Source organism: Bradyrhizobium sp. WBOS08 (genome assembly GCF_024585125.1).
GTDB lineage: Bacteria > Pseudomonadota > Alphaproteobacteria > Rhizobiales > Xanthobacteraceae > Bradyrhizobium > Bradyrhizobium japonicum_B.
Map to the genome: position 1 here is coordinate 5,414,270 of NZ_CP028988.1, position 55,687 is coordinate 5,469,956.

55 protein-coding genes, 1 tRNA gene and 1 pseudogene (2 of these 57 cut by a window edge) are annotated in these 55,687 nt (G+C 66.1%); 19 read left to right on the forward strand and 38 right to left on the reverse strand.

What is annotated here, in order from left to right:
• A protein-coding gene (locus DCM80_RS25375; RefSeq protein WP_257194228.1) for a peroxiredoxin crosses the window boundary here: on the reverse strand, positions 1 to 161 show its 5' portion. The gene continues 499 nt to the left of window position 1, outside the view; the window shows 161 of its 660 coding nt (coding positions 1-161); the start codon lies at positions 159 to 161; the stop codon falls past the left edge of the window.
• Positions 162 to 553: 392 nt separating this feature from the next.
• On the opposite strand from DCM80_RS25375, the gene DCM80_RS25380 reads away from it, so the two are divergent.
• Positions 554 to 1,126: a hypothetical protein gene (locus DCM80_RS25380; RefSeq protein ID WP_257180489.1), complete on the forward strand. Its 573-nt coding sequence runs from the start codon at positions 554 to 556 to the stop codon at positions 1,124 to 1,126.
• Positions 1,127 to 2,639: 1,513 nt separating this feature from the next.
• Entirely contained in the window at positions 2,640 to 3,083 is a 444-nt protein-coding gene (locus tag DCM80_RS25385; RefSeq protein WP_257194229.1) for a hypothetical protein, read from the forward strand.
• 65 nt (positions 3,084 to 3,148) lie between these two features.
• Here the strand turns inward: DCM80_RS25385 and DCM80_RS25390 are convergent, their stop codons facing one another.
• Positions 3,149 to 3,988, reverse strand: coding sequence for a GNAT family N-acetyltransferase (locus DCM80_RS25390; RefSeq protein ID WP_257194230.1), 840 nt, complete (start codon positions 3,986 to 3,988; stop codon positions 3,149 to 3,151).
• 117 nt (positions 3,989 to 4,105) lie between these two features.
• On the opposite strand from DCM80_RS25390, the gene DCM80_RS25395 reads away from it, so the two are divergent.
• The 5 genes from DCM80_RS25395 to DCM80_RS25415 all read left to right on the forward strand — a co-directional run bounded on the left by DCM80_RS25395 (position 4,106) and on the right by DCM80_RS25415 (position 6,786).
• Complete coding sequence (locus DCM80_RS25395; RefSeq protein WP_257194231.1) at positions 4,106 to 4,810, forward strand: SDR family oxidoreductase; 705 nt, start codon at positions 4,106 to 4,108, stop codon at positions 4,808 to 4,810.
• Between the two features lie 84 nt (positions 4,811 to 4,894).
• Positions 4,895 to 5,281, forward strand: a complete 387-nt coding sequence (locus DCM80_RS25400) for a helix-turn-helix transcriptional regulator (protein ID WP_028136950.1) — start codon at positions 4,895 to 4,897, stop codon at positions 5,279 to 5,281.
• Positions 5,278 to 5,769 carry an SRPBCC family protein gene (locus DCM80_RS25405; RefSeq protein WP_257194232.1) on the forward strand — a complete coding sequence of 164 codons (492 nt, stop codon included), beginning with the start codon at positions 5,278 to 5,280 and terminating at the stop codon, positions 5,767 to 5,769. The genes DCM80_RS25400 and DCM80_RS25405 overlap by 4 nt, the downstream gene beginning before the upstream one ends.
• 128 nt (positions 5,770 to 5,897) lie before the next feature.
• A complete protein-coding gene (locus DCM80_RS25410; RefSeq protein WP_257194233.1) occupies positions 5,898 to 6,395 on the forward strand; it encodes a ferritin-like domain-containing protein in 498 nt (165 codons plus the stop codon).
• Between the two features lie 124 nt (positions 6,396 to 6,519).
• Positions 6,520 to 6,786 carry a hypothetical protein gene (locus DCM80_RS25415; RefSeq protein ID WP_257194234.1) on the forward strand — a complete coding sequence of 89 codons (267 nt, stop codon included), beginning with the start codon at positions 6,520 to 6,522 and terminating at the stop codon, positions 6,784 to 6,786.
• A 30-nt stretch (positions 6,787 to 6,816) separates the two neighbouring features.
• Here the strand turns inward: DCM80_RS25415 and DCM80_RS25420 are convergent, their stop codons facing one another.
• The 4 genes from DCM80_RS25420 to DCM80_RS25435 are packed head-to-tail and all read right to left on the reverse strand — an operon-like array spanning position 6,817 to position 11,187.
• Positions 6,817 to 8,037 carry an ABC transporter substrate-binding protein gene (locus DCM80_RS25420; protein ID WP_257194235.1) on the reverse strand — a complete coding sequence of 407 codons (1,221 nt, stop codon included), beginning with the start codon at positions 8,035 to 8,037 and terminating at the stop codon, positions 6,817 to 6,819.
• Between the two features lie 23 nt (positions 8,038 to 8,060).
• Positions 8,061 to 9,047, reverse strand: a complete 987-nt coding sequence (locus DCM80_RS25425) for a tripartite tricarboxylate transporter substrate binding protein (RefSeq protein WP_257194236.1) — start codon at positions 9,045 to 9,047, stop codon at positions 8,061 to 8,063.
• Positions 9,048 to 9,104: 57 nt separating this feature from the next.
• Complete coding sequence (locus tag DCM80_RS25430; protein WP_257194237.1) at positions 9,105 to 10,301, reverse strand: CaiB/BaiF CoA-transferase family protein; 1,197 nt, start codon at positions 10,299 to 10,301, stop codon at positions 9,105 to 9,107.
• 1 nt (position 10,302) lies between these two features.
• Positions 10,303 to 11,187 (reverse strand): IclR family transcriptional regulator, encoded by an 885-nt coding sequence (locus tag DCM80_RS25435; protein WP_257194238.1) that lies wholly within the window; start codon positions 11,185 to 11,187, stop codon positions 10,303 to 10,305.
• A gap of 213 nt (positions 11,188 to 11,400) precedes the next feature.
• Between DCM80_RS25435 and DCM80_RS25440 the strand changes: the two genes are divergently transcribed.
• Positions 11,401 to 12,243, forward strand: coding sequence for a hypothetical protein (locus DCM80_RS25440; RefSeq protein ID WP_257194239.1), 843 nt, complete (start codon positions 11,401 to 11,403; stop codon positions 12,241 to 12,243).
• Between the two features lie 18 nt (positions 12,244 to 12,261).
• Here the strand turns inward: DCM80_RS25440 and DCM80_RS25445 are convergent, their stop codons facing one another.
• Positions 12,262 to 13,113: a fumarylacetoacetate hydrolase family protein gene (locus DCM80_RS25445; protein WP_257194240.1), complete on the reverse strand. Its 852-nt coding sequence runs from the start codon at positions 13,111 to 13,113 to the stop codon at positions 12,262 to 12,264.
• A 26-nt stretch (positions 13,114 to 13,139) separates the two neighbouring features.
• A complete protein-coding gene (locus DCM80_RS25450) occupies positions 13,140 to 14,648 on the reverse strand; it encodes a bifunctional 3-(3-hydroxy-phenyl)propionate/3-hydroxycinnamic acid hydroxylase (RefSeq protein WP_257194241.1) in 1,509 nt (502 codons plus the stop codon).
• A 213-nt stretch (positions 14,649 to 14,861) separates the two neighbouring features.
• Here DCM80_RS25450 and DCM80_RS25455 point away from each other — a divergent pair, with 213 nt between their 5' ends.
• The gene (locus DCM80_RS25455) at positions 14,862 to 16,058 is read left to right on the forward strand and encodes an ABC transporter substrate-binding protein (RefSeq protein ID WP_257194242.1); all 1,197 of its coding nucleotides are present in this window, start codon (positions 14,862 to 14,864) and stop codon (positions 16,056 to 16,058) included.
• Positions 16,030 to 17,205, forward strand: coding sequence for a cytochrome P450 (locus tag DCM80_RS25460; protein WP_257194243.1), 1,176 nt, complete (start codon positions 16,030 to 16,032; stop codon positions 17,203 to 17,205). Before DCM80_RS25455 ends, DCM80_RS25460 begins: the two co-directional genes overlap by 29 nt.
• Here the strand turns inward: DCM80_RS25460 and DCM80_RS25465 are convergent.
• A complete protein-coding gene (locus tag DCM80_RS25465; RefSeq protein ID WP_257194244.1) occupies positions 17,202 to 17,993 on the reverse strand; it encodes a DNA-binding transcriptional regulator in 792 nt (263 codons plus the stop codon). The two genes, DCM80_RS25460 and DCM80_RS25465, sit on opposite strands and share 4 nt — an antisense overlap.
• Before the next feature lie 145 nt (positions 17,994 to 18,138).
• Between DCM80_RS25465 and DCM80_RS25470 the strand changes: the two genes are divergently transcribed.
• A complete protein-coding gene (locus DCM80_RS25470; RefSeq protein ID WP_257194245.1) occupies positions 18,139 to 19,122 on the forward strand; it encodes a VOC family protein in 984 nt (327 codons plus the stop codon).
• Positions 19,123 to 19,149: 27 nt separating this feature from the next.
• Here DCM80_RS25470 and DCM80_RS25475 read toward each other — a convergent pair whose 3' ends face one another.
• Complete coding sequence (locus DCM80_RS25475) at positions 19,150 to 19,812, reverse strand: response regulator transcription factor (protein ID WP_257194246.1); 663 nt, start codon at positions 19,810 to 19,812, stop codon at positions 19,150 to 19,152.
• Positions 19,809 to 21,194 (reverse strand): sensor histidine kinase, encoded by a 1,386-nt coding sequence (locus DCM80_RS25480; RefSeq protein ID WP_257194247.1) that lies wholly within the window; start codon positions 21,192 to 21,194, stop codon positions 19,809 to 19,811. The genes DCM80_RS25475 and DCM80_RS25480 overlap by 4 nt, the downstream gene beginning before the upstream one ends.
• 188 nt (positions 21,195 to 21,382) lie before the next feature.
• Here DCM80_RS25480 and DCM80_RS25485 point away from each other — a divergent pair, with 188 nt between their 5' ends.
• Positions 21,383 to 22,267 (forward strand): DUF3280 domain-containing protein, encoded by an 885-nt coding sequence (locus DCM80_RS25485; RefSeq protein WP_257194248.1) that lies wholly within the window; start codon positions 21,383 to 21,385, stop codon positions 22,265 to 22,267.
• Here the strand turns inward: DCM80_RS25485 and DCM80_RS25490 are convergent.
• The 7 genes and pseudogenes from DCM80_RS25490 to DCM80_RS25520 form a co-directional block, all read right to left on the reverse strand.
• Complete coding sequence (locus DCM80_RS25490; RefSeq protein ID WP_257194249.1) at positions 22,257 to 23,288, reverse strand: L-idonate 5-dehydrogenase; 1,032 nt, start codon at positions 23,286 to 23,288, stop codon at positions 22,257 to 22,259. The two genes, DCM80_RS25485 and DCM80_RS25490, sit on opposite strands and share 11 nt — an antisense overlap.
• Before the next feature lie 20 nt (positions 23,289 to 23,308).
• A complete protein-coding gene (locus tag DCM80_RS25495; protein WP_257180468.1) occupies positions 23,309 to 24,076 on the reverse strand; it encodes an SDR family oxidoreductase in 768 nt (255 codons plus the stop codon).
• 12 nt (positions 24,077 to 24,088) lie between these two features.
• Positions 24,089 to 24,498: pseudogene (locus DCM80_RS25500) on the reverse strand (enolase C-terminal domain-like protein); the annotation flags it as partial.
• Between the two features lie 6 nt (positions 24,499 to 24,504).
• On the reverse strand, positions 24,505 to 24,741 hold the full coding sequence (locus tag DCM80_RS25505) for a hypothetical protein (protein WP_257194251.1): 237 nt from the start codon (positions 24,739 to 24,741) through the stop codon (positions 24,505 to 24,507).
• A gap of 130 nt (positions 24,742 to 24,871) precedes the next feature.
• Positions 24,872 to 26,122 carry an arsenic transporter gene (locus DCM80_RS25510; protein WP_257194253.1) on the reverse strand — a complete coding sequence of 417 codons (1,251 nt, stop codon included), beginning with the start codon at positions 26,120 to 26,122 and terminating at the stop codon, positions 24,872 to 24,874.
• Positions 26,123 to 26,148: 26 nt separating this feature from the next.
• The gene (locus tag DCM80_RS25515; RefSeq protein ID WP_257194254.1) at positions 26,149 to 27,432 is read right to left on the reverse strand and encodes an MFS transporter; all 1,284 of its coding nucleotides are present in this window, start codon (positions 27,430 to 27,432) and stop codon (positions 26,149 to 26,151) included.
• 224 nt (positions 27,433 to 27,656) lie between these two features.
• Entirely contained in the window at positions 27,657 to 30,134 is a 2,478-nt protein-coding gene (locus tag DCM80_RS25520; protein ID WP_257194255.1) for a PAS domain-containing sensor histidine kinase, read from the reverse strand.
• A gap of 217 nt (positions 30,135 to 30,351) precedes the next feature.
• Here DCM80_RS25520 and DCM80_RS25525 point away from each other — a divergent pair, with 217 nt between their 5' ends.
• From DCM80_RS25525 to DCM80_RS25540, 4 genes are all read left to right on the forward strand, one after another.
• Positions 30,352 to 31,491, forward strand: coding sequence for a putative zinc-binding metallopeptidase (locus DCM80_RS25525; protein WP_257194256.1), 1,140 nt, complete (start codon positions 30,352 to 30,354; stop codon positions 31,489 to 31,491).
• Positions 31,492 to 31,678: 187 nt separating this feature from the next.
• The gene (locus DCM80_RS25530) at positions 31,679 to 33,694 is read left to right on the forward strand and encodes an acetyl/propionyl/methylcrotonyl-CoA carboxylase subunit alpha (protein WP_257194257.1); all 2,016 of its coding nucleotides are present in this window, start codon (positions 31,679 to 31,681) and stop codon (positions 33,692 to 33,694) included.
• Between the two features lie 221 nt (positions 33,695 to 33,915).
• A complete protein-coding gene (locus DCM80_RS25535; RefSeq protein ID WP_257194259.1) occupies positions 33,916 to 34,782 on the forward strand; it encodes an oxaloacetate decarboxylase in 867 nt (288 codons plus the stop codon).
• Positions 34,779 to 35,078 (forward strand): acylphosphatase, encoded by a 300-nt coding sequence (locus DCM80_RS25540; RefSeq protein ID WP_257194260.1) that lies wholly within the window; start codon positions 34,779 to 34,781, stop codon positions 35,076 to 35,078. Before DCM80_RS25535 ends, DCM80_RS25540 begins: the two co-directional genes overlap by 4 nt.
• 203 nt (positions 35,079 to 35,281) lie before the next feature.
• Here the strand turns inward: DCM80_RS25540 and DCM80_RS25545 are convergent, their stop codons facing one another.
• Positions 35,282 to 36,802 carry a PAS domain-containing sensor histidine kinase gene (locus DCM80_RS25545; RefSeq protein WP_257194262.1) on the reverse strand — a complete coding sequence of 507 codons (1,521 nt, stop codon included), beginning with the start codon at positions 36,800 to 36,802 and terminating at the stop codon, positions 35,282 to 35,284.
• Positions 36,803 to 36,913: 111 nt separating this feature from the next.
• Positions 36,914 to 37,765 (reverse strand): LysR family transcriptional regulator, encoded by an 852-nt coding sequence (locus DCM80_RS25550; RefSeq protein ID WP_257194263.1) that lies wholly within the window; start codon positions 37,763 to 37,765, stop codon positions 36,914 to 36,916.
• A 111-nt stretch (positions 37,766 to 37,876) separates the two neighbouring features.
• Here DCM80_RS25550 and DCM80_RS25555 point away from each other — a divergent pair, with 111 nt between their 5' ends.
• Positions 37,877 to 38,299, forward strand: a complete 423-nt coding sequence (locus DCM80_RS25555) for a 4-oxalocrotonate tautomerase family protein (protein ID WP_257194264.1) — start codon at positions 37,877 to 37,879, stop codon at positions 38,297 to 38,299.
• Positions 38,300 to 38,341: 42 nt separating this feature from the next.
• Here the strand turns inward: DCM80_RS25555 and DCM80_RS25560 are convergent, their stop codons facing one another.
• Both DCM80_RS25560 and lipB read right to left on the reverse strand, forming a co-directional pair.
• Positions 38,342 to 39,055, reverse strand: a complete 714-nt coding sequence (locus DCM80_RS25560) for a DNA helicase (RefSeq protein ID WP_257194265.1) — start codon at positions 39,053 to 39,055, stop codon at positions 38,342 to 38,344.
• A gap of 201 nt (positions 39,056 to 39,256) precedes the next feature.
• Complete coding sequence (gene lipB / locus DCM80_RS25565; RefSeq protein ID WP_257194266.1) at positions 39,257 to 39,994, reverse strand: lipoyl(octanoyl) transferase LipB; 738 nt, start codon at positions 39,992 to 39,994, stop codon at positions 39,257 to 39,259.
• Positions 39,995 to 40,062: 68 nt separating this feature from the next.
• Here lipB and DCM80_RS25570 point away from each other — a divergent pair, with 68 nt between their 5' ends.
• Both DCM80_RS25570 and DCM80_RS25575 read left to right on the forward strand, forming a co-directional pair.
• Positions 40,063 to 40,305 (forward strand): FliM/FliN family flagellar motor switch protein, encoded by a 243-nt coding sequence (locus DCM80_RS25570; RefSeq protein WP_018647371.1) that lies wholly within the window; start codon positions 40,063 to 40,065, stop codon positions 40,303 to 40,305.
• Between the two features lie 201 nt (positions 40,306 to 40,506).
• A tRNA-Leu gene (locus DCM80_RS25575) sits at positions 40,507 to 40,591 on the forward strand.
• 339 nt (positions 40,592 to 40,930) lie between these two features.
• On the opposite strand, the gene DCM80_RS25580 is transcribed toward DCM80_RS25575, so the two are convergent.
• From DCM80_RS25580 to DCM80_RS25655, 16 genes are all read right to left on the reverse strand, one after another.
• Positions 40,931 to 41,197, reverse strand: a complete 267-nt coding sequence (locus DCM80_RS25580; RefSeq protein WP_257194267.1) for a helix-turn-helix domain-containing protein — start codon at positions 41,195 to 41,197, stop codon at positions 40,931 to 40,933.
• 5 nt (positions 41,198 to 41,202) lie between these two features.
• Positions 41,203 to 41,517 (reverse strand): type II toxin-antitoxin system RelE/ParE family toxin, encoded by a 315-nt coding sequence (locus tag DCM80_RS25585; protein WP_257198048.1) that lies wholly within the window; start codon positions 41,515 to 41,517, stop codon positions 41,203 to 41,205.
• A gap of 193 nt (positions 41,518 to 41,710) precedes the next feature.
• On the reverse strand, positions 41,711 to 42,337 hold the full coding sequence (locus DCM80_RS25590) for an FMN-dependent NADH-azoreductase (protein ID WP_257194268.1): 627 nt from the start codon (positions 42,335 to 42,337) through the stop codon (positions 41,711 to 41,713).
• 3 nt (positions 42,338 to 42,340) lie between these two features.
• Positions 42,341 to 43,930 carry an isochorismatase family protein gene (locus DCM80_RS25595; protein WP_257194269.1) on the reverse strand — a complete coding sequence of 530 codons (1,590 nt, stop codon included), beginning with the start codon at positions 43,928 to 43,930 and terminating at the stop codon, positions 42,341 to 42,343.
• A gap of 20 nt (positions 43,931 to 43,950) precedes the next feature.
• A complete protein-coding gene (locus DCM80_RS25600; protein ID WP_257180452.1) occupies positions 43,951 to 44,799 on the reverse strand; it encodes an N-acyl homoserine lactonase family protein in 849 nt (282 codons plus the stop codon).
• A gap of 25 nt (positions 44,800 to 44,824) precedes the next feature.
• On the reverse strand, positions 44,825 to 45,709 hold the full coding sequence (locus DCM80_RS25605; RefSeq protein ID WP_257194270.1) for an amidohydrolase: 885 nt from the start codon (positions 45,707 to 45,709) through the stop codon (positions 44,825 to 44,827).
• A complete protein-coding gene (locus DCM80_RS25610) occupies positions 45,706 to 46,827 on the reverse strand; it encodes a VWA domain-containing protein (protein WP_257194271.1) in 1,122 nt (373 codons plus the stop codon). Before DCM80_RS25610 ends, DCM80_RS25605 begins: the two co-directional genes overlap by 4 nt.
• Complete coding sequence (locus tag DCM80_RS25615; protein WP_257194273.1) at positions 46,824 to 47,705, reverse strand: MoxR family ATPase; 882 nt, start codon at positions 47,703 to 47,705, stop codon at positions 46,824 to 46,826. The genes DCM80_RS25610 and DCM80_RS25615 overlap by 4 nt, the downstream gene beginning before the upstream one ends.
• Positions 47,706 to 47,715: 10 nt before the next feature.
• Positions 47,716 to 48,738, reverse strand: a complete 1,023-nt coding sequence (locus DCM80_RS25620; RefSeq protein ID WP_028136909.1) for a xanthine dehydrogenase family protein molybdopterin-binding subunit — start codon at positions 48,736 to 48,738, stop codon at positions 47,716 to 47,718.
• 1 nt (position 48,739) lies between these two features.
• Positions 48,740 to 50,332 (reverse strand): xanthine dehydrogenase family protein molybdopterin-binding subunit, encoded by a 1,593-nt coding sequence (locus DCM80_RS25625; protein ID WP_257194274.1) that lies wholly within the window; start codon positions 50,330 to 50,332, stop codon positions 48,740 to 48,742.
• A 12-nt stretch (positions 50,333 to 50,344) separates the two neighbouring features.
• Positions 50,345 to 50,821 carry a (2Fe-2S)-binding protein gene (locus DCM80_RS25630; protein WP_028136907.1) on the reverse strand — a complete coding sequence of 159 codons (477 nt, stop codon included), beginning with the start codon at positions 50,819 to 50,821 and terminating at the stop codon, positions 50,345 to 50,347.
• Positions 50,822 to 50,827: 6 nt separating this feature from the next.
• Positions 50,828 to 51,646 carry a xanthine dehydrogenase family protein subunit M gene (locus DCM80_RS25635; RefSeq protein ID WP_257194275.1) on the reverse strand — a complete coding sequence of 273 codons (819 nt, stop codon included), beginning with the start codon at positions 51,644 to 51,646 and terminating at the stop codon, positions 50,828 to 50,830.
• A gap of 2 nt (positions 51,647 to 51,648) precedes the next feature.
• Entirely contained in the window at positions 51,649 to 52,092 is a 444-nt protein-coding gene (locus DCM80_RS25640) for an SRPBCC family protein (RefSeq protein WP_257180444.1), read from the reverse strand.
• A 2-nt stretch (positions 52,093 to 52,094) separates the two neighbouring features.
• Positions 52,095 to 52,532 carry an SRPBCC family protein gene (locus DCM80_RS25645; RefSeq protein WP_257194276.1) on the reverse strand — a complete coding sequence of 146 codons (438 nt, stop codon included), beginning with the start codon at positions 52,530 to 52,532 and terminating at the stop codon, positions 52,095 to 52,097.
• Between the two features lie 9 nt (positions 52,533 to 52,541).
• Entirely contained in the window at positions 52,542 to 55,448 is a 2,907-nt protein-coding gene (locus DCM80_RS25650; RefSeq protein WP_257194277.1) for a flotillin family protein, read from the reverse strand.
• 26 nt (positions 55,449 to 55,474) lie between these two features.
• On the reverse strand, positions 55,475 to 55,687 hold the 3' end of the coding sequence (locus DCM80_RS25655; RefSeq protein ID WP_028136902.1) for a phosphoenolpyruvate hydrolase family protein. 621 nt of this gene lie beyond the right edge of the window; 213 of the gene's 834 nt are visible here — the last part of the coding sequence; its start codon lies beyond the right edge, outside the window — the gene reads right to left on this strand; it ends in the stop codon at positions 55,475 to 55,477.

A 55,687-nucleotide genomic window follows, 5' to 3' on the forward strand; every position in this document is an offset into this window, starting at 1 on the left:
CTGGCGAGGGCGCCGAGCTCGGTCGTGCAAACCGGCGTGAAGTCCTTGGGGTGCGAGAACAGGAGCGCCCAGCTGTTGCCGATCCAGTCGTGGAACTTGATCTTCCCTTCGGTGGTCTCGGCTTCGAAGTCGGGTGCGGTGGCGCCGATCGGGAGTGTCATGATTTTACCTCATCGCATTGAACTAACTGGGAAATTCTTCTCTGGCCGTCACTCACATTATAGGGGCCTTGCCAGACCAAGTGAACGCCCGCTGAACCGGTTCGAGTAAAATGTGAATTCCTTCCTTGAAGGCCCGATTTCCTAGCAACTTATTGTTACAGCGGCGCCTGCGGCGAAACATCTCCACCCGGGGGCGCACGGTCTCGCTCGCCCCGATAATGCCTTTTATGACTTCCATCACGCTCGCCCGGCGCGTCCGAGAACCAAAACGGTTCTGACAGCGACCAATTGGCAACCATCTCGAAAAGTCGCGATCGCCGTATCGAATCGTTAACCACCCCTTTACGCCGGCATGAAAATGCTGGCCGGTCAGAGAAGTCTGGAAGTGAACTATGTCTGCCGCTGCGCCTAAATCTGTCGAGCCCTCGTCCCTCGAACCGTCCTGCCGCGATACCGCGGCCCATGCACTCTCCATCGTGCGTGACGGCGTGATCACCGGGGAGGGGCCGACCACCAAGGGAAGGGTGCACTTCTCCCGTTCGCTCGATGCCGATGACACCGCCTGGTGCACGCGGATCCTGACGGCCACCGCCGTCAACGACCAGCCGGTCAGCCGCGCCGAGGCCGAAGTCCTGTTCGAGATCAACGAGGCCGCGACCGAGCGCAGCGATGGCGGCCGCTTCGACGATTTGCTCGCCAAGGCCGTTGCTCATTATGCCGCCAGCGCCTCCGGCCTGAAGGTGCCGCCGCGCAGCGTCGCGCTGTCGGCCGATACCGAGATCGAGAGCTGGGCGCCGTCCTATGCCTCCAAGGTCAACAGCGAGATGCTGGAGTGGATCGCCGGCCAGATGCGCGGCAAGCGCCACAACAACCGTCGCCTGATGGCGATGGTGGCGACCTTCCTCGGCGCCACCGCGCTGCCGCTGGCGGGCCAATTGCCGAACGTGTTCGACATCGGCATGTAAGACTTTTTGCATGTAAGACTCGGGCATGTAACATCCGCGCGTGTCTGATGAAGACGCGATCGAACGGCGGGGGCATGTCCCCGCCGTTTTTTCTGTGCCGGCGTCCTGCTCGAGGCCGACGGAGCGTGTGGTGATTGCGCGCGTCTCTCGCGTTTCCCGGACGCGCTGCAGCGCTCTTGCGCTGCTGCGCGGAGCCGGGACCCAGCAGGCCACGGCACTTGCTGACGCATGGGCCCCGGCTCTGCAGCGCATCACTTCGTGCTGCGTAGCGTCCGGGGCACGAGCGTGAGTTGATGCACCGCTCTCTCATCCTCGTCATTGCGAGCGCAGCGAAGCAATCCAGACTGCCGCCGCGGAAAGATTCTGGATTGCTTCGCTGCGCTCGCAATGACGGCGTGTGGAGCGGCAATGCATGAATTGCGTGTCCCGGACGCGCTGCAGCGCTCTTGCGCTGCTGCGCGGAGCCGGGACCCAGCAGGCCGCACATTCGCTGATGCATGGGCCCCGGCTCTGCAGCGCATCGCCGAAGAGGGTGCTGCGGCTGCGTCCGGGGCACGAGAGTGGTGAATGATTGACATGGGGTCGCGTCCTCGCGGCTTGTTCGCCCGAGCTTTGCTTGTCGCTTCGCCCTCTGAGTTGAAAGAGGGCGCAGGGAAGGCCGGGAGCCGGTAGCTCCCATGGACCGCCATGCCAAGGGCAGACTGCGTGTGCTGCTGCATAGCGGAGAACAGGGCAACCGGAGACATCCCGGCCTTCCCTGCGCAGTGGTTGGAACGGCTTATGTCGTGCTCTCCCCGGGGAGCGTTGCACTATTGCCCCCGTCGCCTTGCGGATGGCTGATGCGCGGGCCCGGTCGGGCCGCCACATCACCGCAACACTTGGCGCACAGACCCCGGGCGCCAGGACCACACGATTTTGCCGTACGCCGATCGCACCGGTCGTGTGCGCGAGACGTTTCGCTCACAGTTGCCCGCCCTGCGAAACCTTTCGCGCCAATGCATCGGCGTCCACCGCCGCCCGGCCCGCGTTCGTGACGATCGCGATACGCCCCTTTTCCTTGGGCCGGGTTGCGCGACACATACGTCATTTCCGAAATTCGGTAAAGTGGAATATTTTCAGCGGCGTGGATTGACCGAGGGCTGGGTGTTTTGCCGTCGGATAGCGCAAGGGCTTGGGGAGGACGTTCGATCCGGAGCCGTCGGAGGCCGACGCAAAAAGGCCCACCGTCCGACGTAGGTGGCCTCGCGTGTTCGCGGCTCTACCAGCGATAGCGGCCGGTCAGGGAGCGTTCCGGAACCTGGCCGCGGATGGGATCAACTCCGATCAACTGATTATGAGACGCATTTTTCGGAACGGAATGCCCACCGGCGCCCGTCCGGCGCTCTTTGCCGCACCGGTTCCCCGGCTAATCCCGTGCCTTAACCAATAATTAATTATACGTTTGCGGCTGGGCGACGGCCCGGCCTAGCGTAGCTGTGGGGAGCCGCCGAAGCCAAACGAGTTGGTGCGTATCATGATGTCCAGATCATATGGGGCGATGCTCGCCTCGCTCAGCGCAGCCGCGCTGCTCCTTGGTCTCAGCGATAGTTCTGCTCAACCCGGCGGCGCTGCGCCGCACGGGCTGAGTGCGGCGCCGTCCGGCGCGATCGCGCGTCCGCCCATCGCGCCGGGCGCCCGGTTCCACCGGCGCAACACCCCCTTCGTCTACTGGCCCGGCGGCGGCTTCTTCCGCGACAGCGGCGGCAACAGCCAGTCTTTCGTCGATATCGCCCAGTCGCTCTCCGCCGACGTGCGCTACACCTACACGTATGACGTTCCCTGGGATTGGACGCATCGTTTCCCGCCGAACGTCGTGCCGTCCGACCGGCCCTACGTGCCGAGCTGCCCGACGGAGCAGGTGAGGGTGCCCGGCCGCGGCGGCAGCGAGCACACGGTCAACATCACGCGCTGCTACTGAGCGGTGCCAAGACATGATCCGGAAAACCGCGCAGCGGTTTTCCGAAACGGATCATGCGCAAAGCTTTAGCCGAGCTCGAAGCTGCACACGCCGAAGACGCGATCGATGCGCAGCGGCGGGATCGCGCCGGTGTACATCCGCGCCGTCTCGAACACCGGCTTGAGCCCGAGCGCCTCCGCGAACGCAATGGCCTCGCGATTGACGGCGGGGACGTCGAGAAACACCTCGCCATCCGCGCTTGCCAGCAGGGCCTGCACGATCGCCTCCGCCGCCGTGCGATCGTCGGCGACCAGCGGGCCGATCTTGGAGCCGGTCCGGCACGGCCGGATCACGCCCCAGGCCGCCAGCTTGCCGTCGCGCAAGAGCGCGCGGCCGACATGGCCTGGCGTGTTGATCCAGGCGCGCAGGAAGGCGCTGCGCCGCGCCGGGAAGACGGTGGTGTCGTCGGCTTCCACGAGCGCAAACGGGATCGTGTCGAGTGCGACGACATCGGCTGGCGGCTTCACGGGCGCGGCGACGACGCCGCCATAGCGGATGTTGGCATAAGCGAGCTGGAACCCGGACTTCCTGTAATTGTCCTGCTGCGCCACCACGCCGTCGAGCCCGATCACGCGGGAGCCCGCATGCGCGATCGCCGTGTTCCAGATCCTCAGGCCGTGGCCGGAGCCGCGAAGGTCTGCACGCACGATATAGAACCCGAGGAAGGCAAAGCGGTCGTCATAATTGACGCAGGAGACGGTTGCGGCCGGCTCGCCATCGATCTCGCCGACGAAGAAACCCTGCGCGTCGGGGATTGCGAAGCAGGCGGCATCGTAGCGGCCGGGATTCCAGCCCTCGGCCGCGGCCCAGTCGACGGCGAGGGAGATTTCCTCGGGGCGCAGATTGCGGATCTGCAAGTCATTCATCGCGCGTTGCTCATCGGATGCGTCCCTCGACCATGGACCTGCCGACAGGTCTGGCTGTAGAAGGCCGCATGATAGGCCGAGCCTGCGGCTCGCCTCAACTCAAGGGGATGATGGTTCATGGCAGCAGAGAAGGTTGCGCTCGTTACCGCCGGCGGCAGCGGCATGGGGGCAGGGGCTGCGCGGCGGCTGGCCGCGGATGGATTTCACGTCGCGATCCTGTCGTCCTCCGGCAAGGGCGAGGCGCTGGCCGCCGAGCTCGGCGGGTTCGGCGTCACCGGCTCGAACAAGGAGAACGACGACCTCAAGCGTCTCGTCGACGGTGCCATGGCGAAGTGGGGACGGATCGACGTGCTCGTCAACAGCGCCGGTCACGGGCCGCGCGCTCCCATCACGGAGATCACCGACGAGCAATGGCACGCCGGCCTCGACACTTATCTGCTGAACGTGATCCGCCCGACGCGGCTGGTGACGCCGCTGATGCAGGCACAGAAGGGCGGCGCCATCATCAACATCTCGACCGCATGGGCGTTTGAGCCCAGCGCGATGTTCCCGACCTCGGCGGTGTTCCGCGCCGGCCTTGCCGCCTTCACGAAGATCTTCACCGACACCCATGCGGCCGACAACATCCGCATGAACAACGTCTTGCCGGGCTGGATCGACAGCCTGCCGCAGCAGGAGGCGCGCCGCGACAGCGTGCCGCTGAAGCGCTACGGCAAGGTGGAGGAGATTGCGGCGACGATCTCGTTCCTGGCCTCTGACGGCGCCGCCTATATCACCGGCCAGAACATCCGCGTGGACGGCGGCATGACGCGCTCGGTCTGAGGCTGCCGCTGCGCCTCTGAAATTACTTAGCTTGTGAGCTAACTATTATTGACGGCGCCCAGCTGCGGCGCTATAGTTAGCTTCATGGCTAACCAATTGACCCGCCTCGACCAGGTTTTCGCAGCGCTTGCCGATCCGACCCGGCGGGCGATCGTGATGCGGCTGTGCGCCGGCGAGGCTTCGGTCGGCGAGCTCGCCGATCCCTTCGACATGGCGCTGCCGAGCTTCATGAAACACATCCATGTGCTGGAGACGAGCGGGCTCGTTCTGTCGGAGAAGACCGGCCGTGTGCGCACCTGCCGCCTCAGTCCGGATGCGCTGCTCGGCGCCGAGGACTGGTTCCAGCAGCAGCGCGCGATCTGGGAGGCGCGGCTGGACCGCTTCGAAGCCTACGTGATGAAGCTCAAGAAAGAGAGGGCGGCCGCCAAGCGGCCGTCCCGAACAACCAGACGGAAAGGTTCTGAGTCATGACGAAATCAGCCAATCCCGCTTTGTCGCAATGGTCGCTCGACCGCGAGATCGTGATGTCGCGCGTGATCGACGCGCCGCGCGATCTGGTGTTCGAGGCCTGGTCCGATCCGAAGCATCTGCCGCAATGGTTCGGGCCGAAGGGGTTCAAGGTCGAGACCTTCGAGATCGACGTGCGCGTCGGCGGCGTCTGGCGCTTCAACATGATCGGCCCCGACGGCACGGTCTATCCGAACCGGATGCGCTTCCGCCGCATCGAGCGGCCGTCCCTGATGGAGATGGATCACGGCCACGACCAGGACGACGATCCCGGCATGTTCCGCTTCACCGTCACCTTTGCCGAGCAGAGCAACGGCAAGACCGTGCTGATGATGCGCCAGCTGGCCTCGAGCACCGAGCAGCGCGACGGCATGATCGGCTTCGGCGCCGTCGAATACGGCTATCAGACGCTGGACAAGCTCACGGCTTATGTGGCGGCCATGAAGCGGTGAAAACAATGCGGTCCCGGCGCGGAACATGCCGGGACCGTTCTCACCTACGCCGAAAGCGCGGTCGATAGGAACGATCTGTCCGACTGGCGGGTTGCGCGAACGAGCCAACCCATACGGAGGACACCACAATGGCTAACGAAGCCCGCGACACGTTCGTGGTCGGACTACGCAATGCGCATGCGATGGAAGTGCAGGCGCGAGAGTTGATGGAGCGCCAGTCGGAACGGCTGGACGAATATCCGGAAGTCAAGGCGAAGGTCACGGCGCATCTTCAGGAGACCAATGAACAGCTGAGGCGGCTGGAAAAATGCCTCGAATCCTGCGGCGAGAGCACGTCCAGCCTGAAGGACACGGCGCAGTCGGTGATGGCCAACATGATGGCGATGGCGCATTCGGTTGCCGGCGACGAGATCCTCAAGAACACGTTCGCCAACAACGCGTTCGAGAATTTCGAGATTGCGGCTTACAAGTCGCTCCTGACGCTCTGCGGGCCGGCTGGGGCGCCAGAAGCCAAGCCGCTGCTCGAAGCCTCGCTGAAGGAAGAGCAGCGCATGGCCTCCTGGATCGACTCCAATGTCGAGAAGGTGACCATGGAGTACCTGACGCATCAGCGCCAGGCGGCGTAGCTCTCTTGCGTCGTTCGCCAGGATCGAACCACCGGCGCGCCTCGGCCGCCGGTGGCTTTCCCGCCCGCGGCTTGGCCGTGCCTCGGCCGATAGGAACGATCGGCGCGCTTCGGCTTTGGCAGTCATGACGCGCATTATCTTCAGCGACTATCGCAATCCCGCCGCAGAGCAGGCTTACGAGATTGCCTGGGACTTTCTCGACCGCTCGGGCGCCATCCGCGATGAGTTCGAGGCGTGCGTGTTCCTGGCGCAGCGCATCACCGGAATGGTCGAGGAGGGGCAGACGAACCGGATCCTCATGGCCAACCGCGCCATCGTTCAATACCAGAACCATGTCGAGGAGAGCGACCGCCTGATCGGCAGCGGCGGACGCCGTGTCGGCGAACGTTGAGCGCCGCGCCCAAGCGAGCGTCTCGCCGCCTCACTCCTTCGCCTCGTCCGACACGATGTCTCCGAGCTTCTGCCAGCGCTGGCCGTCGAACTGCACCATCTGGAACTGCTTGTTGACGCGGTAGTCGGTCGGCGTCGTCGTGACGGAGATTCCGGGAAGCGTCAGATCGAGCACGACGTCCCTGAGGCTCGCGGCCTGCCGCATGACGTTCTCACGGGTCAGATCGTCGCCGCATTGCTTCAGCACCTGCACCAGCAGCTGGGCGGTGATGTAGCCGTAGACGTTCAGGTTCGAATCCCTGTCGCCCTCGGGATAGTATTTCGCCATAAAGGCGAGGTAGCGCTTCATGCCGGCATCGTCCTTCCATTCGGGATCGGCGGCATCCTTGACGTAACCGACGCTGATGACGCCCTTGGAATTGTCCAGACCCGCCGGCTTCAGCACGGCGCTGAGCGAGGAGGCGTTGATGTCGATGATGTGCAGCGGCTTCCAGCCGATCTCGGCGACCTTCTTGATCGCCTGCGCCGCCTGCTTCGGCGTCGTGGCGCTGAACAGCACGTCGGCGCCGGCGTCCTTCAAGCGCAGGATCTGCGAGTCGATGGTCGGTTCTGAGATCTCGTAGGAGGTCTCGGCCACCACCATCTTCGCCTTGTCGCCGAGGCCCGCCTTGAGGCCGGCGAGATAATCCTTGCCGAGGTCGTCGTTCTGGAAGAGCACGCCGATCTTGGCGTTCGGATGGTTCTTCAGGAGATATTGCGCGTAGATCCGGCCCTCGACGAGGTAGGAGGGGTTGAAGCCCATGGTCCAGGGAAAGTTCTTGGGATCGGTGAAGCGGGCCGCGCCGGTGGCCGCGAACAGCTGCGGGATCTTCTTGGCGTTGAGATATTTCTGCACGGCGACGTTCGGCGCGGTGCCGATGATCTGGAACGTCAGCAGCACCTCGTCGCTTTCGACCAGCTTGCGGACCTGCTCGACCGTCTTCGGCGGCGAATAGGCGTCGTCATACTGGATCAGATCGATCTTGCGCCCGTTCACGCCGCCCTGGTCGTTGATCATCCTCATATAGGCCGCCTGGGTCTTGCCGATCACCGCGTAGGCCGAGGCGGGCCCGCTCAGCGGCACGGTCTGTCCGACCTTGATCGCGGTGTCGGAGGCGCCGGGATCGTATTTCTTCTGCGCGTGCGCCTGTGCGATCGACAGCGCCAGAGCGAGGGCGGAGGCGGCGATGCGTTCGAGAAGACGGTTCTTCATTTTCATGCCCTGTTCGCACATTGTCATTCGCCCTTGAGCCCGGCATCGCGGATCAGCTTGGTCCATTTCTGCGTCTCGGCATCGATGAACTTGCCGAACTCGGCGGCGGTGCCGGCGCGCACTTCGAGGCCTTGGGCCGTCAGCTTGTCCTTGATGGCCGGCTCGGCGAGCGCACGCAGGACTTCGGCCTGGAACTTGTCGACGATCGCGCGCGGCGTCGTCGCCGGCGCCATGAAGCCGTACCAGCCGGCGGCCGCGACGTTCGGGAAACCCTGCTCGCGCAAGGTCGGCGCCTGCGGATAGAGCGCGCTGCGCTCGGGCGAGGCGACGCCGAGCACGATGAACTTGCCGCTCTGGATGTAAGGCAGGGCGGTCGGCAGCGCCGTCAGCGTGGCATCGACGCGGCCGGCGAGCAGCTCGGTGTAGGAGGCGGCATCGCCCCGGAACGGGATGTTGAGGCCCTTGACGCCGGCGTCGCGGAACAGCAGCTCTCCGGCCAGGTGCGGCTGCGAGCCCGCGCCGGGAGAGGCGAAGGTCAGCCCGTCGGGCTTCGATTTGCCGTAGGCGACCAGTTCGGGAAGCGTCTTGAACGGTGCGTCCGCGCTGATGATGAGAAACAGCGGCGCGACCACGACCATGGCGACCGGCTGCAGTTCCTTGCGGTCATAGGTCAGCTTGCCGAACAGTGCCTCGGCGGTGGCGTAGGGGGCCGCGGCATACAGAAGCGTGTAGCCGTCGCCGGGCGCATGGGCGACCATGTCGTTGGCGATGCGGGTGCCGGCACCGGGCTTGTTCTCGACGATGAACTGCTGACGCAGACTGCGGCCGAACTCTTCGGCGAGCAGGCGCAGCGAGATGTCGTTGGAGCCGCCGGGGCCGTAAGGCGAGATCAGCCGCACCAGGCGCGACGGCCAGGCGTCCTCGGCATGCGCTGCCAGGCCTGATCCTGCTGCGAGGCCGCCTGCGATCGTGCCCAGCAGGATTCGGCGTGTGACCTTGAATGATGCCACCGTATTCGTCCTCCCTTTTGTCGTTGGTCTTCTTGTGTCGTTGGTCTTACTGCGACGTCAGATCACCTTTCGTTGGGTGAGCCGTTCGATCTCCTGTTCCGACAGGCCAAGCCAGTCCCGAAAGACCTCGTCATTGTCCTGGCCGACGTCGCCTGCGGCGTGACGCATTCGCGTCGGATCGACGCTGAAGCGGGGAACGACGTTGGCCATGGCAACCGTGCCGAAATCGCGGTCGGCTACGCGGGTGATGACCTCGCGCGCCTTCACTTGCGGATCGTCGGCGATCTGGTCGATCGAATAGATCGGGGCGAGCGTTCCCTGCGCGGCATTGAATCTCGCGAGCACCTCATCGAGGGGATGGGCGGCGCACCAGCCGGCGAAAATGTCGTTGAGCTCGGAGGCGTGCTTGACGCGGCGGTCGTTGGTAGCAAAACGCGGGTCATCGATGAGGTCGGGCCGCTCGATCGCCCGGCAGTTCGCTGCAAACAGTGCGTTGGTCGAGCCTGCGAGCGTCACCCAGTGACCGTCGCTGGTGCGAAACACGGCGGCCGGCGCCGAATAGCCGTTGGCGTTGCCGATCCGCTCTCGAACCGCGCCGAGCTGATCGTGCTCGATGGCGAGAACGTCGAGCAGACGGAAAGTGGCTTCGGTCAGCGAAAGATCGATCTCCTCGCCGGGGGCATTGGGGTCTCGTGCCCGTTTCCACAGCGCCGCGAGCACGCCGACCGCGCCGAACAGGCCGCCGATCGAATCCCCGATCGGGTATCCCGGATGGGTCGGCTCGCCCTCGCGCTCGCCCGTGATGTAGGTGAGCCCGCCCATGGCCTCGAAGATGCGGGCAAAGCCGGGCCGCTCGCGATAGGGGCCATCCTGTCCGAAGGCGGTGGCGCGCAGGATCACGAGGCGCGGCTGGATCGACCACAGCACCTCCTTGGACAAGCCCCAGCGATCCAGCGTTCCCGGACGGAAATTCTCGATCAGCACGTCGAAGCGCGGAAGCAGCTGCTTGAACAGCGCAAGTCCTTCCTGCGTGCGCAGATCGAGCGTGGCAAACTTCTTGTTGCGATTGGCCGCTTTCCACCACAGCGGCTTGCCGTCCTTGAACGGCGGAAACGACCGTACGCCGTCACCTTGGCCCGGCATCTCGATCTTGAGCACCTCGGCGCCGTAATCGGCCAGCAGCGTTGCGGCGAAGGGCGCTGCGATGATGGTCGCGATGTCGAGAACCTTCAATCCTTCGAGCGGTCCAGCCATGTCACGCCCCGGTCCTTGCGATCTTCTTGGTCTTGCGCGTCGGCGCGAGCTCGGCCTGCCCGACGATGGCGCGGATGCTGTCGGCGAGCGCCGCGATGCGCGGACCGATCTCGGCTTCCAGCTGGCCCGGCTGGAGGCGGAACGCCGGGATGCCGCAATTGATCGAGAACGACTGCTTCGATTCGCCGGCGTGAAACAGTGGCGCCGCGACCGCATGGATCGAGGCCATGTACTCGCCCCAGCAGGTGCAGAAGCCGCGGCTTCTGCATTGCGCGATCCCGGCGCGGTACTTGTCGCGCAAGGCCGACCATAGCTCGGCGTCTTCGGCGGCGATGTTCCGCTCGAGCCGGTCGGCATCGGCCGCCGGCAGAGTTGCCGCCGCCGCGCGTCCCATCGCGGTCAGCACCACGGGAATCGGCATGCCGATGTCGGGCACGTGCGGTCCGACGTCGCCGGAGCGTGCGGTCTCGACATAGATCATCGAGGTGGCGTCGAGCAGGCCGATCGAAACCGTGCCGCGGACGCTGAGCGCCAGCTCCTGCATCATCGGCCGCGCCACCTGGCGGAACTGCATCCCGGCGAGCAGAGGATGCGCGATCCGCAGCGCCCGCGCACCGACACGATACTTGGCCCGCTCGGCGTCGTAGCGGAGGTAGCCGAGCTCGGCCAGCGTGTGGGTGAGCCGCGCGACCGTCGGCCGCGGGATGCCCGTCAGCGTCGACAGCTCCATGTTGCCCAGCAACGTGCTCCCGGCCCTGAACGCTTCGAGCACGACGAGGCCCTTTGCCAGCGTCGTGGAGAAGGCGGCGTCATCGGCGCTCTCCGCCAGCACGGCGGCGGCAGAGGAGAGCGGATGTCGTGGCTTGGATGAGTCTGTTGGCGCCATAACCGAACTATCAGACGGGGCGATCAGTGCTGTCCAATAAATTCGACGATCCTGACGAAATTGTCCGATATGTGGACAGATGTGCCGAGCCGGACGTTCCGCTGGAAAGCGCGCGCGACAGAGCCAGCACACAGATTTTTGTCGTGATTGCACGCCGTCTTGTGACAGGATTCTTACGACGACATGTCAGATCGATTATTTGCGGAGCGGCTCATGTTGCAGTGGCAGGCGCGATCAAATCCCCTCGCGTGGTGGTGGGGATCTCTCACGCTTGTGAGCGGCGCCAATATCCTGGTCTGGTTCATGCTGTACCGCGAGTTCTACCCGACGTCGTCGGGCAATCTCAGCGGCGGCTCGGACATCGGGCTGATGTTCCTGCTCTGCGCCGGCTATGTGTTCGGCTGCGCCTTCCGCTCGTTCCTGCCGCGCGCCGACGTGCAGCGCATCTGCCTGTTCGACACCTGGCTGTCGAGCGTCGTGGTCGGCCGGACGGTCGCGACCGTGGCCGAGCTCTGCTTCGTGGCGCAATGGGCCATCATCCTGCATCAGCTCGGCAAGATGACTGGTGCTGAGACCGCGGTGAACATCGCGCTCGTGATCGTGCCGATCATCATCATCGCGGAGTGCTTCTCCTGGTACGCGGTGGTGACGACCAACTTCCTCTACAACGCGATCGAGAACTCGCTGTGGGCGGTGACCTTCTTCCTCGCCGGCATCGCGTTGTGCCGCCTGATGCCGGAATTCCAGGGCTTGGTGCGCTGGGCGCTGATGTCGGGCATCGTCGGCATCGCCTGCTTCCTCGCCTTCCTCGTCACCGTCGACGTTCCCATGTATCTCAGCCGCTGGCGGGCAGGGCATGAAGAGGGCAACACATTCCTCGGCTTCCTCGAAGGGCTGCATGACGTCTCGACGCGCTGGGTGGTGACCCACGACATCGCGCATTGGAAGGGCGAGCTGACCTGGATGTTCCTGTATTTCAGCGCCGCGGTGTGGTCGAGCCTCGCGCTCTGCGCGCTCTATGCGATGCAGGGCTATCTGGCGCTCTACCTGGCGTGAACGATTGCCGAGCCCTGGTCAGGCCGGCTCGGCGATGACCGTGTTGCGCAAGATTCCGATGCCGGAAATCTCGACCTCGACAATGTCGCCCGGGCGCATCCACAAGGGCGGCGTGCGCCTGGCACCGACGCCGCCGGGCGTGCCCGTCACGATGACGTCGCCGGGGTCGAGCGGGCAGATGGTGGAGATGTAGGCGATCAACTCGGGGATGGCGGTGATCAGGAGATCGGTGGTGGTGTCCTGCACCACGGTGCCGTTCAGGCGCGTCTGCAAGCTGAGCTTTGACGGATCGGGAATCTCGTCCGCCGTCACCAGCCAGGGACCGAAGCTGCCGCTCTCGGCAAAGGTCTTGCCGGACAGGAACTGGCTGGTGTGGCGCTGCCAGTCGCGGACGCTGCCTTCATTGTAGCAGGAATAGCCGGCGACGTGGCCGAGCGCGCGGTCAGCAGGGATGTGGCGGCCCTGCTTGCCGATGACCAGCGCGAGCTCGCCTTCATAGTCGAAATCGTCGCTCACCTTCGGCTTCACGATCGGCCGGAGATGGCCGACCTGGCTGCAGGCAAAGCGCGCGAACAGCGCCGGCTTCTCGGTGACGGTACGGCCCGTCTCCACGACGTGGTCCCGATAGTTGAGGCCGACGCAGATGATCTTGCCGGGATCGGGGATGAGGGGAAGGAAGGTGATGCGGTCGAGCGGATGATCGGGCGCCGTGGACGCGACCAGCTTTGCCGCCGCGGCCACGCCGCCGGTTTCGAGCAATTGCCGCAGCGTCGTGCAGCCCGTCATCCGGGTGCCGAGATCGACGACGCCATTGTCCTCGGCGGCGCCGAACGAGGTGCGGCCGTCGGCGATGAAAGAAAGCAGCTTCATGAGATCATCCCTGGGAAAATGTTGCGTCAGGCCGCGGACGGCACGCAGGTTAAAGGCTGGACGGCGGCGATCAACTGGTCAAGCTCGGCGTCGTTACGGGCGGTGCCGCGCACATAGCGGTCGGGGCGTACGAGCGCGGCGATGATGTCGTGCTTGCGCAGCCAGTCGCCGATGGCCGGTGCGTCATCGCCGCTCAGGATCTTGAGTCCTGTCTGGGCAAGCGCCGGGCGTGCGGAGAGGGCGGGCGCGTTTGCGACCAACAGCACGTGGCTGTAGCCGACCTGGTCGTCGCTGCGGCTGCCGTCCCGCAGCTCGAACTGCGGCGCCAGGTCTCCGGCGAGAGGCACCTCGCGCGATGCCAGCCCGGGGCCGAGCTTGGGCTTCTTCACCTCGAGCTTCACCGGCGCGTTCTCGCGGGGCTCGCCCGCAGCCAGGCCCTCTTCGATCGCCTTGGTGTTGATCAATCCGCCGAGGCGAATGGCGAGCTCGATGAATTCGCGCACATGCGGCAGGCGCTCGCTTTGATAGGTGTCGAGCAGCTCGGACCCGGCGCCGCCCCGGATGACGGCGTCGAGCTTCCAGGCGAGGTTCGCGGCATCGCGGATGCCCGCGCACATCCCCTGGCCGAGGAATGGCGGGGTCTGGTGTGCGGAATCGCCCGCGAGCAGCAAGCGTCCATTCCGCCATTGCTGGGCGATCGCGGAATGAAAGGTGTAGACCGCAGCGCGCTCGATCTCGGCATCGTCCGGCGTGATCCAGCGCGACAGCAGGTTCCAGACCTTTGCAGTCTGCACGACCTCCTGGGAATCCTCGTCCGGCAGGATCGTGATCTCCCAGCGCCGCCGCGTGCCGGTGCCGCGCACATAGGTCGCGGGGCGCGCGGGATCGCAATGCTGCAGGCTGTAGTCGCCGAGATCGTCGCGCGCGCGCTTGAGCAGCACGTCGATGACCAGCCAACGCTCGTGGAAACCGAGATCGTGCATGCCGGAGCCGATGAAGCGGCGGACCAGCGAGCGGGCGCCGTCGCAGCCGATCACATAGGCTGCGTGGACTTCCTTGAGTTCTCCGGTCGAGAGGTCTTCATAGCGGACGCGCACGCCACGTTCGTCCTGATCGAGCGCGAAGACGTCGCAGCGATTGCGCAAGGCAACGTGCGGCCAGCGACAGAGGCCGCCGATCAGGACATCCTCCAGATCGGGCTGGTGGAAGCGGTAGCTGAGATGCCAGCCCATTGGGGTCAGCGTCTGCGGACGCGACCAGTCCAGCAGCATGCGGCCCTCGGCGTCGAGAAACAGCATCCCCGGGCTCAGGATCACGTGCGGCAGGATGGCGTCGGCCAGGCCGATGGTCTGGAACACGCGCATGCACTCGTCGTCGAAATGCACCGCGCGCGGCAAATGATAGGTCCGCGCCTCGCGCTCCAGCACCAGCGTGCGCACGCCGCACAGGCCAAGCAGGTTGACGAGCGTGGCGCCGACCGGGCCGCGGCCGACGATCACGACGTCGAAGTCTTCGGGGGTGGAGCTATCTTGCATGGGTTATCTCTTTCCCGAGCTGCGCCGCAGCATCAACGCCGCCGGCCAAAGTGTCCGCCCAGCGGACGCCGGTCCCACCTTCTCCCACTGTCCACCAGCCGGACAATTCGACGATGGCGCTAAGCACTTGGGGCTCCCTGTGGCTAAGGAGGGTCAGTGCAACAGCAATAAAGTGCAGGCTGCCCGCGAGGCGGCCGCCGGGAGGAGATGGCGATGCTGCGATCGATGCTGGGCGTGTGCCTTGCGGTGCAACTCTGGGCCGCGCCGGGTTTCGCTGCCGATATCAACGTCGGGATCATCCTCTCGGCAACCGGACCGGCCGCGGCGATCGGCAATGCCGAGCGCAACGGCACGGCTTTCGGCCCGACCGAGATCGCCGGCAGGAAGGTCAACTATCTCTTCCTTGACGAAGCCTCGGACAGCACCGCTGCGGTCAGCGCGCTGCGCAAGCTCTACCAGGAGAGCAAGATCGACATCCTGGTCGGGCCGACCTCGACGCCCGGCTCGTTTGCCGTGATCGACCCGGCGGTCGAATACAAGCTTCCGGTGATCACGCTTGCGCCCGTCAATGCCTTGGTGGCCCCGGTCGATGCAAGGCGGCGCTGGATCTTCAAGACCACGACCAACGACGATCACGAGGCCGCGCCGCTGTTTGCGAACATGAAGAAGACCGGCGTCAAAAGGCTCGCGCTGATCGGCTTTGCCGATTCCTATGGCGATGCCTGGAGCAAGGTGAGTGCCGACATGTGCGCGGCCGCCGGGATCGAGCTCGCCGCCAACGAGAAATACGCCCGAACGGATACCACGGTCGTCGGGCAGATCCTCAAGATCATCGCAGCCCGGCCGGATGCGGTTCTGATTGCGGCCTCGGGCGCACCGGCAGCCCTTCCGCTGCTGCAATTGCGGGAAAAGGGATATGAGGGGCAGATCTACGGCACGCTCGGCGCCACATTCGGCGATTTCCGCAAGCTGACCGGCACGCAGGGCGACGGCATTTTCGTGCCGCTGAGCCCGGCCGTGGGCGCTGCGTCTTTCCCGGACGATTATCCCGCCAAGAAGGCGGCGCTCGAATTCATCCAGCGCTACGAGGCCAAGTTTGGGCCCGGCAGCCGCAACATCTTTGCCGGTTCGGCCTACGACGCGTTGATCCTGATCGAGCAGGCGGTGCCCGCGGCATTGAAGACGGGAGAGCCCGGAACCGCGGAATTTCGGGAAGGTCTGCGTAGCGCCATCGAGGGGCTAAAGGGCGTCGCGGGATCACGCGGCGTCTACAATTACGGGCCGAACGACCACACCGGACTGGACCCGAGCGCGCTCAGGCTGGGCAAGCTCGACAAGCGAATGGATTGCAGTGCGCTGAGCGGCAGAACGGAGCGGGGTCATGGCTGTCGCGGAATGTCCGGTCTATGACGTCGATCTCTACGCCGACGACGTGCTGCGCCAACCCTATCGGCACTATCGCGCGTTGCGCGATCTGGGGACAGCGGTCTGGCTCCCGCGCAACGGGCTCTATGCGGTCGGCCGTTTCGAGGACGTCCGCGCAGCCTTGCGCAACTCCGGCCTGTTCTCCTCGGCCGAGGGCGTTGCCGCCAACGATCACGTCAACGAGATGTCGCGGGGCACGACGCTCGCGAGCGACGCGCCGTTGCACGATCGCTTGCGGGCGATCATCGCCGCTCCCTTGCTGCCGAGAGCGCTGGAGCAGATCGGACCCGAGATCAGGAGGGAGGCGCGGCGGCTCGTCGAGGATCTCGTGAGCCGGGGGCGGTTCGACGCCGTGACGGATCTGGCGCAGCATCTGCCGCTGACCATCGTATCCAAGCTCGTGGGCCTGGAGGACTATGGGCGCGGCAGCATGCTGCGATGGGCGTCGGCGACGTTCAACGTGCTCGGCGCGATGAACGATCGCGCCTGCGCGGCCATGGCCGATGTGCAGGAGATGCGTCACTATCTCGGCGGTTCCGCTGTCCGCGAGCGCCTGCGGCCGGGCAGCTGGGGCGACAGGATTTTCGCGGCCGCGGACCGCGGCGAGGTCGAGCCCGAGCGTTGCCCGGTCCTGATGCGTGATTATCTGGGACCGAGCCTCGACACCACGATCTTTGCGACGGCAAACCTGATCCTGTTGTTCGGCAAATATCCCGATCAATGGGATATTGTGCGGCAGGACCCAGGCTTGATCCCGGGCGCGATCAACGAAGCATTGCGCCTGGAATCTCCGATACGGGGATTCACCCGCCATCTGACCGATGACGCAACGATCGGGGACGTTACCCTCCCGAAGGCAAGTCGCGTGCTGCTACTCTATGCATCGGCCAATCGCGACGAGCGGAAGTGGCAGGATCCTGAGCGCTTCGATGTGCGTCGTCGCGCCAGCGATCATCTCGGGTTCGGCAATGGCACCCACATGTGCGCGGGCCTGCATCTGGCCCGGTTGGAGATGACCGCGCTGCTCGAAGTGTTGGTCGAGAAGGTCCGGCACTTCGACATCGGCGAGCCCGTGCTGGCGCTCAACAACGTGTTGCGGGGCCTGGCATCCCTGCCGGTGCGGGTGAGCTAGGAGGTCACAGGGATCGCCTCGGCGGTATCGCGCATCGGGCCGACGAACTGCGCAATCGCGTCCTCGATCGCCAATGCCGAGCGGATCCAGATGATCGAGATACAGCCGAACACCGCGCCGCCCCGCACGATCGGCACCGCAATTGACGCGGTCTTCGCATTGTACTCTCCTTCGCTGCGGATGGCGTAGCCGCGCGATTGCGTCTCGGCGATCATGCGGTCGAGCCGACCGGTCTCGAGGAAGGGACGGTCGTCCGCCTCGTCGATGCGGCGCAGGTGATTGAGGATCAGCTCGCGCTCGTGGTCGGGGCAGGCGGCGAGATAGGCGCGGCCGGCCGAGGTGCGCAGCATCGGCAGGCGCTTGCCGATCATGCCGCGGTCGATCGAGAGCGGGCTGCGTGCGTGAGTGGTCTCCTGCACCACCATCGCGGCGTTCTCGTAAGTCGAGAGATCGACCGGCCAGACCAGGGTCTTGCTGAGCTCGGCGAGATAGGGGGCCGCCACCTGGCAGATCACTACGCCGGGATCGTAGCCGTCGCCGAGGCTCAACGCCCGCCGGGTCACGCGAAACCGGTCGTCGCTGGCGCTGCGGGCGATGTAGCCCAGTTCCTCCAGAGTTTCGAGCAGGCGATAGACGGTGGGGCGGGGCAGGTCGAGCGCGCGGGCGACGTCGCCGGCCCGGATGCCGCCGGAGCGGTTGACCTCCCGCAGCACGTCGAGCCCGCGCTTGAAGGCGCGGACGCCTTCCGACTGCCGCGGCACTCTTGGGCCCGTCCGCTCCTTGGACACTTCGCATTTCCTCCCTTGTGGTGCACGGTCCCGCGATTATCGTTGCGAGCGCGAAGCGATTGCGGAACGCCACGTTAAGATCGTGCGCGGCCGGTATCAAGTTCGCCGCATGGCGGCACACGCGATGCCTTCGGGAGGACTTTCGATGGAAATTACCGCGCTCGGCTATATCGGAATCAAGTCGTCGCAGCTCGACCAATGGGGCCGGATGGCGACGGAGCTGCTCGGCATGCAGCAGGTCGACCGCGGCGGCAAGATGCGCGCCTTCCGGATGGACGACCGCAAGCAGCGGCTGATCGTGGACGGCAGCAGCGATGCCGGGCTCGCCGTGATGGGGTGGGAAGTTCCGTCAAGCGCAGAGCTCGACCGTCTCGCCGGCCGGCTGGAAAGCCACGGCGTCAAGGTGACGCCCGGATCGCGCGCGCTTGCCGATGAGCGGCATGTCGCCGAGCTGATCTCGTTCGCCGATCCGGCGGGCAATCGGCTCGAGGCCTTCTGCAAGCCCGAGCTTGCGAGCGAGCCCTTCAGGCCGGGCCGGCCGATCTCGGGCTTTCGCACCGGCGCGCTGGGCATGGGGCACGTCGTGCTCAATGTGGAGGATGTCGAGCTGCTGTTGCCGTTCTACCGCGACGTGCTCGGCTTTCACGTCTCCGATTACGGCTTGAAGCCTTACGGGCTGTACTTCTTCCACGTCAACGGCCGCCACCACAGCTTTGCGATGGTCGGCTCCGGGCGCAAGGCGATGCATCATTTCATGGTCGAACTCGGCAGCCTCGACGACGTCGGCCAGGGCTACGATCTGGCGCAGCTGGACGAGGGGCGTGTGGCCTACACGCTGGGCCGCCATACCAACGATCACATGACGTCGTTCTACGTAAACACGCCCTCCGGCTTCTTCATCGAATATGGCTGGGGCGCACGCGTGATCGATCCCGAGACCTGGCAGCCGCACGAGACCTTCGACGGGCCGTCGCTGTGGGGCCATGAGCGGCTCCATATGCCGGAAGAACAGCGCAAGCGATTGCGCGACATGCGGCTGGATGCGGCCGCGCGCGGCGTGCGTGTCGCCGATCCGCGCGTGCCGCCGCTGAACTGCGCGTGGCTGGACCAGGTGGTCGCGCGCGAATGAGCGTGGCCACTTGCGACGCCTGAACGATCAGGCCTCGCCGAGATCGGGCTCGGTCAGCAGGCCCTGGCGCAAGGCGAGGCGGACCAGCTCGATGTCGGAGCCGACGCCGAGCTTGTCCTTGATCAGCGAATGCAGGTTCGCCACCGTCTTCGGGCTGACGTGCAGCGTCGCGGCGATCTCGTCCGTCGTCTTCTCGGCGAGCAGCAGTCGCAGCACCTCGAACTCGCGGGCAGTGAGGACGTCGGCGGCCGAGCTTTCGCCGCCGAGCCGGCTCAGCGCGAGCTCGTGGTCGATGTCGGGGCTGATGGCGATCTTGCCGGCGAGCACGTCCATCACGGCCTGCACCAGCGTTTCCGGCGGGCTGGTCTTGGTGACGTAGCCCCTGGCACCGGCGCGGATCGCCTGCACGGCGAAGCCCGCATTCTGGTGCATGGTGAAGATGAGGATCCTGGCGCCCTTGTCCCATTGCCTGATCCGCCTGACGGCCTCGATGCCGCCGATGCCGGGCATGCTGAGATCCATGATGACGAGATCGGGCGACTCGGATTTGTAAAGCCGGTAGGCTTCGGCGCCGTCGGCCGCTTCTGCGATGACGCGCAGGCCCGGCTGCTTCTGGAGCACGGAGCGATAACCCTCGCGGACGACGGAATGGTCGTCGACCAGCAGGATCGACGCATCGGCCGCGCTCATGCCGCGTGCTCCAGCACCTGCGGCCCGGTGGCGGCGAACGGAATGACGACGCGCAGCGCCGAGCCGCCGTTGGGGCCGACCTCGAAGCTCATCCGGCCGCGCAAGGCCGCTACGCGCTCGCGCATGCCGAGCAGGCCCATGCCTGACTTGCTCGAGGCATCGCCGGGCCGGCCGTCGTCGTCGATGGCCAGCGCGATCTCCTCTCCGGCCATCTTCAAATGGACGCCGACCCTGGTGGCGCCGGCATGCTTGGCGGCATTCGTGAGCGCCTCCTGTACGATGCGGTAGAGATTGGCGCTGATCGCAGCGGGCAGGGTCTCGAACGCGCCGTCGAACTGGATCGTGAAGCGCGTCTCGCCGCGGCTGCGGCCGTTCCAGCCGGCGACGAGGCCTTCCAGGCTCGCAACGAGGCCGAGCTCCTCGACGTCGGGCGGCCGCAGCCGGAACAGCGCGCCGCGCAACGTCTCCATCATGCCGGTCGCGGTGCGCGCGATGCCGTCGCATTCCGACAGTAAAGCCGGGCAGTCCTGCGCCGCGGTGTGGCGGGCAGAGGAGGCCAGCGCGCGGATGGCGGCCAGCGACTGACCGAACTCATCGTGCAGCTCGCGGGCGAGATGGCGGCGCTCATCGTCCTGCAGCGCGATCAGCTTGCGGGTCAGCTCGCTGCGTTCGGCCAGTGCGGTGTCGAGGCTTTCGGCGAGATGGTTGAAGCCGTCGCGGATCGCGGACAATTCGGCGAGATCGAACGGCGGCAGCCGCGCCGTGAGATCGTTGGCCGCGATCCGGTCGAGGCCGGTGCAGATCAGGCGAGTTGGGCGCAGCGCGCGCGCCAGCGCGGCGTAGACCAGGAGGCACAATAGCGGCAGCGCGATCGCAAGCGCGATCGTCAGACGGCCGGCGTCGTGCCAGGCCTCCGCCGTCCGCACCGCCGGATCCACCGACACCACGATCTCGCCGAGCCTGGCGCCGCGCACCACCACGGGCCGTGCCGCCTCGCGGCCCGGATCGAACAGGCTGCGATAGAAGGCCGCGAAGGCCTGCGGCGGCGGGTTCTCCGGGGCCGGCGCGCCGCTGCAGAACCGCTGGAGCATCTCGCCGCTCGCACCGCGGAATGCCAGGCACAAGCCGGGTGTCATCACATAGGCCGCGACAGGGTCAAGGTTGGGAAAGTCCGAGCGCGCACCGGCCACCCATTGGATCTTGCCTTGCTGCAGCTCCAGCGACTTCGCCACGATCGCGGCGACGCCGTCGATGCGGGCATGGGCGTCGCGGTCGGCGGCGATCAGGAAATAGGCGGAGATGACGGCGAAGCAGGCCGCGGTGATGGCGGCGACGCGCAACGTCAGACGGACCTTGAGATCGAATCTCGGGCGGTTCCACATCGGGGCACCTTGCGCGAACGGTTTGTCGCCTCGGCATTAAACGGCAGAACGCCGCCCGCGGAAAGCGCCGGGCGCTACCGCAGTGCAACGTCGTGAAATTTTCCCGGGCCTCGCCGGGACGATCCCCGTTGCAAGGGCTCGGGCGGGCCGCCGAGATGTCCCGATCGCGCCAACTGCGAGGCCCGCTCATGCACGTCTCCCGCTCGATCCTTGCTGCCGTTCTCCTCTTCGTCCTGCCCTGTGCTCCTGCTGCCGCCGAGGCCGCCATTGGCGTTGCCATGGAGGATTTCAGCTATACCGACACGTCGGGCGAGCCGACCAACCAGATTGCGGCCCACGAACGGCGCCTTCAGGCGTTCATGGCCGCGCTCAGGCGGGATATCGGCGAGGGTGGGCGCTATCGGCTGGTGCCGTCCGCCCAGGACGGCGCTGCGTTCAAGGTCATCGGCGGCATCCAGAAGACGAGCACGCTGGTGCAATGGGCCAAGGTCGCGGTGATCGACGTCGGCGCCAAGAGGCTGGTGATGGACAAGCTCTACAGCTTCCGCGGCGACAATGATGAAGCCTGGGAGCGCGCCGAGATCTTCGTCTCGCGCGAGGTCATGGCTGCGCTGGCAAGCCCTGCGCCGGTCGCGCTGGCGGTGTTCGAGTTCGAGCTCGAGGATACGACCGCAGCCTCGGTGGGCGCGTCGGCTGCCTCGGACGCATCGCACCTCGCGGAGGTCACCGGCGCCGTGCGCGAGGCGCTCGGCCAATCCGGCCGTTACCGCATCGTCGATGTCGGCCGCGAGGCGGCGACGGCGGGCGGCTTGCGCGATTGCGGCGGCTGCGAGGCGGCAATGGCGAAGAAGCTCGGCGCGGATCAATCGCTGATCGGCGTGGTGCGGCGGGTCAGCCGCACCGAATACACGCTCGGCTTCCAGCTGCGCGACGCCGGCACCGGCGCGGTGCTGGCGCGCGGCGACAGCGGCCTGCGCCTCGGCGCGGATTATTCCTGGAAACGCGGCGCGGTTCGGCTGGTCAGCGACCGGCTGATCGACAGCCAGCAGGCTGCCGAAGGGATCAGAAAGTAAGCTGCACCTTCATCGAGCGCGCGCGGTCGCTGGCGAGCTCGAAAGCGGCGATCGCGTTCTCGAACGGCATGGTGGCCGTGATCAGCGGCTTGACGTCGATCAGGCCTTCGCCCATCAGGCGCACCGCCAGCTCGAACTCGGGGTCGAAGCGGAAGGTGCCGCGCAGCTGCAATTCCTTGGCGACGATGGAATTGATCGGCAGCGTCATCTCGCCGCCGAGGCCGAGCTGCACCAGCGTGGCGCCGGGCCTGAGCATGTCGAGCGCGGTCCGCAGCGCGGCCTGGTTGCCGGAGGCTTCGAACAGCGTGTCGAACACGCCCTTGCCGGCGCGCCAGGGATCGAGCGCGGTGGCATCGGCCGCGACGTTGATCGCGTGACTGGCGCCGAGCTTTCGCGCAACCGCAAGCGGCGCCTCGGCGACATCGGTCACGACGATCTCGGCGGCGCCGCCGAAGCGCGACACCAGGATCATCAGTGCGCCGATCGGGCCGCAGCCGGTGATCAGCACGCGCTTGCCGAGCAGGGGGCCGGCCTGCTTGCCGGCATGAAGGCACACTGCCAGCGGCTCGGCGACCGCAGCCTCCGCGAGCGAGAGCTTGTCCGCGATCGGTACGGCTTGCGCGGCGTCGACCGTGATGAACTCGCGGAAACCGCCTTGCACGTGGGGAAAACGCATCGCGCTGCCGAGGAAGCGCATGTCGAGGCATTGGTTGCGCATACCCTCCTGGCAATGCAGGCACTGCCCGCACGGTCTGCTCGGATTGACCGCAACGCGCGTGCCAGGCTTCACGCCGGTGACGCCGTCACCGACGGCGGCGACGACGCCCGCGATCTCATGCCCCAGCGCCATCGGCTGTTGGATGCGGACGACGCCGAAGCCGCCGTGATGGTAGTAATGCAAATCGGAGCCGCAGATGCCGCCATGGGCGATCTTGACGCGGACCTCGCCGGGGCCGGGCGCCGGATCGGGATAATTGTCGATCCGCAGGTCTTTCGGGGCGTGGATGACGACGGCGCGCATGGTTGCTTCCTTGTTCGCGGTTACATCGCGGCGATCATGCCGCCATCGACATAGATGATCTGGCCGTTGACGTAGGTGGAGGCGTCCGACGCCAGGAAGATCGCGGCGCCCACCAGCTCGTCCGGCCTGCCCCAGCGCTTCGAGGGAATGCGGCCCATCAGCCAGTTGTTGAAATCGGTGTTGTTGACCAGCGCCTCGTTCATGTCGGTCAGCATGTAGCCGGGGCCGATGGCGTTGGCCTGGATGCCGTGCTGGGCCCATTCCACCGCCATCGAGCGGGTCAGGTTCCTGATGCCGCCCTTGGCCGCGGTGTAGGGCGCGATGGTCGGGCGGGCGAGCTCGCTGCCGAGCGAGCCGATATTGATGATCTTGCCGTGCTTGCGCGGGATCATGCGCTTGGCCGCCTCGCGGCCGATCACGAAGGCGCTGGTGAGATTGGTCTCGATCACCTTGCGCCATTCGTCGGTGGTGAACTCGACCAGCGGTTTGCGATGCTGGATGCCGGCATTGTTGACGAGGATGTCGACCGCGATGCCTTGCCTGTCGAAGTCGTTGAACGCGGCGAGGATGGCGGGCTCGTCGGTGACGTTGAACGCGGCGCCTTCGGCCTGATGGCCGGCGGCACGGAATTCGGCCACGGCCTGCTCGACTCGCTTGGGGTCGACGCCGTTGATGATGATCCTGGCGCCGGCCTTGGCCATGCCCTCGGCGATGGCGCGGCCGAGACCGCGGGATGAGCCGGTCACGAGCGCGGTGCGGCCGGAGAGATCGAACAGGGAAGTGCTCATGTCGAGAGGTCCTTAGACGTTGGAGCGGCGCACGGTGAGATCGGAGCGGTCGAATACGGCGGCAGAAGGTCGACACCGAGGCCGGAACCTTCCATCGGATAGACGAAACCGTCCCTGATGTCGGGCATCGTGGTGACGAGCTCATTGTACCAGCCCTTGTAGAAGGCGCGCACCGATTCCTGGATCAGCGTGTTGGGCTGGCTGAACGACATGTGGATAGCGGCGATGAAGCCGATCGGGCCGATGCAATCGTGCGGCGCGAAGGGCCGGTGATAGGTCTCGGCCATGGCGACGATCTTGCGGCCCTCGGTGAGGCCGCCGGTCCAGCACAAATCGGCCATCACCACGTGCATGGCGTCGCGGTCGAGCATGTCCTTGTAGGGGAAGCGCGAGCCCAGCGTCTCGCTGGCGCAGACCCAGACCGGCGACTACGGACCCAGGAAGACCGGATCGATTCCGCTGCCATGGCCGAGCAGGCCGATCGCCTGAAGCTGGGCGGAGTGGAGGTCGATCTGCACGATGGCGAACAGGGTGAACAACACCAATGCGGAGATGACCAGCAGGGGGTGGGCGGTCTCGGCGCCGCTCTCGCTCGGTGCGGTGAGGCTCCGGATCGCGCGGCGCAGATAGGAGCTCAGCGGCAACGCCTTCGATTGGATCGGCATGATGAACCTTCCTTGCCGCGCGATATCCATCTGATTTGCGCGACAATGAATTCTTAGCCACGGTGTCGCCACCGGCATTGACGCACCGCAAATAGCTGCACTTCTTTTCGAGAGCTGCGTAGAGCCTGCCTTACCTGATGGCCGCCGCCAAGGCCGCAATCAACGCGGGCGGCGTCACCAGGAGGCCGAGCTTGAGGAACGGCCAGGCGCCGACCTCGATCTTTTCCCGGCGGAGCGCGACCAGCCAGAGGATGGTGGCGAGCGATCCCGTCACCGACAGGTTGGGGCCGAGGTCGACGCCGATCAGGATGGCGCTGACGACCGGCGCGGGCAAATGGTCGCTGGCGGCGACCGAGCCGGCGACGAGGCCGACTGGCAGGTTGTTGGCGATGTTGTCGGCGAGCGCGGTGGCGATGCCGACACTCCAGGCCGCCTGCGGGACCGATTGCGCCACCGCCTGGTGCAGCAATGCGCTGAGCTGCGCGATCACACCGGTCCTGATCAGCGCCTCCACCATGACGAAGAGCCCGCCGACCAGCGGCAGCACGCTCCAGGACACGCCCCGCAGCACCGGCAAGGGCGACTGCCGGCTGAGCAGCAGCACGATCGCGGCCGTCACGCCGCCGCAGATGAAGGTCGGCAGGCCCAGTTGCCTGTCCAGCGCCGACGCCGTGACCAGCACGACGCCGATCGCGATGATGCCGACGGCCGTCAGCTTGCCGCCGCGGCCGAGCTTGGGATGCGGCACGCTGCGGGCGATCGTCTCCTCCTTCAGCGCGCGGTGCTGGGTCAGGCGCAGGACCACGTAAGTGAGCAGGATCGAGGCCGCCGAGGGCAGGGCGAACAGGCGCAGCCATTCGGTCAGCGGAGGCATGCGCGCGCCAAACACGACGAGATTGGCCGGGTTGGAGATCGGCAGCACGAAGCTCGCGGCATTGGCGATGAAGGCGCAGACGAACAGATAGGGCAGCGGCTTTGCGCCGGCCGCGCGCGTCGCGGCATAGACGGCGGGCGTCAGCACGATCGCGGTGGCGTCGTTCGAGAGCAGCACCGTCACCAGCGTGCCGACGAGATAGATCAGCAGGAACAAGCGCTGCGGCGAGCCGGCCGCATATTCCACCGCGAGCGCGGCGAGATAGTCGAACAGGCCCTCGAGCCGCGCCAGCTCGGCGATCAACATCATGCCGATCAGGAAGAGGTAGACGTCGAGGCCTTTCTCGATGCCGGTGAGCGCGTCGTGCCATGGCAGCAGGCCTGATAGCACCAGCGCGCTCGCGCCGATCACGGCCCAGACCGCCTCGGGCAGGCGAAACGGGCGGATGATGACGCAAGCGGTCGCGACGACGATGATGCTCCAGGCCCAGATGGCGTCAGACGGCACGGTTCAGTTCTCGAATGAGGATGGATTCATTCGGCAGCGATAACCGATGCCGGCGCCACTGTCTTCCCCCGTGGGCGCGGATCGCCGCCGCCGCTTTGCCGCGTCTCGGGCAAGGCGAGGAGGCAGATCACGGCGCCGAGCGCTGCCACGGCGCCGAGCGTGATGAATGCTGCGCTGTAACCGGCGCCGACCACGACGAGGCCCGCCAGCGTCGTCGACAGCGCTGCGCCAACGCTCTGGGCCGTGATGACGGCGCCCTGTGCGACGTTGAAGCGGCCGGTGTTTCGCATGAGGTCGGCGACGATGACGGGAAATATTGCGCCGAAAATACCGGCGCCGACGCCATCCAGCAGCTGCACGCCGACCAGCCAGAACGGATTGTCGGACAGCGTATAGAGCGCACCGCGGATCGGCAGGATCAACAATGCGGCAAGAAAGAACCGCTTGTGCCCCCAGCGGTCGGCCCGTGCGCCGACCAGCATCGCGAACGGCACCATCACCACTTGTGCCGCAACGATGCACGCCGACATCAGGCTGGTGCCGAGGTTCTTGTCCTGGAGCGCGAGCTTTTGCCCGACCAGCGGCAGCATCGCCGCGTTGGAGAGGTGAAACAGGACGACGCAGACCGCGAAGATGAGCAGCGGGCGGCAGGTCAGGAGCACGCCAAGGCCCGAGGGTTGCTCGGGTGCGCTGTTGATAGGAGAGTGGTGCAGTCCGCGCGCCAGGTCGTGGTCGATGGCCCGTTCGGGGATCGCCAGGATGCTGACGAGGCTCGCGATCGTCATGGCGCCGAGAAGGTAGAACACGACGGTCGGTCCGAACCAGTAGGCGGAGAGGCCGGCGATGCCGGCCGCGACCGCGTTGCCGGCATGGTTGAAAGTCTCGTTGCGGCCGATGCGCCGGGTAAACGCGGCATGCCCGAAGATGCCGAGCGAGACGGCGGCGATCGCCGGCGGGAAGACCACGGCGGCGGCTTGCGCGATGCCTTGCGAGATCATCACCGGCAGGAGGCTCGGGAACAACGGCAGCGAGAGCGAGGCGAGCGTCACCAGTATAGCAGCGGCCGCCATCACCAGCCGCTTCGCCCGCGTGGCGTCGACCAGTGCGCCGGCCGGCGTCTGCGCGACGATGCCGGCCAGCGTTGCGATCGACATCACGAGGCCGATGCGAGCCTCGTTCCAATGCTGCTCGGTGAGAAGATAGACCGCGAGATAGGGGCCGAGCCCGTCGCGGACGTCGGCGAGGAAGAAATTGGCCGCGTCCAGCGCGCGGCCGGCGCGCCTCGCCTCGTCGGGATTTTCGCTGGACATCGGTTTCTCGATCGTCGTTGTGTGGATCGCGACCCGCCAAACACTCAGCTGTCGTCCCGGACAAGCGCGAGCGCAGATCCGGGATCCATAGCCACAGGATGAAGTTGGGCGAAGATTGTCGGCTACCAGCTCACGCTACAACGTCCGTCCGGGAGTATGGGTCCCGGATCGGCGCGCGCATTTTGCGCGCTTGTCCGGGACGACGGTGCGTTCTTGGTTCACATTCACCGCGCAACGGATAGCTTCTCCGTGATCGCCTTGCGCAGGATGCGCGACAGCGATTCGACCGAATACGGCTTCTGGATCAGTTCGAAACCGCGATGGGCGTTTTCGGCGAGCACGTTGCTGTAGCCGGAGGTGAGCACCACGGGCAGGCCGGGATAGCGCTCGCGGATGATGCCGGCGAGCTCGACGCCGTTCATGCCGGGCATGATGACGTCGGAGAAGACGAGGTCGACGGCGAATTCGTTCTCGCCGAGGATGGCGAGGGCCGCGTTGGCGTTGGCGACGCGGCGGACGACATAGCCGAGATCTTCCAGCAGCTCGGTCGAGAACTGGCCGACATCGTCATTGTCCTCGACCACGAGCACGCGGTAGCCGCGCCCGGTGGTGGCGGCCTCATGGGTCAGCGCCGCGGCTTCCTTCTCGGCGACGGGGCGGTGGGCCTGCGGCAGGTAGATGGTGAAGGTCGCGCCCTTGCCTTGCGTGCTCGTGACCGCGATGTCGCCCTCGGACTGCTTCGCGAAGCCGAAGGCCTGGCTGAGACCGAGGCCGGTGCCCTTGCCGACCTCCTTGGTGGTGAAGAACGGCTCGAAGATCGATTCGAGATGCTCCGGCGCGATGCCGCTGCCGGTGTCGGCGACGGAGATGGCGACGTAGTCGCCGCTGCGCGCAGACTGCGCGCGCAAGCCGGGGATGCCAGCGACCTTGCGCACGGCGATGGTGAGGCGGCCTTCGCCGTCCATGGCGTCGCGGGCGTTGATGGCGAGGTTGATCAGCGCGGTCTCGAACTGGGCGATGTCGGCGACAGTGAAGCAGTCGGCGTCGTCGATCTCCACCACGATGTCGATCCGGCCGCCGACCAGCGGCCGGACCAGTTGCGCGACGGCCTCGACCTGGGTGCCGACGTTGAAGATCTGGGGTTTCAGCGGCTGCCGGCGCGCGAATGCCAAGAGCTGCGCGGTCAGCTTGGAGGCGCGTTCCACCGTCTCGGAGATGGCATCGACATAGCGGCGGCGGCGCTCTTCCGGCAGCTCGCGGCGGCGCAGGAAATCGGTGGCCGAGCGGATGATGGTGAGGAGGTTGTTGAAGTCGTGCGCGACGCCGCCGGTGAGCTGGCCGATCGCCTCCATCTTCTGGGACTGCCGCAAGGCTTCCTCGCCGCGGCGGCGCTCGGTGATGTCGACGGCCTCGGGCACCGCGCCGGTGATCTTGCCGTGACGGTCGAGCACTGGGCGCATGCCGAAGTCGAAATCGCGCTCGCCGATGGGAAGGCGCAGGCGCATCTCGAGCCGCACCGCTTCGCCCTTGAGCACGGCGTGGAAAGCCTCGCGCACGGCGGCGCTCATGCCGTCGGTGCCGGTGAACCACGGCGTGTCCCAGAACGGCTTTCCGATCACGTCCGCAGCGCTCGCCCTGATGCCGTCGAGCGCGGTGCGGTTGGCATAGAGCAATTCGCCCTCGAGGTTGACCAGGCCCTGATATTGGTTGCTGGTGGCGAGGATGGCGCGGAGCCGGGACTCGTTGGACTCGAGCTCGGCAGTGCGCTCGGCGATGCGCTGTTCCAGCGTCTCGTTGAGTTGTCGCAGCTCGATCTCGGCCTGCTTGGCGACGGTGATGTCGTGGGCCACGCCGATGAAGCCGATATGCTTGCCGGTGGGGTCCCAGCGCGGTTGCGATTCCGAGCGCAGCCAGCGCCATTCGCCGCTGGCGTTCCTGTAACGCGCCTCCAGCACGAAGGGCTTGAGCGAGGCTTCGCCCTGGACGGATTGCTGCAGCACGTGCGGCAGGTCGTCGGGATGCAGCACCTTGCGCCAGTCGAAGTCGATGGCCTGGTCGTAGGGCAGGCCGACGAAGTCGACATAGGCCTGGTTGGCGAAGGAGCGCTTGCGGTCGAGCTTGGTCACCCAGATCGGCACCGGCGCGCTGTCGGCGATCAGGCGGAAGCGCTCCTCGCTCTCGCGCAGGGTCTCGCGGGCGAGCATCTGGTCGGTGATGTCGATATGGGCACCGACGAGGCGGAGGGCGCGGCCATCCTTGTCGCGTTCGATCTTGGCGACGACCCGGATCCAGCGGGTCTCGCCGTCATTGGGGCGGATGATGCGGTATTCCGCGGTATAATCTTCGCTGGTGCCGGCGAGTGAATCGATGAAGTGCTTGACGGCGGCGTCGCGGTCGTCGGGATGGAGACGATTGACCCAATCCTCATGCGATTCCTCGGCCGCTTCCGGCGGCAGGCCGTGGATGATCAGATACTCGGGCGATCGGCGATTCTTGAAACCCTCGCGGAAGTCGACCTCGACGCCCCCGACCTTGCCGATGCGCTGGATGCGCGCCAGCTCGGCCTCGCGCTCCTGGAGCGCGCGATAGGCGTTGTCGCGCTCGCGCGCGACGTCTTCGAGGTGTTGTCGCAGCCTTTCGGCGGCGGTGGTCTCGGGCAAGGGATCGTTCAAGGCATCGGCCGTTGTCATGCGGGAGCGCACGTGCCGGACCGATCTTCACACAGACGGCGCGAGATGGCCATTGCCGAGGGAGCGCGTCGCGGGAAAATGTGACTTGTGCGGAACGGAAAGACTACGTCATGCCAATGCCCGGTCTGGTATTTTGTTCCAGAGACTGGAACGATCAGCCGGCGGATGCGTCGTCGCGAGGCGCAACGAGCAGCTTCCATGAAGCTCTCCTTTCCAAAGAGGCTAAATCTTGAAGCTCTTTCTCTGCCAGGCCTGCGGCAATGTGCTGTATTTCGAGAATCGCGCCTGCGAACGCTGCGGCCATCGGGTCGCGTTCCTGCCGGAGCAGGAGACGATGTCGGCGATCGAGCCGGACGGCGAGGCCTGGAGGATGCTGGCCAGCAAGGGCGAGAGCCGGATGTTGTGCAGGAACGCCGAGTACGACGCCTGCAACTGGCTCACGGACGCGGGCGATACCACCGGCTATTGCCGCGCCTGCCGCCACAACGGGACGGTGCCGAACCTCTCTGATCCCGCCCAGCTCGCCGGCTGGCGCGAGCTGGAGGTGGCGAAACACCGTCTGCTCTATTCCCTGATCCGCTGGAAGCTGCCGCTCCGGACCCGGCAGGAGGACCCCGAGCATGGCCTGATCTTCAATTTCCTCGCCGACGATCCAAACAGCGGCGAGAGGATCCTGACCGGTCACGACAACGGTCTGATCACGATCGCGCTCACCGAAGCCGACACCATCGAGCGCGAGCGGCGCAGGCTCGAGATGGGCGAGCCGTACCGCACGCTGCTCGGGCATTTCCGCCATGAGGTCGGTCATTATTTCTGGGACGTGCTTGTGCAGGGCGGCGGCAAGCTCGAGGAATGTCGCGCGGTGTTCGGTGACGATTCCATCGATTACGGTCAGGCCCTGCAGCGCCATTATGCCGAAGGCCCGCCGCCGGACTGGCAGCAGACCTACGTCTCGGCCTATGCCACGATGCATCCCTGGGAAGATTTCGCCGAAACCTGGGCGCACTATGTCCACATCGTGGATGCGCTGGAGATGGCCGGCGAGTTCGGCATGGAGGTGCGCCCCAAGGTCGACCGCGACGGGGAGTTGACGGCGCGCATCCGCTTCAACCCCTACGAGGCCAGGGATGTCGAGGCGCTGGTTGGTGCGTGGCTGCCCTTCACCTTCGCCATGAACAGCGTCAACCGCGCCATGGGCCTGCGCGACCTCTATCCCTTCATCCTGTCGCCTGCGGTGGTCGGCAAGCTCGGCTTCATCCACGGCCTGGTCCGGGACGTGGCCAAGTCCGTGACCAAGTCTGTGGCCAAGTCAGCGTCCAACTCCGCGTCCAAGTCGTCCAACTCCGCGTCCGGGTCCGGGAAGGCGTAGGGTATCTGGGGGGCTCGCCAGCCCCGTTCCCAGCCGGCATCGGTCTTGCGCTGGTACGCCAGGGGGCCGGATTTTGACCGTTGCCTCCGGCCGATTTTGATGTACCACGGAAGCCACACGCCCCATCCCCCATAGGCCCCAACGGCCAGGGAAGGGTCCCGCCCAAGGTCGAGACTCAAGAAAAAGCATGTTCAAACGCATCCTGATCGCCAATCGCGGCGAAATCGCCTGCCGGGTCATCAAGACCGCTCGCCGCATGGGAATTGAGACGGTTGCGGTCTATTCCGAGGCCGACCGCGACGCCCTCCATGTCGAGATGGCGGACGAGGCCGTGCTGATCGGCCCGCCGGCGGCTGCCGAGAGCTATCTGGTGATCGAGAAGATCGTCGAGGCCTGCCGCAAGACCGGCGCGCAAGCCGTGCATCCCGGCTACGGCTTCCTGTCCGAGCGCGAGGCGTTTCCGCGCGCGCTGGAGGCGGCCGGGATCGTCTTCATCGGTCCCAACCCAGGCGCGATCGCGGCGATGGGCGACAAGATCGAATCGAAGAAGGCGGCCGCCAAGGCCAAGGTCTCGACCGTGCCGGGCTATCTCGGCGTCATCGAGGACGGCAACCATGCGGTCAAGATCGCCGACGAGATCGGCTATCCCGTGATGATCAAGGCCTCGGCCGGCGGCGGCGGTAAGGGCATGCGCATCGCGCATTCGAAGGCCGAGGTCGCCGAAGGCTTCAATCTCGCCAAGGCCGAGGCGAAGGCCTCGTTCGGCGACGACCGCGTCTTCGTTGAAAAGTTCATCGTCGATCCCCGTCACATCGAGATCCAGGTGCTGGGCGACAAGCACGGCAACGTGATCTATCTCGGCGAGCGCGAGTGCTCGATCCAGCGCCGCAACCAGAAGGTCATCGAGGAGGCGCCGTCGCCGCTGCTCGATGAGGCCACGCGCCGCAAGATGGGCGAGCAGGCCGTCGCGCTGGCCAAGGCCGTGAACTATGATTCCGCCGGCACCGTCGAGTTCGTCGCCGGGCAGGACAAGAGCTTCTATTTCCTGGAGATGAACACGCGCCTCCAGGTCGAGCATCCGGTCACCGAGCTCGTGACCGGCATCGATCTCGTCGAGCAGATGATCCGGGTTGCGAGCGGCGAGAAGCTCGCCATCGCGCAGAAGGACGTCACGCTGACGGGCTGGGCGGTGGAATCCCGCCTCTACGCCGAAGATCCGTTCCGCAACTTCCTGCCCTCGATCGGGCGGCTCGTGAAGTATCGTCCACCGGCGGAAGCAAGCCAGGACGGCATCACCATCCGCAACGACACCGGCGTGCAGGAGGGCGGCGAGATCTCGATCCACTACGATCCGATGATAGCCAAGCTCGTCACCCATGCGCCGTCGCGCGCGGCCGCGATCGAGGCGCAGTCGACCGCGCTGGATTCGTTCTATGTCGACGGCATCAGGCATAACATCCCGTTCCTGTCGGCCTTGATGCATCATCCGCGCTGGCGCGAGGGGCGGTTGTCGACCGGCTTCATCGCCGAGGAATTCCCCAAGGGGTTTGCGGTGCGCGTGCCCGAAGGCGAGGTCGCACGGCGCATCGCCGCGGTCGGCGCCGCCATCGATCACGTGCTGGGGGAGCGCAAGCGGCAGATCTCGGGCCAGATGGGCGGCCGCGTCGTGCAGCGCGAGCGGCGCCGCGCGGTCTGGCTCGACCGCCAGGAGATTCAGCTCGAGATCGCACGCGAGGGCGAGGCCATCGCGATCCGCTTCATCGATGCCAACGGCAAGGCCGGCAACGCGCATCTGCTGGCCTCGCCATGGAAGCCGGGCGATCCGGTCTGGCAGGGTACCATCGACGGCCACCTCGTCGCGGTGCAGGCGCGCCCGATTCCGAACGGTATCCGCCTCGCGCATCAGGGTGTCGAGGTGCCGGTCTATGTCTGGACCGAAGCGGAGGCGACCTCTGCGCGGCTGATGCCGGTGACGACGGCCTCCGACACCGGCAAGAAGCTGCTCTGTCCGATGCCCGGCCTCGTCGTCTCGATCGCGGTGAGCGAGGGGCAGGAGGTCAAGGCCGGCGAGACGCTGGCGGTGGTCGAAGCCATGAAGATGCAGAACGTGCTGCGCGCCGAGCAGGACGGCACGGTGAAGAAGATCCACGCCAGTGCCGGCGCGACGCTGGCGGTGGACGCGCTGATCCTGGAGTTTGCGTAAGTAAGCCCATCTCCTGTCCCGGACGCGATGCAACGCTTTAGCGTTGCTTCGCAGAGCCGGGACCCGGAACCTCGGTGTATCACGCAGCAGCATGGGCACCGGCTTTGCAGCGCATTGCTGAGGAGCGCTGCGCTGCGTCTGGGGCACGAGAGTGCCATATTTCCTTCGCTCGCAATGACGGAGTATGTTGCGGCTGTGTCGCAACAGTTGAGAGGGCACCCATGGCCTTTCGTTCCCGCCGCGAGAAACTTCGCGCCATTCTGTCGGGTGCAACTTGCGTCCATCCCGGCTCGGTCTACGACGCCATCTCGATCCGCATCGCCGAGGACCTCGGCTTTCCGCTCGGCATGTTCGGCGGTTCGGTCGCCTCGCTCGCCGTGCTCGGCGATCCCGACATCACGCTAATCACGCTCACCGAGCTTACCGAGCAGATGCGGCGGATGTCGCGCGCCGCCGTGCTGCCCGTGCTGGTCGATGCCGATCATGGCTACGGCAATGCGCTCAACGTGCGCCGTACCGTGCAGGAGCTGGAGGCGGCGGGCGCCGCTGGCCTCACCATCGAGGACACGCTGCTGCCGGCTGCCTTTGGCGAGGCGAAGACGCAGCTGATCTCGCTCGAGGAGGGCGTCGGCAAGATGAAAGCGGCGCTCGTTGGCCGCGGCGATGCCTCGCTGGTGATCATGGGCCGCACGGGAGCGGCTTCGATCACCTCGCTCGAAGACGCGATCCGACGCGCCAAGGCCTATGAAGATGCCGGCGTCGATGCGCTGTTCTTCACCGGCATCAAGTCGCGCGCCGAGCTCGAGGCGGTGAGCGCTGCGACGCGCCTGCCAATCGTGCTCGGCGGGGCGCCCGAGGACCTGAACGCGCGCGACTACCTCGCGGGTCAGCGCGTCCGCATCGCGCTCCAAGGCCATGCACCGATCGCGGCCGCGACGCAGGCCGTGTACGAGACCTTGAAGGCGCTCCGTGAAGGCGTGTCGCCGAAAAACCTCAAAGGACTCGCATCGTCGGAGCTGACGGCCCGTGTCATGCGCGAGGCCGATGTCAAGGCGCGCAGCACCGAGGTCCTCGGATTGAAGACATGAGCCGGGCGATTCTCCAGGTGATGATCCGCGGGCGCGTGCAGGGCGTCGGCTATCGGGCCTGGGTCGAGTATCAGGCGACGGCGAGCGGCCTCGAAGGCTGGGTTCGCAATCGCCGCGACGGCAGCGTGGAAGCGCTGTTCGCCGGCGCGCCCCACCACGTTGCCGACATGGTCGCACTGTGCCGCCACGGCCCGCCATCCGCGCGCGTCGACAGCGTGACGAGCGAGACGGCCGGTGCGGATGAGCTGAACCTGCGCCGGGCAGGGGAAGCGTTTTCGGTGTTGCCGACGGTGTAGGTGCTGTCTGTGCGCCGGCCGCGGAAAAGGCAAATGTCGCGCAACCAAGTTGGTCTCGTAGGGTGGGCAAAGGCGCACTTGCGCCATGCCCACCATCACTGTCGATTGCGAAAGATGCGTGGGCACGCTTCCGCCTTCGCTCTTCGAGCTACGGCGGACAAGTCGCTTTGCCCACCCTACAAGGTGTTCACCTATCGAAGGCCTCACCTCGGCAGCTTGGCGATGGCCTCGCTGAGCTCGTGGATCTCATACGGCTTGCGCAGGATCGGGAAGTCGCCACGCACGCCGGCGGCGACCTCGCTGTAGCCGGTGGCGAGCAGGATCGGCAGGCCGGGGCGAATCTGGCGGAGATGATAGGCGAGGGTGAGGCCGTCCATCTTGCCGGGCATGACGATGTCCGAGAACACGAAGTCGACGCCGTTGGTCTCGATCTCGCGCAAGGCCGCTTCGGCGTCGGCGACCCGGCGGACCTGGTAGCCGAGCTGCTCCAGCAGGCCAATGCTGACGAGGGCGACGTCTGGATTGTCCTCCACCAGCAACACCGTGCCGCTGCCCCGGAACGCCGGCTCCCCCTGCTTGTCCTGCGATGGCGCGTCTTCTCCGCGCGGCAACAGCACGGTGAAGGTGGTGCCCTTGCCGAGTTCGCTTGCGACCTTCACGGTGCCGCCGGCCTGATGCGCGAAGCCGTGCACCTGGGATAGGCCGAGGCCCGTGCCCTTTCCGATCGGCTTGGTCGTGAAGAACGGCTCGAAGATCTTGTCGAGCACGTCGGAAGGGATGCCGAGCCCGGTATCGGTGACGTCGATCGCGACGAAATCGCCGGCGAAGGACGTTTCGTCGAGCACGACATTGCGCGCGCCGATGGTCACCGTGCCGCCGTCGGGCATGGCGTCGCGGGCGTTGATGACGAGATTGAGCAGCGCGGTCTCGAGTTCGGAGGCGTCGGTCTTGATCGGCCAGACGTCGCGGTCGATGTCGAGTGCCAGCCGGACCGAGCTGCCGACGCCGGCATCGAGCACCTCGCGGATCGCGGCGATGCGTTCGGCGAAATCGATCGCCTGCGGGTTCACGCTCTGCCGCCGCGCGAAGGTGAGCAACTGGTTGGTCAGCGCCGCGCCGCGCCTGGTGGCGGTCTCGATCGCCGAGATCGCACGCTGGAGCTTGGCCGCGTCATCGGCGCCTCGCTTCAGCATGTGGAGGCTGCCGCTGATGATCATCAGGAGGTTGTTGAAGTCGTGGGCGACCCCGCCGGTGAGTTGGCCGAGCGCGTCGAACTTCTGGGACTCGGCGAGCTGCTTGTGCATCGTCTCGAGCTTGATCTGGGCATTGCGCCGTTCGGTGATGTCGCGCGTGATCTTGGCGAATCCGACCAGTTCGCCGTCCTCGTAGATCGGATCGATCACGACGCTGGCCCAGAAGAACGTGCCGTCCTTGCGGACGCGCCAGCCTTCCTCCTCGTAGCGGCCCTTTTCCCTGGCGATACCGAGCGCACGGGCCGGCTTGCCGTTGGCGCGGTCGGTCTCGGTGTAGAAGCGGGAGAAATGCTGGCCGAGGATCTCTTCGGGCGAATAGCCCTTGATGCGCTCGCCGCCGATGTTCCAGCTGGTGATGATCCCCTTGGGATCGAGCATATAGAGGGCGTAGTCCGCAACTCCCTCAACCAACAGCCGGAAACTGCGTTCGCTCTCGAACAAGTCTCTCTGTTGACTGAACTTTTCGACCATTCCCGGACCCCGCCTCGACGGGGGCAAACGCCGCAAGCGGCGAATGGTTCCCTCCAGATATGACATTTTTAGGCAGGTGTCCCGTAAAGGGTCGCCAGAGCGCCCCTATCGTCAGGCCGCCGCGCTCCGGAACGTCGCCGCGACCGTACGCAACGCAGCAAGCTTGGCGGGATCGCTGACCTTCGAATGCAGCATCACCTTCGAGCTGCCGAGCTTGGGCAGTCTGTGAGCAGAGCCGATGTCGACCAGGCCGGCAGGCGCGATCCGCCGCGCCAGCGGTGCGATGGCAAGGCCTGCGAGCGTGGCTGCGACCACCGCGGTGACACCGCCGCCGACAAAGCGCTCGCGCCAGGCGATGCCGGCCTTGTCGAGCGCGCGCACGGCGAGGGCGCGGACGCCGCAGGGCGGGGCGAGCGTTGCCAGCGGCAGCGGCTCGCCCTTCGGCACGGTGAAGCGTCGTGCGGCGAACCAGCCGAACTCGTCCTCGGTCAGCGTCTCGCCGCCGCGGCGGCTGCCTTCCTGGCGGACGATTACCGCATCGAGCTCGCCTGCATCGTAAGCATCCTGCATCTCGCGCGAGAAGCCGATGGTGACGGCGAGGGTGAGATTTGCTGACATTGCGTGCAGCCGTTCGAGCAGCGGCACTAGCTCCGGCCCCGCCGCATGATCGGAGATGCCGAGCGAGAGCGATTGCGCGGCCTGTGCCTGATCCGAGAGCGCGCGGTCATGTGCCGCGATCAGCACACGGGCACGTTCGAGGAAGCTGGCGCCGTCGGCGGTGAGCCGGACCGCGCGCGGCGAGCGCTCGACGAGTCGTCTTCCCAGCAGCGTCTCCAGCCGTTGCAGCTTCAGGCTGACCGCCGCTTGTGTCGTGCCGAGCGCTTCGGCGGTACGCGTGAAGCTCCGGAGGTCGGCGACCAGCAGGAAGGCCTGGACGGTGGCGATGTCGAGCGTCGGCGTCATTATGAAATCTTATCATTGATATCAACAGAGATAAGATACCAAAATGACGAGCGGGGGTCTAGCTTCTCGTCAACGCCACCTGACCGGCGCAGCATCTCGAGGAGAGCCACATTGCCCCTGATCACCGTGTCCTACACCACCTCCCGCCAGTCGCCGTCCCTGAAGGCCGACATCGCCAACGCGGTGTCCGAGCTCACCGCCGAGATCCTGCACAAGGATCCCAAGGTGACCGCCATCATCGTCAAGGCGGTGGACGCCGATGACTGGTTCGCCGGCGGCAAGTCGCTGGCCGAGCAGAAGCTTGCAAGCTACTGGCTCGACATCCACGTCAGCGAAGGCACCAACACCAAGGACGAAAAGGCGGCCTATCTCGCCGCCATGTTCAAACGCATGGCCGAGATCTTGGGTCCGCTGCATCCCGAGACCTATCTGCATGTCGATGAGGTCAAGGGCGACGCCTACGGCTTTGGCGGCCTCACTCAAGAGCGGCGCTACATCGCCGGCAAGCTGGAGGTCGCGCCGAGGGGAGCATAAGGCGGAGGCCGCGGGCGAGGTATCTCACCCGCGGTCTCATCGTCAGCTCGCGGCGCGGAACTGAACTTCGGAATTGTTCAGGAAACAGGTCTTGTCGAACAACTTCAGGTCCAGCGGGTTCGGCAGCCTGACGTCGCTGAGATCGGGACAGGGCTTGGCCGAGGGATCATAGGACCGATCGATCTGCGAGATGAAGACGACGATCAGCCCCTTGTCGCGCGCGAAGGATTTCAGCGCGCGCACCTGAACATTGAGGTCGGGATTTTCGCGTCTCTGGTCGAGCACTTGCAGATAGTCGATCACCACGAAGGTGCCGCGGGGCGCCGCGGCCATTTGCTTCACGACGTAATCGGCGCTGATGGCGTCGGAGCAATCGACCTCGAACAGCTTGTCGAATTGCGCGGGCTCCACGCCGATCGCACGCAAGCGATCCAAAACATTCTTCTCGGTATATTCGAGCGAGAAGAACGCCGATCGCTGGCCGGACCGCATGGCCTCCACCGCAAGTTCGAGGCTCATCAGCGTCTTGCCCTGACCGGGCCGCGCGCCGACGAGCACCAGATCGCCCGGCCGGAACTGCGGGAACAACCTGCTGGCGGGCGTCAGCGCGGCGGCTTTCGCTGCGAGCAGGCTCCAGGCGGAAAACCCTTCCGTCCTGGCGATGCGGTCCAGCGCGTCGTGCAGCGGAATGCCTTTCTCCCGGGACAGGCGCTTGGCTCGTCGCTTCAGATGATAGATCGGCGCAGAGAGTCTCATTCGTCAAAACCTCCCATTGCGAGCAGAAAGCGCAATCCCTCCTTATGCCTGGCGCTCGAACAGTCGGTCCGATGATCTCATCGCCCGGCATGAGGTCTGCTTTCCCGGCGGAGGGGGGAGGCGTGGGCGTCGCCGGGCCTGTACATAGCCGATTCCGAGAAAGAGGAGAACGCGGGCCACTGCGGCTCCAGCGGGAAAGCGTCAGGCGGCCGCTTCCGGCAGCAGCGCTCGGGTCGGTCCGAACAGCTGTTCGAACGCCTGGCGCAGCGCGATGTCGACGTCGGCCATGGTCACGAGCTGGCCGAGATCGACCAGCGAGGTGACGCCGTAGCGGGGATCGACGACGCCACACGGCACGATGCCGGCGAAATGCGAGAGCTCCGGCTCGACGTTGATCGCGATGCCGTGGAACGAGACCCAGCGCTTCAACCGCACGCCGATCGCCGCGATCTTGTCCTCGTAACCTTCGCCCTTGTCGGGCCGCTTGACCCAGACGCCGACCCGGTCCTCACGCCGCTCGCCGCGGACGTTGAAGGCGGCGAGCGTGCGCAGGATCAGCTCCTCCAGGCTCGCGACATAGGCCCGGGCGTCCGGCCGGCGCCGCTTGAGGTCGAGCATGACGTAGGCCACCCGCTGGCCGGGCCCGTGATAGGTGAGCTGGCCGCCGCGTCCGGTGGCGAAGACCGGGAAGCGGGGATCGCGCAGATCGGTGTCCTTGCCCGAGGTGCCGGAGGTGTAGAGCGGGGGGTGCTCGAGCAGCCAGACCAGCTCTGCGGCTTCGCCCGCCGCGATGGCCGCGACCCGGGCTTCCATCGCGGCCACCGCCTCCGGATAGGGCACCGGCGCGTCCGAGATTCGCCATTCGACGGGCTCGCCGCCGGCGGCGGAAAACGACGTCAAATCGAGCTGTTCGCGGGGGTTTTGAGGCGAATTAACCATTGGCTAACCATAACGTGGTGATGATCGCAGGTGCAAATACCAAGTCCCAAGTTGCGGCGGTCCTGACAGTGCCCACCCTCGATAAAGTCACCGTGGATCTCATGGTCGTCCTCGGGACGACCACGATGCCGATCCATCAGGTATTACGTCTTTCCCGCGGCGCCATCATCGAGCTGGACGCAACCGAGGCCGACGAGGTCAAGGTTTTGGCCAACAACCTGCCGGTCGCCTCCGGCGTCGTGCTGGTGGACCGCAACCGAATCGCGGTCGAGGTCAAGCAGATGCTGCCGCGCTCACCGGGTACGCGGTAGCGACCCGGGCACCCAGTAGCGGCCTGGGCACGCGGTAGCGGCCCGGGCACCGGGGATTGGGCCGATTTGGAGCGGGGCCTGAACTTTCCTGCAAAGCTTGTGGAATTCAGGGCCTTTGCAGGCTTGTACCCCCCTGATGGATTTGTTAGATCGGCGCCGTTGATCCGGCTGGCCTTCAAGCCTCAAGCCGGCATCCCCAAAGCGCTCGTGGCGGAACTGGTAGACGCGCTGCCTTGAGGTGGCAGTGAGTAAAATCGTGGGGGTTCGAGTCCCTCCGAGCGCACCAAGTCTCGTAGCTCATTGATTTTAATGTGTTTCTTTTGGTCTCACCTTCGGATGGTAAGACTAGGCAATGTCTCGTAAGTCATCAAATTTGTTCTCGCGACTCGGCACGCATTGCGTGCTCTCCTAAGCGCGCCATGTATCGCCATCTAATTGGATTTCCTGAATGGAAGAGTCGTCCCGTCGCCTGACGATCAACGATCTCGGGATCGCCGACGTGCCCCTGCAACTGGCGTGAAAGCCAAGGGTTATTTTCAAAGTAACGCCACGCTCTGTAACCTTCGTGAAGCGTAGGCCGATGATCACAGCATAGCCGCGCCCGTGACTACGCCTATCTCGGCCGTCAGGCTGCCTTCTGTAACTTGATCCCAGGGCGCAGCCCGGCGCGCTGCGCCAGCCGAACCAGCATGCTTAGGCTGAACCGGTTGATCTTGCCGTTCTTGATCTCCGATACCCGAGCCTGAGTAACGCCGAGTTGTTCGGCCGCCTCGGTCTGCGTCAATCCGGACTTGTTGAGCCATTTGTTGATGCCGGAAAGCAACTTGGCGCGCATTTCAAGCTCTGCTGCTTCTTCCTCGGGGAAGAGGTCGTGGAAAACTGATCTTGCCATTATCGTCACCTGATCCGTCTGAGCCGCGCTTTGGCGAGGTCGATTTCCCGTTTGGCAGTTGCCTGTGTCTTCTTCTGGAACGCATGCAGTACGTGAACAACGTCGCCGATCGTAGTCAGGTAGATGATCCGGTAAGCGCCTGACGCCTGACGTATCCTGATCTCGCGAACGCCGGGTCCGACCGACGGCATGGGTTTCCAATCGGAAGGGTTTTCCCCGATCTGAACCTGAAACAATTGATAGCCAGCTTCGCGTCGCGCGTCGTTCGGAAAGGCTTCGACATCGGATCGGCTGTTGCCGTGCCATCTCACTTCCTTCATCATCCGACTATGCCAATTCTGGCATAGTCGGTCAATGCGGCGTTGCGTCGGGCGCTGGCCTTGGAAGATGGCCGAGGGTGTGCGTGGCTGCTCGCGGAAGGGCACTTTTGGGCATGATAAGTACCCTAGAAATGAAGGCCGGCAGCTTCTCCTCAGCGCGTTCCGCTACGATCGCCGGATGCGCAAGAGCTGATCAAAACCGCGCAGCGATCGTCCCCAGTTGCCGATATGCCGCCTCGCGCGCGACGCGGATTGGCTCCGCCGGCCCCGTCGTCGGTCCGATCGGCACGAAGCGCACGTCGCTGACGCCGATGAAGCGAAGCGCTTCGCGCAAATAGGGCGTTGCCATGTCGATGCGGCCGCGATTCATGCCGGTGGCAAAATCGCTGCCCGAAGCGAGGATGACGATGGTTGGCCGGTCCTTGAGCAGCGGAAGATAGCCCTGCGCTGGGTCGAACCGGAACGTCAGGCCGGGCTGGATGACGATGTCGAACCATTGCTTCAGCTTGTAGGGGATGCCGAAATTCCACATCGGCGTCGAGATCAGCACGCGATCGGCCAGCGAGAAGCGCAACGCGATCCGCTCCGCCTCGGAAAAGCTGTGGCGCTGTGCGTCGTCGAACGGCTGCGCCTTCATGCGCGCATACTTGGCCTCGACGATGGGACCGATGAATTCCGGCAGCCGCTCGCGCCAGAGGTCCATCACGTCGATGTCCCAGTCCGGCCGCGATTGGCGAAACCCGTCAAGGAAGACGCGCGCGCCGGCGCTCGACTCGGAGTCGGGGCGGGGCGAGCAGGACAGATGCAGGAGCTGCGCCACGTTTCATCCCAACGCCCGGATGACGACGTCCGCACGGGTGACGATCGCGACGTTCTGCATGGCGAAGTTGATCGAGGCGTTATGCCAGTCGGCATTCATGGTCGAGCAGCAATCCTCCGGGACGATCATGAAGTAGCCCTTGTCGGCGCCGGTGCGGGCGGTGTGCTCGACCGACATGTTGGTCCAGGCGCCGGTGTTGATGATCATGTCGCGGCCGGTCGCCTTCAGGATCGTCTCCAGCCGCGTGCCCTCCCAGGCGCTCATCCGCATCTTCTCGACGACGAAATCGCCGGGCCGTGGCTCGAGACCCGAAACCGGCGCCGCGCCCCAGCTGCCGCGCACCATCGCCTTGCTGTCGACCAGGCCTTCGAACAAAGGGGCGTTCAGCGTCACCCCGGGCGCGCCGGGCTCGACGACGAACCAGACATGGATGATAACGATTCCGCGGGCCCGCGCGGCCTCGGCAAGACGGCGAACGTTCTCGACGACGTGCTGCTGCCGCGCATGCTCCGGCGCTCCGGAGTCTGCGAACGCGCCGCCGGCCATGATGACGTCATTCTGGAGGTCCTGGATGATCATGGCACAGCGCTGCGGATCGAGATGCATCTCGCCGTCGGCAAGGATGGGGGCGGCGGGTGCGGACCCGGCAGCCGCGGGGCTGCTGCCAGGTCGGCCGCTGCCAGGTCTGGCGTTCATATAGGGCTCATGGCGCGGGCCGACCTTGGTCGGGATAGCGTAGACCGAGTGTGTCGAGGTCAGATACAGCGTGCGGAAATCCGGACCGCCCCAGGCAAGGTTGGCGACGAGCTCGGGAAGGCGGAGCTTGCCGAGCAATTCGCCGCGCGGTGAATAGACCCAGACGCCGCCCGGCGCGGTGACCCAGACATTGCCGTGCTGGTCGCACTTCATGCCGTCGGGCAGTCCGGGCTCGAGCTCCGAGCGGATGCCGCTGGCGAACACGCGCGCATTGGACAGCGAGCCGTCGCCAGCGACCTCGAACACGCGGATCAGCGCCTGGACGGTGTCGTTGACATAGAGCAGCTTCTCGTCCGGCGAGAAGCACAATCCGTTCGGCTGGTCGAACAGGGTACGGTCCACCACGAGCTTCGGCTCGCCGCCGGGCACCACGCGATAGACGCCCTGGAAGCCGAGTTGCCGCGGTCGTTCGACGCCATAGACCGGCATGCGGCCGTACCAGGGGTCCGAGAAATAGATCGCGCCCGAGGAGTGCACGCAGACGTCGTTCGGGCTGTTCAGCTCCTGACCCTGGAAGTGCGAGGCGAGCACCTCGCGCCGGCCGTCCGGCCGCTCGCGGATCAGCTGCGAGGTCGCGTGCTCGCAGACGATCAGGTTCAGCTCGGCATCATAGGTCATGCCGTTGCATTTGTTCGACGGGCGCTTGACCTCGGCGACGCCGCGGCGCGGGTCCCAGCGCCGCCGCACGTCGGCAGGCATGTCCGAGAACAGCAGATAGTGATCGATCGGATGCCAGACCGGCCCCTCCGTGAAGTCGAAGCCGGTGCCGACCTGCGCGACCGGCGCGTAGGGATCGATCAGGGTCTCGAACTCGCTTCGCAAGGTGACGTGGGTCATCGCTCGATCCTCAGGTCACGTCACGCCGGAAACCAGTTGCGCGCCGGCAGCGATTGCACGACCGGTCCAGGGACCTGATCGTGCAGGCGCCCGACCACGTTGCCGCCTTCGATCTTGGCCGGACGGTCGTGCACGGGCAGCAAGTAGCGCGAATTGCTGAGCAGCTTCTTGATCGAGGCCTTTTCCGCGCGCTTGCTGGTGCCGTGGTTGCCAGTGGTGCGCGGCTCCCAGTCGTGGATCTCGTTGAAGGGCGTGACGATCTGGTCGTTGAAGTCGTAGATCACATCGCCGCAGATGGTCGCGATGCCATCGGCGGTCTCGACGATGACGTTCATCGATCCCTCGGTGTGCGCGTTGGCAGCGTCGCAATAGACGCCGGGCATCAGCTCGATCGGGCCGGTGATCTCGAGGTCGAGGAAACGCAGCGCGCTCTTGGTGTGCAGCCGGTCGATCAGGTGCTTGATGTCGGGCGCCGGGTATTGCGGATGCATCAGGCCGGAGACGGAATATTCCAGCTCCTTGCGGTTGAGGACCACCGTCGTGTTCATCGGAAACAGATCGTCCTTGCCGGCATGGTCGATGTGCAGATGGGTGTGGCAGACGAAGCGGACGTCGCCCATACGCACGCCGTGGCGCGCCAGCTGGTTCTCGATCATGTTCTCGTGGTACTGGAGGCCGCGCATGCCGAGCGTCTCCATGATCTGGTTGGAGCGATAGCCAGTGTCGACCACGACCGGGTATTTCCCGCCGAGGATCAGGAAGCCGAGGGTGAGGACGCGGCGGGTGCGGCCGCAGTCGCGGCCGAGAACCAGAAAGCTCGATTCCAGTTCGATATCGCCATAATCCAGGATCTTGATCTCCAGCGCCATTCGTTGCTCTCCCTGTCCCTTGCTGTCAAAGCCGGTAGACGCGCATTGCCGTCGTCTTGAAGATTGCGTCCTTCTGCTCGGTGCTCAGCGGCGCAGCGGCTGCGCAAAATGCATCGACGAGCTCGCGATAGCTGGTCCACAATTTCTCGATCGGAAAATTGGAGCCGAACAGGCAGCGTTCGGCGCCGAAGATCGCGACCGTGTCGGTGACGACGGCCGCAACATGCGCGGGGTCGTTGCGATGGATGAAGGTGCCGAGGCCCGACAGCTTCGCGACCACGTTCGGACAGGCTGCCAGCCGCGCAATGCCGGCGCGCCAGGCCGCGCGGCCGGCGGGCGAGAGGTCTTCGAGCATGCCGGCATGCTGTAGGATGAAGGTCACGGCAGGGCAGGCTTGCGCGAGCGCGGCGGCCTGCGGCATTTGCGGCGTGAATACCTGCAGATCGAAGCTCCAGCCATAGTCGGCAAGGTGCGCAATGTTGCGCTGGATCATCGGATCGGCACAGAGATCGGCGTGGGCTGCAAAGCGGTAGAGCGGGTTCTCGTGCCAGTGCAGCTGCATGCGCACGCCGCGCACCAGGGGATAGCGCTTCAGGCGGTCGAGCTGAGGTCGCACGTCGTCCACGGCGAAATTGGCGTAGGCGACGATGGCATGGGGCCAGCCATGCGCGTCGGCGGTTTGCTGGACCCAGGCGGCTTCGTCCTCGAAACGGTCGTTGGCCCAGTTGGTCTGGACGTAGACCGAGCGGGTGACGCCGGTGCCTTTGAGGTCGTCGAGATATTCCTGGATCGGATAATCGCGCCGGATCGGCTCGTAGGGTCCGAAGATGCGAGGCTGCATCGGGCCGACCAGCCAGGGCAGGTCGGCCTGCCGCCAGATGTGGTGATGCCCGTCGATCTTATCGGTCACGCCGCTCTCCTTCGTCCCAGCGCCAGAATGTGCGCGACGATCGACGCGCTCGAGCCGCCGTCGACGAGGTCGTCGACGAAGCGCTCGATGGCCATGAGCGCCTCGGTTTGGGGGCGGAAGGCGGGGCCTGTCGCCAGCGGCGTCAGCCAGCTCACCCGCCAGGCCCGCCGTGACAGCTTTGCGACCGCATCGCGCAGCGCATCGGGTTCGCCGCGCTCCAGCCCGTCCGAGATGATCACGACAGCGGCGCCGCGGGCATAGCCGCCGAAGCGGGGCACGGCGAGAAAGGCCTGGAGCGCGTCGCCGATGCGGGTGCCGCCGTCCCAATCGCTGACCAGATGCGCGGCCGCGTTCAGTGCCTGCTCGCGGCGCTTCAGCCGCAGCGGGCGAGTGATGCGGGTGAGCCGCGTGCCGAAGGTGAACACCTCGACATTGGGCGCGGCCTGCACCAGCGCATGCGCGAGCTTCATGTTTTCCTCGGTGCGGCTCTTCATCGAGCCGGAGACGTCGATCAGCAGCAGCATCTTGCGCGGGCGCTGACGCCGCTTCATGTGGCCGAGCCGCAGGATCTCGCCGTCGCTGCGAACGCTGTCACGCAAGGTGCGGCGGAGATCGGCGAACGGACCGCGGCGGGTCCGCATGCGACGGTGACCGCGCCGCCGCGGCAGGCGTCGTGGCGCCTCGCGTGTCAGGCGGCGCAGCGCGTCGGTCGTGGAGAGTTGCGCGAAGCGGCGTTCGACCAGCGCCTCGGTCCGTGCGGCAGTCAGGCCGGATTCGTTGGCGTCATCGGACAGCAATGGTTCCTCGTCGCCGCGGCCTTCTTCCTGAAGCCGGACGGTCTCGTCGTCTTCGCCGTCGTCGGCGCGCTCGATCGCCTCGCTGCCGCGGAAGTGCAGATCGAACAGCCGGTCGAAAGTGGCGCGGCGCTCGGGCGGCGGGGCAAGGGTGGCGAGCGCCGCCTGCCTGATATCCTCGAGGTCGCGCGGGCCGAGCAGCTCGATCGCGGTGAGGAACGCGGTGGTCTGCTCGGGCGCGACCGCAAAGCTGTTGGCGCGCAGTAGCGCAACGAACGAGACGAAGACGCGGGCGGCGCGCGGGAGCTGCAGCTCTGGGTTCATGCGGTCGCCTCCGCGAGCATGGCGTCGAGCCGGGGCGAGATGAAGTGCACATCCTCCTCGTCCTTCAATGCGACGCCGATCGACCGCTTGAAGGCCTCGGGCCAGCGCGCGCCGCCCTTGTTGAGGAGCGTCGCTGCTTCGGCCCAATCGACGGCCTCGGCGATGCCGGGCGCCTTGCTCAGGGGCTCGCGCCGCAATCTTTCCACGGCGGCGACGACGGCGCGGGCCGTGGCCTCGGCGACGCTGGAGGCGCGCATCATGATGATCCGTGCCTCGCGCTCCGCGGTCGGATAGTCGATCCAATGATAGACGCAGCGGCGGCGCAGGGCTTCGTGCAGATCGCGCGTCCGGTTCGAGGTCAGCACGACGACAGGCCGCTCGGCGGCGCGCACGGTGCCGCGCTCGGGAATCGAGATTTGGAAGTCCGAGAGGAACTCGAGCAGGAACGCCTCGAACTCCTGATCGGCGCGGTCGATTTCGTCGATCAGGAGCACGGTCGAATCGGGTGCGCGCAGCGCCGCCAGCATGGGACGCTCGATCAGGAAGGCCTCGCCATAGATATCGATGCTCTCGTCCCCGGCCTGGCGGATCGCCAGCATCTGGCGCGGATAATTCCACTCATAGAGCGCGGCGGACGCGTCGATGCCCTCGTAGCATTGCAGGCGGATGAGGCGGCGGCCGAGCACGGCGGCGATCGCTTTTGCGGCTTCGGTCTTGCCGACGCCCGGCGCGCCCTCCAGCAGCAGCGGCTTGCCGAGTGCGAGGCCGAGATAGGCAGCTGTCGCCAGCCCCTCGTCGGCGAGGTAATAGGCCGCACGCAGCGCCTTCTCCAGCGCCTCCGGGCTGTCGATGCCGACGATGTTGCTACGGACCGCCACGGCCGATCCTCTAACGCCGAGCCTGCGGACGCGCGCCGCCCTGGGCCTTGATCGCGCGCAGCACCTTTTCGGGCGTGATCGGCAGGTCGTCGATGCGGACGCCGACGGCGTTGAAGATCGCATTCGCAACGGCCGGGAGCACCGGATTGGCGCACATCTCACCGGGTCCCTTGGCTCCGAAGGGACCATCGGGCGCCGGCCGCTCCAGCACCGCGATATCGTGCGGGCAGATGTCGCCGGGGCCGGGCATCAGATATTCGACGAAGTCGCGGGGCCCATGGACGGGATCGGGATAATAGGGCTCCGGGGTCTCGTAGAGCGCGTGGCTGACGCCCATCCAGGCGCCGCCGACCAGCTGCTGCTCGACCAGGCGCGGGTTGAGCGCGCGGCCGAGCTCATAGGCGGAATCCATCCGCACCATCGCGACTTCGCCGGTCTCGTCATCGACCTCGACTTCCGCGACCAGACAGGCATGGGCGTAACAGGTCGCCGGTGACATCTCGCCGGTCTCCGGATCGACATCGGAGAGCGGGACCAGGAAGATGCCGCGGCCGGAGATGGTCTTGCCCTGCTTGAACTGCGCGGCAATCGCGACGTCCTTGGTCGAGATCGAGCGGTGCGGCGCGCCCTTGACGTGGATGTTGCCGCGCCCGTCGGTGTCGAGATCGGCGGCGTTGACCTCCAGTTCCTCGGCGGCGGCTTCCATCATCACCCCGCGCGCCTCGCGGGCGGCGGCCATCACCGCATTGCCGACGCGATGGGTGCCGCGCGAGGCGAACGAGCCCATGCAGTGCGGGCCGGTGTCGGAATCGGCGGTGTCGACGTAGACGTCCTCGACGGGAACGCCGAGCGTTTCCGCGCAGATCTGCCGCGTCACCGACTTCATGCCCTGACCGAGATCGATCGACGACAACGCGACCGTGAACTTGCCGCTGGGATTGGAGTGGACCAGGGCCTGGCTCGGATCGCCGCCGAGGTTCATGCCGATGGGATAGTTGATCGACGCCATGCCGCGTCCGCGATGCCGGGTCATGTCAGCGTCTCCTGGTCCCGAACACGGATGAGAACCGCGTCGCGCCGTGCGACGGCGCGGCCGGGCGCGGCGGGGAAGGCGGCGGCGCCGGCGGCGGTGGATCGCGCGGCGGCTCCCGTGTCGCGGTCACCGGCGCGCGGTCATAGCTGGTGCGCTGCTGCACCGGTGTCGGCCTCGCGCGCGAAGAATCGGTCGGTGTCGGCGGGATCGCGGCGCGGCTGCCGCCGCCGTCCTTGCGCGAGGAGGCGCGCTTGAACTCGTCGCGGATCGGCCATTTGGCCTTTTCGGCGGCGACCTGGACGCATTCGATGAGAGCCGTGTTCTTCGCCTCACGCCGGTGTGCCTTCATGTCGCCGTCGCGATAGGCGTTGAGAATGCGAAACTCCATCGGGTCCATGCCGACGAGATTTGCGAGCTTGTCCATCTGGCACTCGATGGCAAAATCCATCGCAGTGACGCCGAAGCCGCGCATGGCGGTCGCCGGCGTGCGGTTGGTGAAGACGCAATAGACGTCGCCATAGACGTTGGGGATGGTGTAGGGGCCCGGCAGATGCGCGGCGCATTTTACGGCGGCGTAGCTGGACAGCCTGGTATAGGCGCCGCTGTCGAAATAGGCCCGGATCTTGCGCGCGACGATGCGGCCGTCGCGCATGACGCCGTCCTTGATGTAGATCCGCTCGGCGCCGCGTGGCGGGCCGTACTGCATCTCCTCCTCGCGCCCGAACACGTAGCGCACCGGTCGCCCGGTCAGCATTGCGCCGAGAATGGCGAGCGGCTCGGTCAGGGTGTCCACCTTGCCGCCAAAGCCGCCGCCGACCGTGCCGCCGATGAAGTGGAAGGTGTTGGAGGGCACGTCCAGGATCTTGGCGCAGGTGTCGACCGAGAAGAACAGCGCCTGGGTCGAGGTGTAGACGACGAAGCGGCCGTTGGTATCAGGCGCGGCGATGGCGCCGTTGGTCTCGGTCGGCGCGTGCTCGATCGGCGACATCTGGTAGCGCTGTTCGAGCACGTGGTCGGCGGTCGCGAGCGCCGCGTCGGCGTCGCCGAAGCGCAGGCGCTGGTGGTCGTAAGCGTCGTGATAGATGAACGCGTTCTTCGGATAGGTCTCGTTGACCACGGGCGCGCCGGGCTTCAGCGCGTCCTCGACGTCGAACACGGCCGGCAGCGGCTCGTAGTCGACCTTGACCTTGGCGATGGCCTCGAACGCCTCCCGTTCGCTGTCGGCGATGATGGCGAGGATCGGCTCGCCCTTGTAGCGGACCTTGTCGACCGCGAGCGAGGGCTCGTCGTCCTTGCCGAAGTTGATCAGGCTGAGAAGCGTGTTGAGGTTGACTGGAACGTCGGCGCCACGAATGATCCGGCGGACGCCGGGCGAGCGTTCCGCGTCCGTGGTATCGATGCGGCGCAGCCGCGCATGGGCCTGTGTCGAGCGCAGGACCTTCAGGTGCAGCATGCCTTGCAGCTTATGGTCGTCAAAATAGCTGGAGGTGCCTGTGACGTGCCCGAGCATGTCCTGGCGCTGGGTGCCCTTGCCGATTTCCTTGAGGTTGTCGTCGCGCTCGTCGGCGAAGATGTCCTTGCGCAGTTCCAGCATGGCGCGGCGTCCTTAGGCGCTGACCCGGCCGCCTGCGGCGGCGAGAATGGCATTGATGATCGGCTCATAGCCGGTGCAACGACAGATGTTGCCGGAGATGGCCTCGATGACCTCGTCGCGGCTCGGCGAGGGATTGCGGTCGAGCAGGGCTTTTGCGGCCATCAGCATGCCGGGCGTGCAATAACCGCACTGGGCGGCGAAATTGTCGGCAAACGCACGCTGGAGCGGATGCAGGTTCGGGCCCTGCTTCATGCCGTCGAGCGTTTCGATCGATCGGCCGGCGACCGTCTCGGCGAGCGTCAGGCAGGACAGGTGCAGCTCGCCGTCGACCAGCACGCTGCACGCCCCGCAGCCGCCCTGGCCGCAGCCGAATTTCGGCGTCATGTCGCCGATCAGCTCGCGCAGCGCGACCAGCAGATTGGTGCCGCCATCGACGAAGATCGCGACGTCGCGGCCGTTGTGACGAAATTGCAGCGGGATCTTTGCCATGGTGATCTATTCCTGGCCTGACAGCAGGCGGCGCAGGTGGACGCCGACGATCTCGCGGCGATACCAGGCGCTGCCGAGCGCGTTGTCGGATGGCGACGTTGCTTCGGTCGCTGCGGATGCAGCCGCTGCGATCGTAGGGGCATCCAGCGAGCGGCCCTCCAGCGCCCGCTCGGCGGCACGGGCGCGGATCTGGGTCGGCGCCATCGATCCCAGTGCGATGCGAGCGCCCGCGATCCGGCCGCCGCTGATCGGCAGATGCGCGGCCAGCGTGATGACCGAGCCGCCCTTGGGTTTGATCCGCGCGATCTTGCGATAGCGGAACGCTTCGGTGCCGGCCGGACGGGTGCAGGACACCGACAGCACGAGCGTGCCGGCCTGGCGGTCGCGCGCCTGCAGGAACTCCTCGATCGGAATGTCGCGCGCGCCAAAACCGCCTTGCACGGCCACGGTGGCATCGAGCGCCAGCAGCGCGACGGTGAAATCGCCGTAAGGGTTCGGCGCAAAGAGGTTGCCGCCGACGGTACCCATGTTGCGCACGGCCGGCCCGCCGATCGAGCGGGCGGGAGCATGCAGGAAGGCGAGGTCGCGTTCGGCGAGGATGCGGGCGAAGGTGACGCCGGCACCCAGGGTGATGCGCGGACCTGATGCGTCGATCCGGGTGAGGGCCTGATCCTGCGCGCGGACGACGGTCGAGATCGACACGTCGCCCTCGTTCAACGCGCGCATCACCAGCGTGCCGCCACCGAGATAGCGCGCGCTGCGATCCGACGACAGCGCGCCGGCCGCCTCGCTGGCGCTTGTAAAGGTCTTGATCGTCACGGCCATGATTATGCGGCCTCCCTCAGGTGTCGGCGGATCGCATCGAATCCGGCCTGATAGATGTCTTCGGCGACCATATGGGTGATGCGGTCCTTGTCCTCGGGCCTGGTGGTGAAGCGCGACTCCCAGTGCCAGAAGGTGCGGTCGCCGTCGGTGACCGGCAGCAGGCGGACATGGGCGACGTAGTTGAACATCGGGATCGGGGTATCGAGCAGGCAATAGCTGAAGCTCTGTTCGAGATCGGACAGCGCCAGCAATTGTTCGCGCAGCTCGGAGCCGTCCTTGAGCCTGAACCGCCTGACGCAGCCGATCTTGTCGGAGGATTGCGCGCGCTCGATGGAGGAGGTCGCGACCGCCGGATGCCAGCGATCATGCCCGTTGAAATCGCGCAGCATGGCCCACGCCGCATCGGTCGGCGCGTCCAGGATCGTGCTCTTGACGATATGCGGCACGGTCAGCCTCCGAACACGCGCTTCAGCGCGTCGAACCCACCCTGGAACACGCCGCCGCCGATGTTGCCGACGAGCTCGGTCTCGCGCTCCGGCGCGCAGTCGAACTCGGCGGTCCATTCCGCGAAGGTCTGGTCGCCGTCGGTGACCGGGGTCAGCCGCAGCGTCGCGACGTAGTTCTCGACGCCCATCGGAGATTCCAGGATCGAATAGGTACAGAACATGTCGTAGTCGGAGAGGCCCAGGAGCTTCTCGCGGATGCGGTCGCCGTTGCGCAGGCGGAAATCTCTGACGCAACCGATCTTGTCCGAGGGCTCCCCGCCTTCGATGCGGCTTTCGGCGATGGCCGGGTGCCAGTTCGGCAGGCCGTTGAAATCGCGCACCCGCGCCCAAACGCGGTCGTTGCGGGCGTTGATGACGGTGGAGACATAGACGCGGGCCATGGTGCGATCTCAGCTCTTCTTCCGCGGTCCGCGCTCGGTCGGCGGTTCGCTGCCTTCGGCCGCAGGCGGGGAGGCGGCCGGCTTGTCGCCGCCACCACCGCCCTTGCGCGCGGACTCCTTGATGCCCTGCATGTCGCGGGCTTCGCGAATCAGGCCCGGCATTTTTGCGAGGCTGCCGCCTTCGACGCCGATGTCGGCCAGGAGGGAGTCGATCAGCGGCGCCTGGACGCGGTAGCGCAGGGCGGAATCGATCACCTCGTCGGTGGCGCTGCGGCCGCCATTGCCGTTTCCATGGCCGTTGCCGTTGAGGCCGTCGACTTGGAGGATGCGGATGCCCTCGATCTTCTCCATCGGCTTGACGCTTTCGCGCACGATGCCCTCGATCCGGTCGAGCAGCTTTCTGCGGAACAGGGAGTAGCGAGCCTGATCGGTGAGCACGTTCTCGGCCTCGTTGAGCATCCGCTGCGCCTCGGCTTCGACGGCCGCGCGCACGCGCTCGGCCTCCGCGGCGATGCGGGTCTCCTCAGCCTGTTTCTCGGCGAGCAGCACTTCGACGGTCTTGCGGCGCTTTGCAATTTCGCTCTCGCGGGCGGTAATGACGCGCTCGCTCGCCTCCGTCGCCCGCATCCGTGCCTCCTCGGCCATGGCCTTGGCTGCGGATTCCTCCAGCGACTTCTGGTGGATGGCGATCGCCTTCTCCATCAGGACCGTCTCGACCTCCTTCTCCCGGTTGACCTCGAGCTTGCGCAGCTCGCGCTCGCGGCCGACGCGGGCCTCGTCGAGGCCGCGGTCGGAGGCGATGCGGGCGCGCTCGACCTCTTCGCGGGAGGCGATCTCGGCCTCCTGCAGCGACTGGACGCGGGCGACCTCGAGCTGCTCGATGGCGCGGCGGCGCTCGAGGCGCGCGGCTTCGAGCGCCTGCTCGCGCGAGACGTCCGTGGTCTCGACCTCCTTGCGGGCAACGATCTCGGCCTGCCGGACCTGGCGGTCGGCATCGATCCGTTCCGACTTTTTCGCGGAGAGCGCGATGACGCGGTCTTCGTCAGCAATCTCGATCGCCTTCTTCTGCTCGATGTTGAGCACCTCGCGCTTCTTGGACGAGTTGATGCGCTCGGCTTCGAGCGCCAGATCGACCGTTATACGTTGGCGCTCGATGGCGTCGCGCCGCTTCAGCTCGGCGGCCTCCAGCACGCCGGTGCGCTCGATCTCCAGCGAGCGCGTGTCGCGCTCGGCCTGGATGCGTTCGGCCGCGACCGCCTTCTCCTGGGCGATGCGCGCCGCCTCGATCGCCTCGCGGGAGGCGATGTCGGCTTCCTCGACGGCCCGGTTGCGAGCGATCTCCAGCGAGCGCACGCGCTCCTCCTGGGCGATGCGCGAGGCCTCGGTGGTCTCCCGCGCGGCGATGCCGGCGACGTCGAGGGCCTGGTTGCGCTCGATCTCCAGCTGCCGGGTATTCTGCTCGGCGGCGATGCGCTCGGCGGCAAGCGTCCGTTCGCGCGCGATGCGCGCGGCTTCGACGGCGCGCTGCGCCTCGATCTCGGCCTCCTGGATGGTGCGCACCTGGTGGATCTCCAGCGCGCGGGTGCGCTCGTCGGAGGAGATGCGCTCGACGTTGACGATCAGGGTCTGGGCGATGCGTGCCTTTTCGGTGGCCTCGCGGGCGGCGATCTCGGCTTCATCCACGGCGCGGGTGCGCTCGATCTCGCGGCGCCTGGTCTCCTCCTCGTTGGCGATGCGGGCGTCGGTGACGACGCGGTCCTGCTGGATGCGGGCCTTCTCGATCGCTTCGCGCGCGGCGATCTCGGCTTCCTCCACGGTGCGCATCCGCTCGATCTCGCGCTGGCGGACCTCGCGCTCCGACGCAATTCGCGTCGTATCGATCGAGCGCTGGTTGGCGATCCGGGTCTTCTCGATCTCCTCGCGCGCCAGCAGCTCCTTCTCCTCGATGGTGCGGGTGCGCTCGATCTCCTTTTGGCGGGTCTCGCGCTCGGAGGCGATGCGGGCCTCCGCGATCGCCTGCTCATTGGCGATCCGCGCGCGTTCGATCGCCTCGCGCGCCGAGATATGGGCCTGCTCGGCCTCGGTCTCGCGCAGCGCGCGCTCGCGGGCGACTTCCGTGCGCTGGAGCGCGCGGCGCATCTCGATGTCGCGTTCCTGCTCGAGCCGCGCGGTCTCGCTCTCGCGCTCGATGTCGAGCGCCTGACGCTCGGCCTCCAGGTTGCGGGTGCGGATCTTGATCATGGAGTCCTGCTCGATGTCGTTGCGCAGCTTGCGCCGGGCCTCGATGTCCTCCATCAGGCGGGTCAAGCCTTCGGCGTCGAACCGGTTCGAGGGGTTGAAGAATTCGAGGTCGGTCTGGTCGAGATCGGTGATGGCGACCGATTCCAGCTCGAGACCGTTCTGGGCGAGGGCTTGTGCCGCATTGGTCTTGACCCGCTCGACATAGTCGCCGCGCCGCTCATGCATTTCCTCCAGGGTCATTTCCGAAGCGACGGAGCGGATCGCGGAAATGAACTTGCCGGCCAGCAGCGCGTGCAGCTGTTCCGGCTCCATGGTGCGGCGGCCGAGCGTCGCGGCCGCGATCGAGACGGCTTCACGGGTCGCCTGGACGCGGACGTAGAAGTCGGCCTCGATGTCGACCCGCATCCGATCGCGGGTAATCACCGCATCCTGCTTGGAACGCACGATGCCCATCGGCAGCACGTTCATGTTGACGGAGGTGTAGTCGTGGATGAAGGGCAGCACGAAGGCGCCGCCGTTGATCACCACGCGCTCGCCGAGGAAGCCGGTCCGGACGAACGACACCTCTTTGGAAGAGCGGTGGTAGAGCCAGTTGACGATGTAGACACCGACCACGATGACGACGACTGCGACGATCAGCCAGAGGATGAGCTCGCCGACCAGGATCCCTGACATGTTTCTCTCCCTCGATCGTTCCGGCGTTACTGCGCGCCGATCGCCTTGAATTTGCGCACCTGCTCCGTCAGAGCCCGCTCGACCGGCAGCCGCTCCATCGATGAGGCGCCGTAGAAGCCGTGGCAGTAGCGGGTGTTCTTCATGATGAAATCGGCATCGGCGGGATCCGCGATCGGGCCGCCGTGAGCGAGCACCAGGATATCGGGATTGACGCTGAGCGCGGCGGAGGCCCAGACGTC

Bases quoted from the DNA above. Each gene is read 5' to 3' on its own strand.
- DCM80_RS25495 (WP_257180468.1), bottom strand. From the start codon at position 24,076: ATGAGCACTTCCCTGTTCGATCTCTCCGGCCGCACCGCGCTCGTGACC.
- lipB (WP_257194266.1), bottom strand. From the start codon at position 39,994: ATGGTTAATTCGCCTCAAAACCCCCGCGAACAGCTCGATTTGACGTCG.
- DCM80_RS25415 (WP_257194234.1), top strand. From the start codon at position 6,520: ATGACGCGCATTATCTTCAGCGACTATCGCAATCCCGCCGCAGAGCAG.
- DCM80_RS25420 (WP_257194235.1), bottom strand. From the start codon at position 8,037: ATGAAGAACCGTCTTCTCGAACGCATCGCCGCCTCCGCCCTCGCTCTG.
- DCM80_RS25445 (WP_257194240.1), bottom strand. From the start codon at position 13,113: ATGAAGCTGCTTTCTTTCATCGCCGACGGCCGCACCTCGTTCGGCGCC.
- DCM80_RS25635 (WP_257194275.1), bottom strand. From the start codon at position 51,646: ATGGCCGTGACGATCAAGACCTTTACAAGCGCCAGCGAGGCGGCCGGC.
- DCM80_RS25650 (WP_257194277.1), bottom strand. From the start codon at position 55,448: ATGTCAGGGATCCTGGTCGGCGAGCTCATCCTCTGGCTGATCGTCGCA.
- DCM80_RS25485 (WP_257194248.1), top strand. From the start codon at position 21,383: ATGCACGTCTCCCGCTCGATCCTTGCTGCCGTTCTCCTCTTCGTCCTG.
- DCM80_RS25390 (WP_257194230.1), bottom strand. From the start codon at position 3,988: ATGAATGACTTGCAGATCCGCAATCTGCGCCCCGAGGAAATCTCCCTC.
- DCM80_RS25505 (WP_257194251.1), bottom strand. From the start codon at position 24,741: ATGCCGATCCAATCGAAGGCGTTGCCGCTGAGCTCCTATCTGCGCCGC.
- DCM80_RS25545 (WP_257194262.1), bottom strand. From the start codon at position 36,802: ATGGTCGAAAAGTTCAGTCAACAGAGAGACTTGTTCGAGAGCGAACGC.
- DCM80_RS25560 (WP_257194265.1), bottom strand. From the start codon at position 39,055: ATGAGACTCTCTGCGCCGATCTATCATCTGAAGCGACGAGCCAAGCGC.
- DCM80_RS25580 (WP_257194267.1), bottom strand. From the start codon at position 41,197: ATGGCAAGATCAGTTTTCCACGACCTCTTCCCCGAGGAAGAAGCAGCA.
- DCM80_RS25480 (WP_257194247.1), bottom strand. From the start codon at position 21,194: ATGTGGAACCGCCCGAGATTCGATCTCAAGGTCCGTCTGACGTTGCGC.
- DCM80_RS25385 (WP_257194229.1), top strand. From the start codon at position 2,640: ATGATGTCCAGATCATATGGGGCGATGCTCGCCTCGCTCAGCGCAGCC.
- DCM80_RS25515 (WP_257194254.1), bottom strand. From the start codon at position 27,432: ATGTCCAGCGAAAATCCCGACGAGGCGAGGCGCGCCGGCCGCGCGCTG.
- DCM80_RS25435 (WP_257194238.1), bottom strand. From the start codon at position 11,187: ATGGCGCCAACAGACTCATCCAAGCCACGACATCCGCTCTCCTCTGCC.
- DCM80_RS25600 (WP_257180452.1), bottom strand. From the start codon at position 44,799: ATGGCGCTGGAGATCAAGATCCTGGATTATGGCGATATCGAACTGGAA.
- DCM80_RS25595 (WP_257194269.1), bottom strand. From the start codon at position 43,930: ATGACCCACGTCACCTTGCGAAGCGAGTTCGAGACCCTGATCGATCCC.
- DCM80_RS25450 (WP_257194241.1), bottom strand. From the start codon at position 14,648: ATGCAAGATAGCTCCACCCCCGAAGACTTCGACGTCGTGATCGTCGGC.
- DCM80_RS25550 (WP_257194263.1), bottom strand. From the start codon at position 37,765: ATGACGCCGACGCTCGACATCGCCACCGTCCAGGCCTTCCTGCTGGTC.
- DCM80_RS25620 (WP_028136909.1), bottom strand. From the start codon at position 48,738: ATGACCCGGCATCGCGGACGCGGCATGGCGTCGATCAACTATCCCATC.
- DCM80_RS25630 (WP_028136907.1), bottom strand. From the start codon at position 50,821: ATGGCAAAGATCCCGCTGCAATTTCGTCACAACGGCCGCGACGTCGCG.
- DCM80_RS25625 (WP_257194274.1), bottom strand. From the start codon at position 50,332: ATGCTGGAACTGCGCAAGGACATCTTCGCCGACGAGCGCGACGACAAC.
- DCM80_RS25475 (WP_257194246.1), bottom strand. From the start codon at position 19,812: ATGAGCGCGGCCGATGCGTCGATCCTGCTGGTCGACGACCATTCCGTC.
- DCM80_RS25585 (WP_257198048.1), bottom strand. From the start codon at position 41,517: ATGAAGGAAGTGAGATGGCACGGCAACAGCCGATCCGATGTCGAAGCC.
- DCM80_RS25645 (WP_257194276.1), bottom strand. From the start codon at position 52,532: ATGGCCCGCGTCTATGTCTCCACCGTCATCAACGCCCGCAACGACCGC.
- DCM80_RS25410 (WP_257194233.1), top strand. From the start codon at position 5,898: ATGGCTAACGAAGCCCGCGACACGTTCGTGGTCGGACTACGCAATGCG.
- DCM80_RS25530 (WP_257194257.1), top strand. From the start codon at position 31,679: ATGTTCAAACGCATCCTGATCGCCAATCGCGGCGAAATCGCCTGCCGG.
- DCM80_RS25540 (WP_257194260.1), top strand. From the start codon at position 34,779: ATGAGCCGGGCGATTCTCCAGGTGATGATCCGCGGGCGCGTGCAGGGC.
- DCM80_RS25610 (WP_257194271.1), bottom strand. From the start codon at position 46,827: ATGAACCCAGAGCTGCAGCTCCCGCGCGCCGCCCGCGTCTTCGTCTCG.
- DCM80_RS25380 (WP_257180489.1), top strand. From the start codon at position 554: ATGTCTGCCGCTGCGCCTAAATCTGTCGAGCCCTCGTCCCTCGAACCG.
- DCM80_RS25470 (WP_257194245.1), top strand. From the start codon at position 18,139: ATGGAAATTACCGCGCTCGGCTATATCGGAATCAAGTCGTCGCAGCTC.
- DCM80_RS25430 (WP_257194237.1), bottom strand. From the start codon at position 10,301: ATGGCTGGACCGCTCGAAGGATTGAAGGTTCTCGACATCGCGACCATC.
- DCM80_RS25490 (WP_257194249.1), bottom strand. From the start codon at position 23,288: ATGCGCGCCGTCGTCATCCACGCCCCGAAAGACCTGCGGATCGACAAT.
- DCM80_RS25460 (WP_257194243.1), top strand. From the start codon at position 16,030: ATGGCTGTCGCGGAATGTCCGGTCTATGACGTCGATCTCTACGCCGAC.
- DCM80_RS25400 (WP_028136950.1), top strand. From the start codon at position 4,895: ATGGCTAACCAATTGACCCGCCTCGACCAGGTTTTCGCAGCGCTTGCC.
- DCM80_RS25405 (WP_257194232.1), top strand. From the start codon at position 5,278: ATGACGAAATCAGCCAATCCCGCTTTGTCGCAATGGTCGCTCGACCGC.
- DCM80_RS25455 (WP_257194242.1), top strand. From the start codon at position 14,862: ATGCTGCGATCGATGCTGGGCGTGTGCCTTGCGGTGCAACTCTGGGCC.
- DCM80_RS25440 (WP_257194239.1), top strand. From the start codon at position 11,401: ATGTTGCAGTGGCAGGCGCGATCAAATCCCCTCGCGTGGTGGTGGGGA.
- DCM80_RS25395 (WP_257194231.1), top strand. From the start codon at position 4,106: ATGGCAGCAGAGAAGGTTGCGCTCGTTACCGCCGGCGGCAGCGGCATG.
- DCM80_RS25535 (WP_257194259.1), top strand. From the start codon at position 33,916: ATGGCCTTTCGTTCCCGCCGCGAGAAACTTCGCGCCATTCTGTCGGGT.